Annotated in this window: 38 protein-coding genes; 26 read left to right on the top strand and 12 right to left on the bottom strand. The window is 69.8% G+C overall.

Annotated elements, in window-relative coordinates; genetic code table 11:
* Positions 1-326 precede the first annotated feature (326 nt).
* From JF597_RS43325 to JF597_RS43205, 25 genes are all read left to right on the top strand, one after another.
* Complete coding sequence (locus JF597_RS43325) at positions 327-1259, top strand: conjugal transfer protein (RefSeq protein ID WP_294009690.1); 933 nt, start codon at positions 327-329, stop codon at positions 1257-1259.
* Positions 1256-1597, top strand: a complete 342-nt coding sequence (locus JF597_RS43320) for a hypothetical protein (protein WP_294009687.1) — start codon at positions 1256-1258, stop codon at positions 1595-1597. Before JF597_RS43325 ends, JF597_RS43320 begins: the two co-directional genes overlap by 4 nt.
* Positions 1594-2184 (top strand): hypothetical protein, encoded by a 591-nt coding sequence (locus JF597_RS43315; RefSeq protein ID WP_294009685.1) that lies wholly within the window; start codon positions 1594-1596, stop codon positions 2182-2184. Before JF597_RS43320 ends, JF597_RS43315 begins: the two co-directional genes overlap by 4 nt.
* Entirely contained in the window at positions 2181-4871 is a 2691-nt protein-coding gene (locus tag JF597_RS43310; protein ID WP_294009683.1) for an ATP-binding protein, read from the top strand. Before JF597_RS43315 ends, JF597_RS43310 begins: the two co-directional genes overlap by 4 nt.
* The gene (locus tag JF597_RS43305) at positions 4871-5221 is read left to right on the top strand and encodes a hypothetical protein (protein ID WP_294009680.1); all 351 of its coding nucleotides are present in this window, start codon (positions 4871-4873) and stop codon (positions 5219-5221) included. The genes JF597_RS43310 and JF597_RS43305 overlap by 1 nt, the downstream gene beginning before the upstream one ends.
* A gap of 1 nt (position 5222) precedes the next feature.
* Complete coding sequence (locus JF597_RS43300; RefSeq protein ID WP_294009678.1) at positions 5223-8042, top strand: hypothetical protein; 2820 nt, start codon at positions 5223-5225, stop codon at positions 8040-8042.
* 41 nt (positions 8043-8083) lie between these two features.
* Positions 8084-9190, top strand: coding sequence for a bifunctional lytic transglycosylase/C40 family peptidase (locus JF597_RS43295; protein WP_294009675.1), 1107 nt, complete (start codon positions 8084-8086; stop codon positions 9188-9190).
* Positions 9187-9831 carry a hypothetical protein gene (locus JF597_RS43290; RefSeq protein WP_294009673.1) on the top strand — a complete coding sequence of 215 codons (645 nt, stop codon included), beginning with the start codon at positions 9187-9189 and terminating at the stop codon, positions 9829-9831. Before JF597_RS43295 ends, JF597_RS43290 begins: the two co-directional genes overlap by 4 nt.
* Positions 9807-12431: an ATP/GTP-binding protein gene (locus JF597_RS43285; protein ID WP_294009671.1), complete on the top strand. Its 2625-nt coding sequence runs from the start codon at positions 9807-9809 to the stop codon at positions 12429-12431. The genes JF597_RS43290 and JF597_RS43285 overlap by 25 nt, the downstream gene beginning before the upstream one ends.
* A gap of 17 nt (positions 12432-12448) precedes the next feature.
* A complete protein-coding gene (locus JF597_RS43280; RefSeq protein ID WP_294009692.1) occupies positions 12449-13342 on the top strand; it encodes a replication-relaxation family protein in 894 nt (297 codons plus the stop codon).
* Positions 13343-13666: 324 nt separating this feature from the next.
* Positions 13667-14125: a hypothetical protein gene (locus JF597_RS43275; protein WP_366916522.1), complete on the top strand. Its 459-nt coding sequence runs from the start codon at positions 13667-13669 to the stop codon at positions 14123-14125.
* 113 nt (positions 14126-14238) lie between these two features.
* Positions 14239-14895 (top strand): OmpA family protein, encoded by a 657-nt coding sequence (locus JF597_RS43270; protein ID WP_294009669.1) that lies wholly within the window; start codon positions 14239-14241, stop codon positions 14893-14895.
* A 216-nt stretch (positions 14896-15111) separates the two neighbouring features.
* A complete protein-coding gene (locus JF597_RS43265) occupies positions 15112-15765 on the top strand; it encodes a hypothetical protein (RefSeq protein ID WP_294009666.1) in 654 nt (217 codons plus the stop codon).
* Positions 15723-16604, top strand: coding sequence for an ATP/GTP-binding protein (locus JF597_RS43260; protein WP_294009664.1), 882 nt, complete (start codon positions 15723-15725; stop codon positions 16602-16604). The genes JF597_RS43265 and JF597_RS43260 overlap by 43 nt, the downstream gene beginning before the upstream one ends.
* A gap of 111 nt (positions 16605-16715) precedes the next feature.
* The gene (locus JF597_RS43255) at positions 16716-17333 is read left to right on the top strand and encodes an SAF domain-containing protein (RefSeq protein WP_294009661.1); all 618 of its coding nucleotides are present in this window, start codon (positions 16716-16718) and stop codon (positions 17331-17333) included.
* Positions 17333-18160 (top strand): hypothetical protein, encoded by an 828-nt coding sequence (locus JF597_RS43250; RefSeq protein ID WP_294009658.1) that lies wholly within the window; start codon positions 17333-17335, stop codon positions 18158-18160. Before JF597_RS43255 ends, JF597_RS43250 begins: the two co-directional genes overlap by 1 nt.
* The gene (locus JF597_RS43245) at positions 18150-19622 is read left to right on the top strand and encodes a CpaF family protein (RefSeq protein WP_294009656.1); all 1473 of its coding nucleotides are present in this window, start codon (positions 18150-18152) and stop codon (positions 19620-19622) included. The genes JF597_RS43250 and JF597_RS43245 overlap by 11 nt, the downstream gene beginning before the upstream one ends.
* Complete coding sequence (locus JF597_RS43240) at positions 19619-20572, top strand: type II secretion system F family protein (RefSeq protein ID WP_294009654.1); 954 nt, start codon at positions 19619-19621, stop codon at positions 20570-20572. The genes JF597_RS43245 and JF597_RS43240 overlap by 4 nt, the downstream gene beginning before the upstream one ends.
* On the top strand, positions 20569-21453 hold the full coding sequence (locus JF597_RS43235; protein WP_294009652.1) for a type II secretion system F family protein: 885 nt from the start codon (positions 20569-20571) through the stop codon (positions 21451-21453). The genes JF597_RS43240 and JF597_RS43235 overlap by 4 nt, the downstream gene beginning before the upstream one ends.
* Positions 21454-21495: 42 nt before the next feature.
* Positions 21496-21735 (top strand): hypothetical protein, encoded by a 240-nt coding sequence (locus tag JF597_RS43230; RefSeq protein WP_294009650.1) that lies wholly within the window; start codon positions 21496-21498, stop codon positions 21733-21735.
* The gene (locus JF597_RS43225) at positions 21735-22160 is read left to right on the top strand and encodes a TadE family protein (RefSeq protein ID WP_294009648.1); all 426 of its coding nucleotides are present in this window, start codon (positions 21735-21737) and stop codon (positions 22158-22160) included. Before JF597_RS43230 ends, JF597_RS43225 begins: the two co-directional genes overlap by 1 nt.
* Positions 22157-22618 carry a TadE/TadG family type IV pilus assembly protein gene (locus JF597_RS43220; protein WP_294009646.1) on the top strand — a complete coding sequence of 154 codons (462 nt, stop codon included), beginning with the start codon at positions 22157-22159 and terminating at the stop codon, positions 22616-22618. The genes JF597_RS43225 and JF597_RS43220 overlap by 4 nt, the downstream gene beginning before the upstream one ends.
* On the top strand, positions 22618-23070 hold the full coding sequence (locus JF597_RS43215; RefSeq protein ID WP_294009644.1) for a Tad domain-containing protein: 453 nt from the start codon (positions 22618-22620) through the stop codon (positions 23068-23070). Before JF597_RS43220 ends, JF597_RS43215 begins: the two co-directional genes overlap by 1 nt.
* A complete protein-coding gene (locus tag JF597_RS43210; protein ID WP_294009642.1) occupies positions 23070-26504 on the top strand; it encodes a LysM peptidoglycan-binding domain-containing protein in 3435 nt (1144 codons plus the stop codon). The genes JF597_RS43215 and JF597_RS43210 overlap by 1 nt, the downstream gene beginning before the upstream one ends.
* 65 nt (positions 26505-26569) lie before the next feature.
* Positions 26570-28186: a DUF2637 domain-containing protein gene (locus JF597_RS43205; protein ID WP_294009640.1), complete on the top strand. Its 1617-nt coding sequence runs from the start codon at positions 26570-26572 to the stop codon at positions 28184-28186.
* 402 nt (positions 28187-28588) lie between these two features.
* Here the strand turns inward: JF597_RS43205 and JF597_RS43200 are convergent, their stop codons facing one another.
* The 9 genes from JF597_RS43200 to JF597_RS43160 form a co-directional block, all read right to left on the bottom strand.
* Complete coding sequence (locus tag JF597_RS43200) at positions 28589-29038, bottom strand: NUDIX hydrolase (protein ID WP_294009637.1); 450 nt, start codon at positions 29036-29038, stop codon at positions 28589-28591.
* A gap of 18 nt (positions 29039-29056) precedes the next feature.
* Positions 29057-29848 (bottom strand): STM4013/SEN3800 family hydrolase, encoded by a 792-nt coding sequence (locus JF597_RS43195; protein ID WP_294009635.1) that lies wholly within the window; start codon positions 29846-29848, stop codon positions 29057-29059.
* Positions 29845-30348, bottom strand: coding sequence for a hypothetical protein (locus JF597_RS43190; protein ID WP_294009633.1), 504 nt, complete (start codon positions 30346-30348; stop codon positions 29845-29847). Before JF597_RS43190 ends, JF597_RS43195 begins: the two co-directional genes overlap by 4 nt.
* Positions 30311-30979: an AAA family ATPase gene (locus JF597_RS43185; protein WP_294009631.1), complete on the bottom strand. Its 669-nt coding sequence runs from the start codon at positions 30977-30979 to the stop codon at positions 30311-30313. The genes JF597_RS43190 and JF597_RS43185 overlap by 38 nt, the downstream gene beginning before the upstream one ends.
* A complete protein-coding gene (locus JF597_RS43180) occupies positions 30976-32001 on the bottom strand; it encodes a radical SAM protein (RefSeq protein WP_294009628.1) in 1026 nt (341 codons plus the stop codon). The genes JF597_RS43185 and JF597_RS43180 overlap by 4 nt, the downstream gene beginning before the upstream one ends.
* Before the next feature lie 201 nt (positions 32002-32202).
* Positions 32203-33543, bottom strand: coding sequence for a glutamine synthetase family protein (locus tag JF597_RS43175; protein ID WP_294009626.1), 1341 nt, complete (start codon positions 33541-33543; stop codon positions 32203-32205).
* Positions 33544-33576: 33 nt separating this feature from the next.
* Positions 33577-35088 (bottom strand): amino acid permease, encoded by a 1512-nt coding sequence (locus JF597_RS43170; protein ID WP_294009624.1) that lies wholly within the window; start codon positions 35086-35088, stop codon positions 33577-33579.
* A gap of 79 nt (positions 35089-35167) precedes the next feature.
* Complete coding sequence (locus JF597_RS43165; protein WP_294009621.1) at positions 35168-36199, bottom strand: hypothetical protein; 1032 nt, start codon at positions 36197-36199, stop codon at positions 35168-35170.
* Positions 36200-36280: 81 nt separating this feature from the next.
* On the bottom strand, positions 36281-36754 hold the full coding sequence (locus JF597_RS43160; protein ID WP_294009618.1) for an ATP-binding protein: 474 nt from the start codon (positions 36752-36754) through the stop codon (positions 36281-36283).
* 330 nt (positions 36755-37084) lie between these two features.
* On the opposite strand from JF597_RS43160, the gene JF597_RS43155 reads away from it, so the two are divergent.
* Positions 37085-38410 (top strand): DNA-binding protein, encoded by a 1326-nt coding sequence (locus tag JF597_RS43155; RefSeq protein WP_294009616.1) that lies wholly within the window; start codon positions 37085-37087, stop codon positions 38408-38410.
* A 1-nt stretch (position 38411) separates the two neighbouring features.
* On the opposite strand, the gene JF597_RS43150 is transcribed toward JF597_RS43155, so the two are convergent.
* The 3 genes from JF597_RS43150 to JF597_RS43140 form a co-directional block, all read right to left on the bottom strand.
* The gene (locus JF597_RS43150; RefSeq protein ID WP_294009613.1) at positions 38412-39410 is read right to left on the bottom strand and encodes an NAD-dependent epimerase/dehydratase family protein; all 999 of its coding nucleotides are present in this window, start codon (positions 39408-39410) and stop codon (positions 38412-38414) included.
* A 539-nt stretch (positions 39411-39949) separates the two neighbouring features.
* Entirely contained in the window at positions 39950-40201 is a 252-nt protein-coding gene (locus tag JF597_RS43145) for a hypothetical protein (protein ID WP_294009610.1), read from the bottom strand.
* Positions 40202-40248: 47 nt separating this feature from the next.
* Positions 40249-40632 carry a hypothetical protein gene (locus JF597_RS43140; RefSeq protein WP_294009608.1) on the bottom strand — a complete coding sequence of 128 codons (384 nt, stop codon included), beginning with the start codon at positions 40630-40632 and terminating at the stop codon, positions 40249-40251.
* Between the last annotated feature and the right edge of the window lie 133 nt (positions 40633-40765).

The raw sequence follows: 40765 nt of genomic DNA, 5'->3' as shown, positions 1-40765 counted from the left end.
GCGCAGTGCGCGATACGGACCTGCGCAAGAGAAGATCAGGAGCGCGCGGGCGGAATACGCAGCCGCCCCAGCGCAACTCGACTGCGCAGGATGCCAGGCCGGTTGCGCAGCCCGATTGCGCAACGCCCGTCCGGGGCTGCGCAGTCGGCTGCGCAATCACTGAGCGCCCGGGCTGAAGGCACCGTGGTCGGCCCGACCATGACCCCGACCATGGACTTCGTGTCCCCATCGTGACCATGGTCGGGGGTTCATGGTCGGTGGTCGGGTCGGGGTCGACGGGTTTTCTCAAGGTCAGCAACTACACGTCCTGACCTGGGAGTTTGACCATGTCCCCTGGCAAGCAGGCCTCACAGAGCGAGGCCGCTGCTCCGATGGCGGCCAGCGCCCGGCTGGAGGCGATGCGCCGCCGCGTACGCCTCTCACGCGTGGCGGTCTGGACCGTCATCGCGGCCGGCCCCATCGCCCTGTGTGTCGCCGTCGCCTCCACCCCGACCACGGTCGCGGCGGCCCCCGCGGCCAAGCCCACCGCCGTGCGCACCGCGACATCCGCCGCCGACCCGGGCGGTTATGCGCAGGTGTTCGTCGGCGCGTGGTTGCGTAGCAGCGCGAACGACGAGACGAGTGCGCAGGCGCGGCTTGCGCAGTCGATGGCGCCGGACGTCGAACTGCCCGACCCGGCCACCGATGCGCAATCGGCGCCTCAGTCCGTGACGGCGGTGCGCAGTGCGCAGCGGGCCGACGGTGCGTGGTCGGTGACGGTGGCTGCGCAGTACGCAGGCGGATCGGTGCGGTACTACGCCGTGCCGGTGGCCTGCGACAGCACGGGCTCCTCGTTCACGGTGACCGGTGCGCCCGGCGTGGTGGCCGGCCCGGCCCGGGCCGAGGTGCCGAAGTCGTCGTACGCCGTGACCGTCCCCGAGGGGGATCTGTCCTCCGCTATCGGGCAGTTCCTCGCCGCCTACCTGACGGGGGCTGGTGAGGTCGACCGCTACCTCGCGCCCGGCGTACAGCTCACCGCCGTCTCCCCCGCCCCGTACACGGCGGTCGCCGTCCAGGAGGTGTCCGCCGTCGAGGAGGCCGCGGCCGCCGAGAAGGTGTCGGCGGACGGCACGACGGTGCGGGTCCTCGCCTCGGTGGAAGCCCGGGACGCGACCGGCCGGTGGCCGCTGGCGTACGAGCTCACGCTCAAGGCCCGCTCGGGCCGGTGGGAAGTCGCCGCGCTTGAGTCCGGCACTGCTCAGGACGGGGGTGCCCGATGAACACCGTGCACAGCCTGATGCTCGCCGGCCAGCTGGACGACCTCGGCAACAGCTGGATCAACATGTTCAAGGAGTGGGCGACGAAGGGTCTGCAGGCCGGTCTGATTTGCCTGGTCGTCGTCATCATGATCCAGAAGTTCTCACTGAAGGCGGGGATCGGCGCCCTGCTCCTGATGGTGATCGCGCTGGGTCTGTACAACTCGCGCAATGACCTGGCGAACATGTTCACCGACGAGGTGAAGAACCCGTCCAAGGGCGCGCCCGCCGCTCCTGGGGTCGTCCGGTCCGAACTCCCGGCCTCGCGTGACCACTCGCCGGACGCCGGGGGCTGGCTGTGAGCGCGGCCGCCGCGGCACGGGTGGGCCGCTTCTACACCTCAGCCCGCCGCCATCCCTGGGTACTGGGCAAGGTCGCCGACTGGAAGATCCCGCTCGGCCCGTACACGCCCGCGCAGATCGCGGTCACCGTCGGCGGCGGCTTCCTTCTGGTCAAGACGATTAGCTGGTGGTCGTGGATGGGGCCGGTCCCCATCGTCGGGTGGGGCCTGGTCATCTGGATGGTGCGCCGGCCGAAGGTCCGGGGCCGTGCCCCGATGCAGGCCGCGTTGGGCTGGGTGCTGCTGGGCTGGCAGCCCCGCGGTGGGCGGATCGGCGGGCGGGCCGCCCGCGACCGCGCTGCGCACCCGCTGCTCGGCGGCTTCACTATCGAGGACACGCCCGCGCTCGTCCCCGCTGCGCAGGCCGCGCCCTCCCGTGCGGTGCAGCGGCGTCCAGTCCGGGCGCCGCACCCGCGCCCGCGTCCGGCGGCAGACCGCGCGTCCGCACCCCGCTGCACCCAGCCGGTTGCTCCCGTGGCGGCAGCGGGGCCGGTGTCGGGTGTGCAGCAGCTGCTCGCGCTCGCCCAGCAGAGCGGGGGTGCGCGATGAGGGTTCCGATCCGTCACATCGCCGGGCATCTGGTGTGGTCGACACAGGGCAGCGTGTGGGCCGTCTACCGCCTGCACCCGGGCCCGGACACGCAGGGTCGCCGCGAGGAGACCGTCCAGGGCACCTACGTGCCCTCCCCGGTCCGCGACGAACAACTGGCAAAGATCACCCACTTGGTGCGCTCCCTGTCCGGGGCCCCGCGCCTGTACGGCATGTGCGCCCAGGTCGACCCGGGTGAGATCGCCCTGCGCATGATCGAGGGCATCGAGCCGGCCGAGCAGGCACCCGGTGCGGGCCGGCACCCGTGGGTGGAGAACGTCGAAGCCACCCTGGATCTGCTGGACGACCAGGAGATGCATCGCCGCACCCTGTGGCTGGCCGTGCCCCTCCAGACCGAAACAGGCAGCCTGCAGGTGTCGGCGTCCCTGGGCGCGGCGTGGGCCGAGGTCGCACCGACGCTGGGCATGCGCCCGGCGCCGGTGGCCCGGCGCGAGGTAAGCGCGTACCGCGAGCAGGCCTCACGGGTGGAGGCCGCACTCGCCGGCGGCATCGCCTTCCGCCCGGCCCGCCCTGCGGAGATCGTGTGGATGATCCAGCACGCCCTGCACCGCGGCCTTGCCGAGCCGCTGCTGGCGGAGGCCGAGACCAGCGAGATGTATGGCGGGCAGCTCCGCAACGGGGTGCTGCGCTCCCCCAGCTACGCCGACCTCGGCCAGGTGCGCCTGCAGGAAGGCGGCATCGACCCCGACCTCGACGACGTCGACGAGCTCAAGAGCGCGGGCCGGATCACCCGGTCGGGCCGCAAGGCCTGGTGGCGAGTGAACACCGGCTCGCCGCTCGGGCGACGCTGGCTGCAGGTCGAGTCCGACAACGGAGTGGGCTACCAGGCGCAGTTGGCGCTGGCCGAGTGCCCGCCCGCGGTCAGCCAGGACGCCGCCGACCTGTTCGCCCAGCTCGAGCTGCTGGACTTCCCCGTCGACTACACCGTCGACCTCACGCTCGTGCCCGCGGAGAAGGCACGCGACCAGGTACGCCGCAAGAAGAACGAACTCATCGACCAGGCCGACCAGTACGACGCCCGCCCCACCGGCATGCCCGCCTCGCTGACCGAAGCCGCCCGCGACCTCGGCGAGCTCGACGCACGCCTCTCCCGCACCAGCGTGGAGGTCGAGGTGCAGTCCGTCACCGTGCTGACGGTGTGGGGGCCGACCGCCGCCATCTGCGACGCGAGAGCCCGCGCCCTGGCCGCACTGCTCGGTGGCGCCGACTACCGCGCCGTGCGCCCGGCCGGCCTGCAGGAGGCCCTGTTCACCCTGGGGCTGCCCGGCACCGTACGGCCGGGTGTCGTACGGGAGTTCACCCAGCACCAGGTCTCCGAAGACTGGGCGCTGTCCGGGGCCTTCACCGCTGCGGAGGTCGGCGACCCCACCGGCATGTTCCTCGGCATCGACCTGGACTGCGGCACCACCCGGCCCGTCATGATCAACGTGGCGGATGCGCCCAAGGTCGACGCCTCCGCCTCGATGGGCATCGTCGGGGACCTCGGCGCGGGCAAGAGCGTCCTGCAGAAGCTGATCGCGGAGGCGGTGTGGGCGCGCGGCGGCTGCGCGATCTGCATCGACCGCACCCCGGTCCGCGAATGGGCGACCTTCGCGCGCACCGCCGCCAAGGGCCGTGTCCAGATCATCGACGCCGCGCAGGCCGAGGTGTCCATCGACCCGCTGCGCATGTTCGACGGGCCCGAGGGACGGCACTACGCCCTGTCCTACCTCACCCTGCAGCTCGGCATCGGCCCGATGAGCACCAGTGGCGAGGTCCTCCACCACGCCGTCGAGCAGGCCGCCCTCAGCGATGTCCCGTCCATGCACCGCGTCCTTGAGGTCCTCGAGGAGATGGCGACGCGCGAGGCGGGCAAGCGGCAGGACGCGGCCGCGACCCTCGCCGGCCTCATCCGGGTCGTCGCCACCAACTCCCTGGCCCGGATGGTGTTCGACCCGACGCTGCCGCCGGTGCGGCTGGACGCCTCCAGCGCCTCCGACATGATCGTGATCACCACCACTGGTCTGAAGCTGCCCCCGAAGGCCGCGTTCGCCAACCCCGAGATCCTGCACCAGCAACCGCTGGAAGCTCTGATCGGACGCGCGGTGCTCTACCTGATCGCCGCGATCGCCCGGCAGACGGCTTTCGAGGACCCCGAGCGGTTCACCGCGGTCGTCCTGGACGAGCTGTACTGGCTCACATCGTCCGCCGAAGGCACGGCGCTGGTCCACGAGATCCTCCACGACGGCCGCAAGCACGGCGCCGGCCTGTTGGCGGGCTCGCACGACGCCGAGGAACTGGGCCCCGACCGAGGCCTGATGGCCTACCGGGCACTCGCCCGCACCGCCGACCGTGAACGCGCCCGCCGCGGCCTGGAGTTCGTCGGGCTCGACCCGAACGACGGCGAACTGCTGCGGCTGGTGACCACCGGCCTGTCCCCGGTCGGCCAGAAGGGCCGCGAAGGCGAGTTCCTGCTGACCTGCCCGCGACAGAACACCGGCCGCATCAAAGTCTCCATCCCCCGCATCCCGCGCATCACCACCTCCATCACCACCACGCCAGGACGCCGCATGAGCGCTGTCTCCCCCACGGTGCCGGAGCCGCCCTCTGGTGAGGCCGCACAGACCCGTTCGAAGGAAACCGTCTGATGACCACTTTGTCGTGGGACCGCTCGAAGCGTGTCGCCGCCACCGTGAGTGTCCTCACCGTGATCGCCGTCGTCGTCGCCGTCGTCGTGCTCGTCCTCGGGGTGGGCGTGCCTCAGGCGTGGTGGCCGCACACCGGGCAGGCCTTCGCCGCAGACGCCGCGCACCGAGATCCCTGCGCCCTGATCGTGGGCCCGGCTAAGGCGTACTGCGAGCGCGGCGCAGCGGCCAATGCCTCCGCCGGCCATCAGAACGTGGCCGGCGGGGCGTGGAGGCTGGTGTCTGCCGGTGCAGGTGTGGGTGCTCTCGTGGTGTGGCGCCTGCAATCCGCCGCTGGGCAAAGGCGGCGCTGACGTGTTCCGTCCAGACCGCGCGACCCTGCGTTCCGCCGGCTTCGTCGTGCTGCTCACCGGCGTGTTCCTCCTGGTGAACACCCAGGTCGTGTACGCGGCCGGCAGCAACAGCGAGACCGGAGACCTGCTTGCCCCGCTGAACATCTACTCGTCCGAGGGTGTGCCGATCGACGGGTACGACCTGAACGCCGAAGGCGGGTCCATCGTCGCCTTCAAGACGCAGGCCCTGGCCTTCGCCTTGTCCGGGCTGTTCACGCTGATCCGGCTGCTGGTTGGGCTGCCCGGGTGGGCGATCGAGGTGGCCTTCCGGTTCCCGCTGCTCAAGCTCCTCACCAAGCCCGCGCAGAAGGTCGCCGACACCTACGACACCGTCGTCGTCGACACGCTCGGGATCAAGGGGCTCTTGCTGGCCTGGGCGTTTGTGTTCGCGGGGTTCATGATCGTGCGTGGCCGGGTCGGCCGCGGTCTGGGCGAAATCTTCCTCACCCTGCTCATCGGGGCGATCGCCGCTTCGGCTCTCATCCGCCCCGACACTCTGCTCGGCCCGGACGGTCCGCTGGGGCAGTCCCAGCAGGTGGCCGCCGAGGTCGCCCAGCAGAGCGTCAACTCCTACGACTGGGGCGGCAAGATCGCCAGCTATGACCCGTGTGCGGGCATGGCCGGCAACGCCGAGATCAAGTGCGAACAGCGGGAGGGCGAAGGACCGGTCTCCTCAACGGAAGTAGCCCGTCCCATTCAGGATTCGATCACCAACGCCTTGATTGTCAAGCCGTACATGCTCCTTCAGTACGGGCGCATCCTCGACCCTGCCAAGGACTCCGACCGCAAGGCCTACGCCGTCCACCTGAAGTGGATCACTGGCGGGTACCTGCCCAGCTCGACCACCTCGGACAAGGCGAAGGACGCCTGCCACCTAATCCACGGGCCAGCCAAGGCGTACTGCGAGCGCGACGTCGACGACAAAGCCGGCCACAACTGCGATGGACTTGACGGCGCAGCGAAGCAGCTCTGCAAGAGCGACGGGCTACCTGAGCTGACGCCGGGCGGCCAACTGCTGGACGCCTCCAATGCAATCGTCACCGACGAGGACCAGGCCTTCGCCGCGTTCCTCGACGACATGAAAAAGGCTGGCCCTGTCGGCAAGTCATGCGCCGCCTACGCCGAAAAGCCCACGTGGTGGCGCCTCGGCGGCGCCTTCCTGCTGCTGATCGCCGCGCTGTTCATCTGCGGCATGCTGCTGTCCAGCGCGATCATTCTGCTCGGCACCCAGGGTGTATGCGCAGCCGCAGCTGCCATCGGCGGCGTCACCTTCGTCGCGGGCATGCTGCCCGGTCCCGCACGCCAGTCGGTGTGGAAGTGGCTGTCCGTGTGGGGGATCGCGGTCCTGGCCGTAGTCGGGATCTGCGCGTTCATTCCCTTCTTCGGGATCGCCGTCGACGCCACGATTACCCACGGCCCCGACCTGATGGTCGAGCGGATCCTGCTGATCGACGTCCTGGCCATCGCCGGCGCGGCGGGACACCGCAGACTGCTGACCGGGATCGCCTCCTTCGGCCGGCGCATGGCCATGCGGATGCGGTACGCCAAGGTCGGCGGCACCCACCTGCCCGGCGACACCTCCGAGCTCGGCGCCGCTCTCGCCATGAACTCCCCCGCCGCGATGGGCGGTTACGGCGCGGGGCTGCGCGCGTTCACCGGTGGGGGTGGCGGCCGGTTCGGGATGCTCGGTACCCGGCAGCGGCTGATGGGCGCGCTCACCTCCCTGTTCGACGGCGCCGGCATGCCGGTGGACACCGGCGGGATCCTCGCCGATGCCACGGCCGAAGCCGGGCGCGGTCTGGCCCCGCTGACGGCGGCCGCGGCGGTGGGCGGGCTGGGCGCACGGCTCGGCGTCAAGGGTGCTGGCTGGCTGCTGATCGGACGGCGGCCGGACAGGGAGCAGTTGGCCAAGTGGCGCAAGCCCACGGCCGACGGCGATCCGAATGCGGGCGGGCCGTCGGACGGCGGGGACGGTGGTTCGGGCGGCACGGGGCCGCGTCGGCCCTCGGGCCCGCCCGACCGGTATCGCAACGACCAGGGGCAGGTCGTCGACCGCAACACCGGCCAGGTGCTGCACGACCAGAACAGCGACCGCACGCTGCTGTCGACCCGGGCACACAATCGGCTGGTCCGTTTCCGCGGGTACCGCATCCTGCACCGCGGCGGCCGGGCCGCGTACGGGGCGACCGTTGGCCTGCCGGCCAATGTGCGCCGCGCGCGGTCGGGAGGCTCGCGCTACTCTCAGGACGCCCGCCAACAGGTGCGGGTGTGGGGCAACACCGTCCGCGAAGACGGCCGGGCCTGGGGCGACACCGGGCGGCACGTCGCCCGGGTCATCCGCGACCACACCGACGACAGCGGCGGAACCGGTCCGTTCACCAGCCGCCGCCTGCCGACCGCAGCCACTCCGGCCGCCACCCCCCGCCCGGCACCCCGTCCGCGGCCTGCGCCCGCCGGTCGTCCTTCGGGCCGTCCGACCCCTGCCCCACCACCGCCGACCACGCCTGCGAGCGGGCCCGCAGCAACTCCGCCTCCGGCACCGCTCCCCCGCCGGAACGGCCCTGCGCCAGTGCCTCGGTCCGATCTCGGCAGGCCCGGGCGTCCGGCGCGCCAGGGCCCGGACCGGTCCGGGCCGGTCTTCCCCGGCGGAGGCGGTGCTCGCAGCAGCACCCGTGACGAGGCGCATCGCCGGTTCCAGGACCTGATGCGGCGGACTGCGTCCGATGCCGAGCGCCGGCGCCAGGAGCGGGCCCGGCAGGCGGAGGACGGTGAGGACGAGTGAGGCCGTCCCGGCGCCGTCTGGCGCGGTGGGGGTGTGTGGTGATGCTGCTGATGTTCGCCGCCGTGTGCTGCGCTGCACCGGTCGGGAACGCGATCAGCGCGTACGTCGCGCTGAAGACGGGTCAGCAGGACGACGGCGGGATCGCCGAGGGCGGCAGTGCCGCGGACATCCCCGCCCGGATGCTGACCGCCTACAAGAAGGCTGTACAGCAGGTCGGGAAGTATGTGCCGAAGTGCCAGGGCATGCGCTGGCCGATCCTTGCCGGAATCGCGAAGGTCGAGTCCAACCACGCGGTGGGCCGGAACATCGCCGCCAACGGCGACATCCGCCCGAAGATCTACGGGGTTCTCCTCAATGGCTCCGGCCAGGGCGGCAACACCACCGTCGTCCCGGACACCGACGGCGGCAAGTGGGACGGAACCTCTCAGGGGGAGCGTGCAGTCGGTCCGTTCCAGTTCCTGCCCTCCACGTGGGAGTCGATCGGCGAAGACGGCAACGGCGACAAGGTCGCCGACCCGCACAACGCCGACGACGCCGCGCTCGGCGCCGCGATCTACCTGTGCGGAGGCGGCCGCGACCTGACCAAGCGTGCCCAGCTCAAGGCCGCGATCCTGCAGTACAACCACTCGGACGAGTACGTCGCCAACGTGCTGGGCTGGATCGACCAGTACACCGCGGCCGCCAAGGACCCGGACCTGAAGAACGTCTCGGGGAAGGTCCGTACTGTGATCGACGCGGCGCTCTCCCAGCGGGGTGTGCCCTACTCGTGGGGCGGCGGCAACGCCCAGGGTCCGTCGTACGGGATCTGCTGCTCACCCAGCGGCAAGAGCGGCGCGAGCATCAAGGGCTTCGACTGCTCGGGGCTGACCACCTACGCGTACGCCAAGGCCGGCATCAGCCTGCCGCGCACCGCGGCCGCGCAAGCCGGCGTCGGCCAGCGCATCCCCGCCAGCCTCGGCACGAGCGCCCTCAAAGTGGGCGACCTCGTCTTCTATGCCTACGCCCCCGGCCGCGATTCCACGATCTATCACGTAGGGATCTATGCCGGCAGCGGTCAAATGATCAACGCCGCCCGCCCGGGCACGGTCGTCCGGCTGGACTCGGTCAACGCCATGTCGGGCTATGCGGGGGGAGCGCGGCTGCTGTGACCACCATCCCGCGCTCACCGCGTCTGCTGGTGCTGAGCACCGCCCTACTCGCCGTCGTCGGCGTCGCCCTTCTCGGCCTGCCGCACGGTCAGCAGCCACCGGCCCCGGCGGCATCTCTGCCCGCTCACGCAACCACGGATCCGTCACCTGCGGCCCCTACACCGACCACTGACGCGCCGGCCGTCGGCACTCCTGCCTCGACGCCCGCCGCGTCGACACCGGCGGCCGGTCAGTCCGCACTGCCGCCCCACGGCGAGGGCACGGCCGGCGATGCGGCCATCCAAAAGACGTTGGAGGCCGCGTGGCCCCCAGATCTTCCCTCCGGCGACGCACGCGAACTGCTGGCAGCGGGACGCGACCTCCTGCGCGCCGACGCCACCGGGATCGGCCGCGCGCATTGGCCTGCGGTCTTCCCCGCCTCCCGGCAGGGCCTCGCGCCGGCGTTCGCCACCGCCCGTTTCCGGATCCAGGCCGCGATCGCCCGCCGCGACGGCAGCCCGGACAAGGCGGTGGTGCACCTGGTGTGGGCCGGCACCGACCGCGGCGGCACCTTCACCGACGGCCGCATCACCGACTGGCACTTCACCCGCACCAACACACTGAAGGGGGCGTCCACGTGGACTCCGCAGCCCCGTACCTGACTGGCCCGGCCTCCGCATCGGCATCCGGTCAGGTGCTCGGCCTCGTCTTGGGCATCGTTCACACCGTCGGCTGGGTGATCACCTACTGGTGGGTGGTGGCCTTGGCCGCCGTGGCGGTCTGGGCCACGGGCGAGGCGGCGGTGCGCCATCTGGCGCGGAAGGCCTCGGCCGAACGGATGGCGCTAGAGCTCGTACCGTCGCGGCATTTCGACCCTGGTCTGGAGGAGATCTTCCGCCGGGGTGTGCAACTCGCCCGAGCGTCTACGAGCATGCCGTGGTGGGCGCCGCGCCGGTCGAAGACGGTGCAGATCAGGCTGCGCGCCGACGGCTCCAGCCCGCTGCACTACCGCATCGAAGGCCCGGCCGGCGGCGAACGCCTGCTGTCGATCACGCCGTTCGGTCCTGCCGTCACTGTGAACCGGGCGCGTCCCCTCGTCGACAAGCCCCGTGACCACGTCGTGCGGGCGGAGTTCATCCTGCGCGGCAAGCCGACCGCACCCCTGCGTGAGGTTCCGCTGAACCCGGACCCGTTGCAGCCGCTGATCGACGCCGTCTCGGACCTGCGTGCCGAGCTGGGGGACCTCGCCGAGATCCGGCTCGACATCCAGCGCGCCCCCAAGTGGGCCCTGCGGGCGCGCCGTCTGCAGCTGATGAGCGACGCGCGACGCGCGGAGCGGCGCGAGGCCCAGCGGGCCGCCCGGTGGGTGCGGCAGGACGCCACCGGCATCGAGGACTCGCTCACCTGGCAGCTGCAGCAACTGGTAGCCGGCAAACAGGGCGGAGGCGGGCGCCGACTGGTCATGCCGCCCGTCCCGCGCCGGGTGGACCCGGAGGAGGCGCTGGGCAAGCTCGCCGAGGACGACCACCTCGTGCGGGTGCAGCTGCTGGTGATGTGCGCCTCGAACACCGAGGGCCGCGCCGAAGCGCGGCTCGCTCAACTCCAGGCCGCCCTGGATGTGTTCGGCGGCGGCTCGCGCTGGGCGATGCGGGGCTGGAGGGTAGGCCCCTGGCGGTTCGGGGCGGACCGCTGGCCCAGCCGGCGCGGCTTCGAACGCCGCTGGACTTTGGGGCACTGCCAGCCACCCCGTCCGAACTGGGTCCGGCTGGAAGAGCTGACCGGCCTGCTCAAGCCGCCCACGACGCACTGCCGTCTGCCTCTGCTCGCCGGCGACCTGCCGACGTTCGAGCATGGCGATCCCGAGCTGTTGCTGCAGGGGATCTACCGCGGCCCGGACGGCCGTCGGCGCCTGATCGCCACCTACGCCAAGGAGACGCTGTTCGAGGTCGGGGTGGGCAAGGCGGGCGGCGGCAAGACGGAGCGCGCCCTCGCCCAGGCGATCGGCTGGGCGCATGCCGGCGGCGGGCTGATGTTCGTCGACCCGCACCGCGACTCGTGGCCGCGTGCCCTGCCGTTCCTCGCCCACGACCACCTGATGCCGCGGATCGCGCTGGTCGACCTCAACGCCAGCGGGCCTGCGTCGCAGCTCAGTTGCTGGAACCCGATCGGTATGCACCAGGGCCAGGTCGCGCACGAGGTCGTCGAGGCGACCGCCGACGCCTACGCGTCCGTGCTCGGCTGGGAAGACGCCACCGCTCCCCGCGCGCTGACCATCTTCACCGCCGCCCTGGCAGTGCTGGTGGCCGTCAACGAGGCCGCCTGCCAGGCCGGGCGGCCGGAGGACCAGGCCACGATCTTTCACGTGCGGTCCCTGCTGACCGACCCGGTCTTCCGTACGACGGCGCTCACCGCGGTCGAGGGGCGCCTGGACGAGGAGACCCGCTCCTGGTGGCGGACCGTGTTTCCCACGCTGCCCACCGACGCGTTCGCCGTCGTCCTCAATCCGATCGCCCGCCTGGCCGCGAACCCCGTCACCCGCGCGTTCCTCGGGCAGCCGGCCGGTATCTACAACATTCGGGGCGCGATGGACTCGCGGATGATCGTGTGGGTGTGCCCGGGCGGGAACGGGCCCACCGACCGGCTGATCACCGCGCTGCTCGCCCGGGACCTGCTGCGCGCCGTGCGCTCGCGCCGCGACACCCCCGAAGCCCAACGGGTGCCGTTCCGCCCGTACTTCGACGAGCTGATCACCCTCACCGGCGCAGCCCCGGAAACGATCGCCGCGATGTTCGAGGACTTCCGCAAGTACAAGGTGCACGTCCACGGCATGACCCAGCTGCTGGCCCGCCTTCCCATCCCGGTGCGACTGTCGCTGGTGCAGAACGCCTCCACCCTGGCCTCGACCGCGGGTTCGCAGTCCGCCGTCGCCCCGATCACCGCCGAGTGGGGTGACCGTCCAACTCCGGATGTCGTCGCCGCTCTGGACCGCTTCGAGCACTACATGTCGCTGACCGTCGAGGGCCGCCGTGTCGGTCCCGTCCGGATCACAGGCCCTCACCTGGACAACGTCTTCGCCGACTACGCCCGCCCGGGCCAGGCCGGGGCACTGGAGCGCGCCGCCCGGGCCACGGCAGGCGCCGCCCCACTGGACCAGCTCACCGACCGGGCCGAAAACCAGCTCACCCGCGTAGGCGCCTTCCTCGCCCAGTCCTCCGCCGCCCAGCCGGCCGTCCATCTGCAGAAGAAAAGGAAGTACAAGTGACCACCGCCTTCGAGACCATGCCGTCCGGCCGTACGCCCAGCCCCATCGAGCCGCTGCCGCATCAGCTCCTGGCCGTGCTCGGCCAGCACCGGATGGCGACCACGAATCAGCTCCACGAACTGCTGCGGCCCGGCACCGCGCGGCAGACCGTCTCCGCGCCGCTCAACAAGCTGCGCCGCGACGGCCTGGTGGACTACACCGTGCTACCGCAGTCCAACCGGTCCCGCGCCTGGTACCTGACCAGCGAGGGCGCCCGGCTGACGAAGGACTTCCCCTCGCTGCGGGGACGCCCCGCCTATCCGATCAGCTCGGCCACGGCGGCTTCGCTGAAGACGCCGCACACCTTGACCGTGCTCCGCAGCCACCTCGCGTTCGTCGCCGATGCCCGCCGCCGCGGCGACGAGCACGGTCACCTGGACTGGACACCGGAGGTCTCCCACCCGCTCAGCGACGGCGAGCGGATCATCACGGACGCGGTCATGCACTACACCCTCATCGAGGGCGAGGAGCGCACCAAGTTGCGGGCGTTCGTCGAGGTCGACCGGGCGACCATGGGCAGCGAGCGGCTCGCCTCCAAGCTGATCGAGTACGCGCGGCTGTGGTCGTACGAGCCGCAGCCCGTCGGCCGGCCCCGCTCGCGGCAGCCCGCCGCTGCCGGGCCGGTGTGGCTGCGCTGGTATCCCGTGTTTCCCCGGGTGTTGTTCGTGCTGACCGGGGCCTCCCGGTACGTCCTGGGCAACCGGATCAGTGACCTGCAGGCCATGGTGGCGGAGCACCCGCTCGTGGGCACGCTGGCCCGGCAGGTGCCGATGGGGGCGGCAGTCCTGGAGGACCTCGAGGACCGGGGGCCCACCGGTGACGTCTGGGTGCCTCTGGCCGGCGGCGATTCGAGGCCGTGGACCGAGCTGTGACACGGCGGCCCTGCGGCCCGTCGATTGTCTCAGCCTCGCAACTGCCTCCGAAACCCCTTGAGATTTGCTCACGCGAACCAATATTTTACTACCGCACAGCAGGGCGGCAGGCTCAAACCAACCCTTCCTGCCCTGCACATGGGGGATTCCTGATGACGCAAGCAACGGAAAACGCTCGACGGCGACGTGATCACTGTGTGGCCGCCCCCAAGCCCGCGAGGCCGGTAAGCACCCCTGCTCGCAAACCCGGCAAGCCTGCCCCCACCGGGCCAGGACCACGCAACCTCCTTGATTCCAGGCCGTTCAGCGAAAGGACACAGCCCCATGACCAGTCGGAACACCACAGCGTTCGGCAGACGCGTCACTGCGCTGGCGATCGCCGTCGGCCTTGGCCTGGGCGTCTCCGCCTGCGCGGACGGCGGCCGGGACCAGGACCGTCCGGCGGCGAAAGCGGGCGGCGGCTCTGCCCCGCACGAGCAGCTACAGACGGACAAGCCTCTCGCCAAGCTGCAGGGCCAGGGCGGCCTGTCCCTCACGATCACGTCGGCCAAGCGGGACCCTGTCGGCTACGTCACCGTGCGTGGCGATCTGAAGAACGACGCGTCCACCGTGGCCGTGGTCCCCGCGGAACTGCGCGGCGACGAGTTGAAGGTACTCAGGACCGGCCCGTCACTGGGTGGGGCGACCCTCGTCGACTTCGCCCACAAGAAGCGCTACTACGCTGCGCGACACGGAGGGACGCCCCCTCACCACGACCGGCCTGTCCACGCTGAAGGCCGGTGAAAGCGCCCACGTCTTCATGCAGTTCCCCTCGCCCCCTGCGAGCACGGTCGGATTCCAACTGCCCCTGTTCGACACCGCGAACATCAAGATCACCGAGTGAGGTGAGCGCCCGCATGGTCACCACCCGATCGCGGATCACCGCTCCGCTCCTCGCCCTCACTGTCGCGGCAAGCATCCTGGCAGGCGGGCCGGCCGGGAAGGCTGCCGCTGCTCCCCTTCCGAGCGCGGCCGCCTCGGGCGCGTACGCGCTTTTCACCCTCGACCCGGGCAGCCCCGGCCTTGCGCTCCGCGACGGTGCGACGCTCGCCCCTCCCAAGATTCTCGACCTCGGTTCGCAGCCTGTCGGCATTGGCGAGGTTGTCGAGGACCAGGAAGGATCCGAACGCCGCGAGGACACAGGAACGCAGGTGACTTTCGACCTGCAGGCTGAGGTGCTCTTCACCAAGGACAGTGCGCGGCTGAGCAGTTCGGCACAGTCCCGTATCGCCTCGGTCGCCCGGGAGATCGAGCCGCAGCCGGGAACCGAGGTCCGGGTGTACGGGTTCACCGACAACCTCGGTTCCTCCTCCCATGGCAACGCTCTCTCCCAACAGCGTGCCGTTGCCGTCCAGAAGGTGCTGGCCCAGGAACTGCGCGGCACGGCGGTCACCTTCGACACCCACGGGTTCGGCGAGCGGCATCCGGTGGCCTCCAACGCCACCGAGGCCGGCCGCCAGCAGAACAGGCGAGTCGAGATTTCATTCTCCCGCACAGCGGGCAGGCAAGGTTAGTTCGACGATCCGAACTCTCCCTGACGGTATGCGGGTGCGACGAGCGAAGACACAGAACTACAAATCGACTTCCGGTTCCGAAAGTGACCGGATACGTCCCGAGTTGTAAGGGTGAACTCAAATATCAAGCTGGGAAGTTGACTGGCATATGCGTAACCTTGCGATCACGCAAATGCATTACCGCAGCTGGACCAGGCCGCGGTTCTGGGCCGCCGCATGTCGGAGGCCGGGGGCAGCGGTCGACCGCACCGCGTCGCACGGGGAGACAACGTGACAGCTACACAACGACGCCTTTCGGGGCTCAATATCTCCGCTGTTCGCACCCGGAAGCACGCAACCGCGCTGCTCCTCGCCGGCAGTCTGCTAGCGCTGGCCGGGTGTAGCGGCAGCGACTCGGACACGTCGTCCAAGCCCAGCCCTACCCCGACGGCTGTCTCACCGTCCCCCAGTTCCACCGTCGACACCGCGGACGCCGCGGTCATCGCGGCGTACACCAACTCCTGGGACGCACAGACGAAGGCCTACAGCAAGGCCTCCTCGGCGGGCACCGACCTGAAGAAGAACACCACCTTGAGGGCCCTGTTCGACATCGAGCACGACCTCGAGGTCATGCGGAAGGCCGGACAGGTGACGACCGGGAAGCCGGTGATCCATCCGAAGGTCGTGAAGGTCACCGACGCCAAGATCCCCACGGCCACGCTGACCGACTGCGTCGACACGACGCACTGGACGCTGATCGACAAGGCCTCGAAGAAGCCGGTCCCGCTGCCCACGACGCGGCTCATCAAATACGTCAGCACCGCAACGCTTGAAAAGTGGGGGACAAAGTGGATGGTCACGAAGTTGACCGCTCAAGAGCAATCCTGCTGATAGGGCGCCTCGCCGCACTCACCGGCGTCCTCGCCCTGGCCTCGGCCGGTGTCGCGCACGCCGGCGGCGGTCCCGACGTCGGTGCCGGTAAGTGCCAGGTCATCAAGTTCTGCGTCGACGTCGGCGTCGGTGACGAAAGCGGCGGCAGCGGCGGGCAGGCGGGTGGCTCGCAAGGCGGCAGCGACAGCGGCGACAGCAAGGTGGAGTGTAAGTACCAGAAGGTCGATCCGAAGCCTCCGGCCGCATGGCCGGGCTGGAAGGGCGCCGATCCCAAGAAGAACGACGTGTACTTCTACGGGTGCACGGACGGCGGCCTGAACAACCCGGACGGCTTCGTCGTCGTGCCGCTGGGGCAGCAGCCGGCGCCGCAGGTGGACCCCCGGGTGTTGGCGCAGCGTGCGGTGGACTCCATGACGCTGCTCGGCCCGGACATCGCCAGTCCGCGGGCGGCCGGGAAGTACACCGTGGGTGTTCCGATGTGGATGTGGGTCAACCAGAGCGCAACGACTTACGGACCGAACACCGCGACGGCCACGGCGGGCGGGGTCACCGTCACCGCGACCGCGGAGGTGTCGAAGATCGTGTGGTCGATGGGCGACGGTGCGTCGGTGACCTGCAACGGCCCCGGTACGCCCTACGCGTCGTCCGAGGGCATGGCCCAGTCGCCGACCTGTGGACACGTGTACTCCAAGACCTCGGCGGCCAACGGCAAGTTCCCGGTGACTGCGACCTCGACGTGGACGATCAACTGGCAGGGCGGCGGACAGGCCGGGCAGCTCGCTGAGGTACGGCAGACCAACGTGCAGGTAGCAGTCGGCGAAGTACAGGTCGTCAGGTAACGCCGCCGGAAGGACAGAACGGTGAGCAAGACCCAAGAACGTGTAGACACAGTCGGGCCGAACGGAGTCCCCCAGCAAGGGCGCGTGGCCGGACCCGTGGCGCCTCCCCGGGTGTCAGCACGCAGGCGACGGCCGGGTGTCATCGCCCTGTCTCTGGCACTGATCGCCGCCGGAGGCGCCGGAGTTGCCGTCCTGCTGCTCCAGGTCGGCAACCGCACGGAGGTCGTAACCGTGGTCCGGGACGTCCAGGTCGGCCAGGTCCTGACCGAGGACGACCTGGGCAGGGCGTCCGTCGCCCTGGACCCGGCGGTCAAGGCCGTGCGCGCCGACAACCTGAAGTCTGTCGTGGGCAAGCGAGCCGCCGTGGAGCTCAAGCCGGGCTCGTTGCTGGCCCCTTCCCAGGTGACGAAGGATTCGCTGGTGAAGGCCGGCGAGCAGCTGGTGCCGATCGGCCTGGAGCCCAAGGAGATCCCGGCTACCGCTCTGGTGCCGGGCCAGAAGGTGCAGCTCGTGCACGTCCCGGCTCAGGGAACAGCGGACACCGGCACCAGCTCCGATGCTGCGCCGCAGACGATCGACGGCCGGGTCGTGAAGGCGTCCGGCGCCGCCCCCGGTACGGGCATCGTGGTCGTCGACGTGGCCACGGCCGCCGCCGAGGGCCCCACGGCCGCCGCGTGGGAGTCGGCCGGCACCCTGCGCCTGGTCCTCGCTGCTCCGGACGGCAGCTGATGGCTGTGATCGCGCTCGCCGGGTGCAGCGGAGCACCCGGCGTGACCACGAGTGCCCTCGCCCTGCTGCTGTCGTGGCCGCTGGAGGCGGGACGGCGGATGATCCTGGCCGAATGCGACCCGGACGGCGGAGCCGTGCTGCACGGCCTGCTGCAGGGCACCCTCGGCGACCGGTACGGCCTGCGCAACCTCAGCGTCGCCGCGCGCAAAAACGAGTTCGGCGAGGCCTTCTGGCGGCAGCTGATCGACCTGAGCAGCGACGACGGGAAGAAGGAGTCCCCGCACGACCGGCTGCTGCTGCCCGGCATCACCGATCCCGCGCAGTCGGCGAGCCTGGGCCAGGTGTGGAAGATGCTGGCGCAGATGTTCCGCGGCATCGAGGCGGACCACGGTCACGACGTCCTGATCGACCTCGGCCGGCGCGGAGCGTACGGACCCTCGGGGGTACTGGCCGAACAGGCCGACGCCACGTTCGTGGTGGTCCGCAACACGCTGCGCTGCCTGCAGGCGGCAGAGGGCCGGGTGCGTGCGCTGGAGGAACGCGTCGGTGACGTCGGCGTGCTGATGATCAGCGAAGGTCCGTATCCCGCAGGCGAAGTACAGCGCGTGCTGCAGGTGCCCGTGGTGGCCACGTTGCCGTACGCGCCGAAAGACGCCCGCGTGCTGTCCGACGGCGTCGAACAGCCGCGCCATTTCACCAGGTCGCCGCTGATGAAGGCCGCGCGCGCAAGCAGTACCGCGCTGGTCCAGCGGGCCGCTCTGCGCCGGGCCCGCCTCGATCCACGCGGCCCGCACGCCGCAGACGAAGAGGTGACCCGTGCACGCTAGGCCCCTGCACCCCGACCCCACGGTGGCACCACTGCCCCAGGCCAACGGCACGCCCGCGCCCGCCGGTGCCGCTTCCAGCACCCACGTCCTCGGGACGGCGGCGCCTCAGGTCACCGTCGACCACCGGGTGGCCCGTGACATCGCGTCCCAGGTCGCCAAGCAGCGTGAAGAGCTCCTCAAGTCCCAGCCCGGCATGGACCGGGCCAGCGAAGAGCAACGCTGCCTGAACTGGATCGCCGAGGCCGTCGCACTGTGGTCGGACGCCGAGGCGATGACACCACAGCAGGACGAGGCCCTGCGCCGCGCCGTGTACGACATCCTCTTCCGGGCCGGCCGGCTCCAGCCGTACCTGGATGACGACCGGGTCGAGGACATCATCATCCAGGGGCCGCGCGAGGTCTGGCTCGACTACGGCGACGGCGAACGCCGCCAGGTCGCTCCGATCGCCGACTCCGAAGAGGAACTGCTGGAGCTGCTGAGGGAGTTGGCGCGGGGCTCCGGGCATAGCGAGCGCACCATTTCCACCGCGAGCCCCACCCTCGCGCTGTCCTTGCAGGACGGCTCCCGTCTCCAGGCCATCACCGGTCTCGGGCCGATGACCTACGCGGTCATCCGCCGGCACCGGGTCTCCCATGCGAATCTCGACGACCTGGTCCGGCTGGGCACGATCGACCCGATTCTGAGGGAGTTCCTCGGCGCGGCCGTCCGCGCGGAGAAGAACATCATGATCGCGGGGAAGCAGAAGGCGGGGAAGACCACCTTGCTGCGGGCGATGCTCCGCGAGTTCGACCCGGAGACCCGGTTCGCGACCATCCAGACCGAGGACGAGCTGTTCGCCCACGCCAACGGCTACCACCGGCAGGTCGTCTCCTTGGTGGGCCGCGAGTCCAACGGGGAGAAGGACGTCACCGGCCGCGGCGCCGGCGAGGTCACGCTCTTGGACCTGATGCATCCGGCGCTGCGGATGTCGCTGGAGCGGATCGTGGTCGGTGAGGTACGCGGTCCCGAGGTGGTCGCGATGATGCAGGCGCTGACGAACGGGTCGGGCGGCAACCTGTGCACGATCCACGCGCGTCGCCCGGACATCATCTTCGACCGGATCGCCGAGCTGTACGCGCTCGCCCAGGAGAACCTCTCCGAGCAGCTCGCCTACCGGCAGACCGCCAACGGTCTCGACATGATCGTGTACGTCGACATGACCGACGAGTCGCAGATCGGCGGCCGCCGACACCGCTACGTCTCCCACGTCCTGGAGCTCACCGGGATCGGCGAGAACGGGCGGCCCGCCACCAACACGGTCTTCTCCCCCGGCACGGAGTTCGGCGAGGTGCGGGCTGTGCCCCGCATGGACCCGGGATGTATCGACGACCTGCGCCGCGTGGGCTTCGACTCGTCGCTGCTCCAGCAGCCCTACGGGGCCTGGCCGGCGCCGCTGGCGCTGAAGGTGGGGGTCCGCCGATGATCCTGCTGCTCGCACTGCTCAGCGGCATGGCCATGGTCGGGGGGATGATCGGCGTCATCGCGGGTCTCGTGGGCACCACGGCGCCGCGCCGGGCCCCGCTGCGCCGGCGCTGGCAGGCGGCCCTGCACGGTTCGCAGCCTGAGAGCGAGGACGCCCGGCTTCGCCGGCGGACCCTCATCGTCGCGGCCGTCGTGGTCTTCGTGGTCGTGTGGCTCGTCTCGGGGAACTTCGTCGGCGGTGCCCTGCTCGGCGCGGCCGTCGTCGGGGTGCCGTGGCTGATCACCCCCGCGCAGATGGCGCAGGAGCGGATCGGGCAGCTGGAGGGCTTGAGCGAGTGGACGCAGCGGCTGGCTGGCCTGCTGCGCCTCGGCATGGGCCTGGAACAGGCGGTGATCACCAGCCGTCAGGGGGCACCGGACGCACTGGCCGCGCAGATCGTCACCCTGTCCGACCGGCTGCGTCTGGGGTGGCGCCCGGAGGGAGCTCTCCGCGCGTTCGCCGACGAACTGGACGACGTCACCGCGGACAAGGTGACCGCCGCGCTCATCCTGGCGGTGGGCGACCGCGGCCCGGGACTGGCTCAGGCTCTGGAGGACCTGTCGAACACCGTCCGGGAGGAGGTCGCCAGGAAACGCGCCATCGAGGCCGACCGGGCCAAACCGAGGACGACGGTGCGGTGGATGACCATCATCACCGTCGGCGTGGTGGTCGCGGGCTTCTTCGTTCCTAGCTACACGAAGCCGTACTCCACGCTCCTTGGACAGCTCGTCCTGGCCTTCCTGACGGCCGGGTTCGTCGGCGTGCTCGCCCTGATGCGGCAGCTGGGCCACTTCCGCCGCATCCCCCGCTTCCTGGTTACCGACCCGGCCAGCGCCGTCCGGCTGCCCGCGCCCGCCCCCGAGCCGGACCTGCCGATCTCCGCCCGGGAGCCGGAAGGAGCCACCCCGTGAACGTGATCCCCGTTGTTCTCACCGGCGGCACGGTCGGCGCCGGCTTCGCGCTGCTGATCCGGGAACTCCTGCAGCCGCAGCCCGCGTTGGGTCCGGCTCTTCGGCGCAGCGCTCCGGCGACGCTCACGATGCCCGAGCCGGAGCTGGACCGCGACGAGGTGTGGGGGCGGTGGCTGCTGGCCCGCCTCGAACGTCTGCCGGGCGTACGGATCCCGACCACCAACCTGGCCCTGCTGGGGCAGGGGCCGGGCCAGTTCATGCTCAAGAAGACCGCGCTCGCCGCACTGGGCCTGCTCTGCCCGGTGATCGCGACGATTCCGTGGATCATCGCGGGCGTGGGCCTCCCGTTCTACGTGCCCAGCATCGTCGGACTCATCCTCGCGGCTCTGCTGTTCATCACGCCTGATCTGTCGGTGCGGGACCAGGCCAAGCGCGCCCGGGAGGAATTCGCGCACGCGCTGTCCGCCTACCTCGACCTGGTCGCACTCAAGCGGGCCGCCGACGCCGGCCCCGCCGAGGCCCTGGAGAAAGCGGCAGCTGTCGGCGAGGGCTGGCCCTTCCTGTACCTGCTGGGCGCGCTACGCCGGGCCCGGCTGGAGAAGATCCCCCCGTACCAGGCACTCACCGAGCTGGCTGCCGAGTACAACCTGCCCGTCCTGGACGACGTCGCCGACATCATGCGGGGATCGGCCACCGACGGCGCCGCCGTCTACAAGGCCCTGCGGGCCCGCACGGCCGCACTCAACGCCGAACTCCTGGCTGACCAGGCCGCCGAGGCGAACACCGCCAGCGAAAAGATGACCGCCCCGGGGGCCCTCCTGGCCGTCCTGGTGATGCTGCTGATGGCCTTCCCCGCAGTGATCCGCATGCTGACCGTCTGACGCCAACCCGATTCGTTCAACGCTCCAGAGAGGTACCGGAACATGAAGTACACCGCAGCCCGCACCCGCCGTGCTGTGTGGGCACGCGCCAACGGTGCGGTCCTCCGCGTGACCACCCGCCTACAGGAAGGCCTCGAGGAGGCCGCCCGCCGACCGGACCGTGGCGACATCTCCACCACGACCGTCATCATCTGGGTGGCCGCCGTCACCGGCGCCGTCCTGATCGCCGGAACCATCGCCGTTGTGATCGCCAAGTACAACGGCAAGCTCAGCGGCCTGTGATGAGACCACCCACGCGGCTGACGGACTGGTGGCGGGGGCGGCGGTGGCGTGACGACCGCGGGGACGCATCCATCCAGATGGCGATCGTGTTCCCGTTCGTACTGCTCGCCCCGGTCGCCGTCATCCAGGCCTCCATGTGGTACTACGCACGGCAGATCGCCCTGACGGCTGCCCGCGAGGGCCTGACCGCCGCGCGTGCCTACCAGTCGAGCCCCGCCGACGGCGCCGCCCAGGCACGGAGCGTGCTGGGCCGCACCGCGGGTGACAGCCTGCGCGGATACAGCGTCGCCGCGAGAAGTACCGGGCAGCGGGTGCGCGTCCAGGTGTCCGGCACGGCCCTTTCGATGCTCCCAGGCGTTCCGGGACTCACGATCACGCAGTCGGCGTCCGGACCTGTGGAGCGCTGGACCGTCCCCGGGGGGTGAAGCACGTGCGATCAGTCGCCCGTTGGGTACGCACACTGCGCAGCGACGAGGGGAGCGCCGCGGTCGAAGCGGCGATCGTCCTCCCGGCATTGATCATGTTCCTGTGTATGGCCATCGCGGGCGGCAGGATCGTCACCTCTGGCGCAAAGATCGACTCGGCGGCCGAGGACGCGGCGAGGGAGGCGTCCATCCACCGCACCGCCGGCGCCGCCCAGAGCGCCTCACGGGCGGCGGCCGCGGAGTCCCTCAACGATCAGGGAATCAAGTGCGCATCGACCAGCGTCAGCATCAACACGAGCGGTCTCAGCGTGCCGGTGGGGCAGGTCGGCACGGTCACCGCGACCGTGATCTGCACGGTCGATCTGTCCGACCTCCTGCTTCCCGGCGTGCCCGGGTCGAAGACGCTCACGTCGACGGCGACCTCGGTGGTGGACCAGTACCGGCAGCGAGGCGACTGATGATCTTCCGCCAACTCGGCCTGCGCCTCAAGCCGCTGAACGACCGGGGCGGTGTCACCGTGTTCGTCGCCATCTGCGTCGTCGCCCTCATCGGCATCATCGGCGTCGCCGTCGACGGCGGCAGCAAGATGCGTGCCACTGAACGCGCCGACTACATCGCCGGCGAAGCCGCCCGGGCCGGCGGGCAGGCCATCGATCCCGCCGACGCGATCAGCGGGAAGGCAATCGTGGTCGACCCGCAGGCCGCTTCCGCCGCAGCCCAGTCCTACCTGCGCTCCGCCGGCGCTACCGGCACGGTCAGCGTGTCCGGCGACGGCAAGACCCTCACAGTCACGGTCACCGGCTCGTACGCCACCTCGTTCCTGTCGGCGGTCGGGATCGACTCGTTGTCGGTGACCGGCCACGGCACGGCGACCCTCCTGCACGGCGTCACCGCTCCCGAAGGAAACTGATGCGCACCACCCCCTCCCCCGCCGCGGCGGCGGGCCGCACCCTGGCCCGGGTACTCAAGGCCGTACTGGGCCTGCTGGTGCTGGCCTCCGCGGTCGCCGGGCTGCCGCTGCTGCTCGCCTGGGTCACCCCCGTCATCTGGGCATCCACCCACGACGACGTCACACACGTGCTCGACCGGCAGGACACCGGCGCGGCGTTCCTGCTGCTGCTCGTCGCGGTCGGCTGGATCGGGTGGGCGCAGTTCGCGTTCTGCGCCGTACGCGAGCTGGTCGCCCAACTTGGCGGCCGGACCTGGCACGCCCCGCGCGGTCTGGGCGCCTCCCAGCGGGCCGCGGCCTTTCTGATCGGCAGCATTCTCGTTCTGCTGCCCACGAGTTCGGCCCTCGCCTCGTCTGCCCAGGCCGCGCCGGCCACGTCCGCAGCCCGCATTCCCGGCCAGACAGCCCAGGCTTCGGTGTCTCCCCAGGCCGAGCAGGCCTCGCCGTCCAGCGCGAGGACGTCGACGTCGCGTCCGGTGTACACGGTGCGCGAGACGCGGCCTGCGGAGAGCCTGTGGGGCATCGCCGACCACGAGCTTGGGGACGGCGAGCGGTGGCGGGAGATCGCCGACCTGAACGAGGGCCACACCATGGTCGACGGCACGGTCTTCCGCGCGAACAGCTTTCTCCAGCCTGGCTGGCAGCTTCAGATGCCCGACGCTCGAGGGACGGCGCCAGGGGTGCATACGCAGTTCGGTGGCGAGCCTGAGACCGCCGGCGAGGGGATCGAGCACGTCGTCACCGTCCACTCGGGCGACTACCTGTCGAAGATCGCGAAGGAGGAACTCGGCGACGGCGGCGCGTGGCACGAGCTGTTCGAGGCCAGTGAGGGCAGGCCGCAGCCGCACGGCCTTCCCGAAATCACCGACCCGGACATGATCTATCCGGGGCAGCAGGTCACCGTGCCCGGTGCTCAGCCTGATCGGACCGAGCCGTCCCGCGACACGGGCTCCGGAGAGGGGAACGACACCCAGGATCGGGAGACCGCTCCCCCGAGCGCCGAGCAGCCAGGCAGTGAGCAGACTCCCGCACCGAGCCACACCACCGCTCCGGAGTCGTCGGCTCCCAGCGTGCCGAGCAGCCGGCCCGCTGAACTGCCCGGGCAGGAGCAGGGCTCTCCCTCTGAAACGGCAACCGCGAGGCCGGAGCCCAGCACCAGCGCCTCCGCGCCCGCCTCGCCGCCGGCGTCCGCGTCGGGCCCGTCGGGCTCCTCCCCCGCAGCCACGCCGTCTCAGTCTCCGGCGTCGGCACCGACCGACGGCCCGCTGGACTTGCGTTCCTTTCTCGGTGCCGGCGCTCTCCTGGCCGCCGCTGTCACTGGTGCTCTCGCCCTGCGGCGGACGCTTCAGCGCCGCCGCCGACGGCCCGGCGAGACGATCGCGATCGCGTCGGAGACTTCTCCTGCCGAGGCCACATTGGCGGCGGCCGCCGAACCGGGCGGAGCCGTCCGGCTGGACGTAGCTCTGCGGACCCTCGCCCACCACGTGGCATCGGAGGAGGCCGCGGTCCTGCCTGCGCTGCGGGCCGCGCGGATCGGTGCGCGGACCCTCGAGGTACTGCCCGAGGATTTGGCCCAGGAGCCGCTGGCTCCCTTCGTGTTCGGGGAAGGCGGCTGGTGGGTTCTGGGCTCCGGCGCCGTCCTCTTGGACGAGGACACCGCTCGCGACGTACCGCCTCCGTATCCGGGGCTGGTCACGATCGGCAGCACCGCAGCGGGTGACCTGCTGCTGCTCAACCTCGCCCGGGTGCCTGCCCTGCTGCTGGACGGCAATCCGGTCCACATCACCGAGGTGTGCACCTCGCTCGCCCTGGAACTCGGAATGAACCCATGGGCCGGCGACGTCGAAGTCGTCACCATCGGGTTCGGAGGGGACCTGCCGCAGTTGCTGCCCACCGCTCGCATTGCCCACATGCGGCAGGCAGCGCACGCGCTACGCGACTTGAGCGAACGCCTCCTGGAGGCACACCAGATGCCGGAGACCAGCCATCAGCCCTATCTGTTGCTGTGCGCGCAATCTCTGGACCCGGACACGGCCTGGCAGTTCGCCGACGTCATCGACAAGTCCCGCACGGTACCCGTCACCCTCATCGCACCGGCGAGCACAGCGGCCGCGCACTTCCCGGACGCGGAGATCCTCAATGCTTCGGTCAGCGAACCGCAGCATCTCGATTCCGTCGGCACCGAGATCACGGTGCAGCGGCTGGAGCACGCCTCATATCTTCAGATCACCACGGCGCTGCATGTGTCCGCGCAGCCAGCACACCCGTCCGAGGGGCCGTGGGAGGACGTCCCGGACGAGGCCCGCACGTTGCAGCCGCGCGAAGCTGCAGCGGCCGCCAATCCCGCGACGACCGCACCTCCCCCCGTGGCGTCGGCAACAGACTTGAGCGGCGAGGTCTTCCCTGCCCTGCTCGCCGCTACCACCGATCCGTCGGGACTGCGTCTCCTGCCCACCACAACGCCGGCACCGGAGGCCGAGGAGGAGAACGATCCGTCGTCCCCCGCGGTGCCGGCGGCCCCGAGCGCCGAGAGCCGAGAGGGCACCGAAGACGACGCGGAACCTGCTGTCACGGACGGCGCATCATCCGAGGCGGCTGAGTGCGAGACGCATGATCTGCATGCCCCGGAGATCAGGGTGATGGGTCCCCTCGAAGTGACCGGTGTGGACAACACCGGCCACGGCCCGCGGATGGCACAGCTCGCGGCGCTGCTGTTCTTCCGGCCTGGCCGGAGCGCGGACGTGCTGTGCTACGACATGGATCCCGTCAGCCCCTGGTCGACGAGCACCCTCAATGCGCGGATGCAGGGCTTGCGCCGGTCTCTGGGCAGCGACTCCGCCGGCAGCCCTTACGTGCCGCGCCGCAGTTCCGGGGAGGACCCGTACCGGCTCGCTCCCGGGGTGCGCTGTGACTGGTCTCGCTTCCTGCAGCTCGTGGAACGCGCTCTGCCGCTGGGCCCCTCCGGGCTCACCGATCTAGAGAAGGCGCTCGCACTGGTCCGCGGCCGTCCGTTCGGGGGCAAGCCGCTCCCCTGGGCTGAGCCGTACCTGCAGGACATGGTCACGCGCATCATCGACGTCGCGCACACCGTGGCCACCTACCGCACGCCTGCGGGCCCGCACCATGACCTGAGTGCGGCCCGGCAGGCCATCGCGACCGGTATCGAAGTCGACGACACGGCAGAGCTCCTGTACCGGGACTGGCTCCGGATCGAGCACGCGGCCGGGAACCGGCAAGGACTGCATATGGCGATCTCCCGCGTCCAGCAGGTCAACCGCGCGCTGGACTGTTCACTGGAGATCGAGACCTCGCAGCTCATCCACGAGCTCCTCCGCACCCGGCCTCACGCGCGCCACAGCTCTCCCAACCACGCGTGTGGGAACCCCGGCCAGTGACACACGACGACAGGCAGCCAAGCCCGCCGCGGCCAAGCCCCGCTCAGCGGGTCCTGATCACCACAGTGGCAGCCGGCACGACCGGCATCGCCGGGATCGGCTTCGCCAGCTCGTACGCGGCCGTCCGTGAGCTGGCCATCAAGAAGGGCTTCGGGAACTTCGCCTATGTCTTCCCGATCGGCATCGACGCGGGCATCTGCGTCCTGCTCGCCCTGGACCTGCTGCTGACCTGGATCCGCATCCCCTTCCCGCTGCTGCGGCAGACGGCCTGGCTGCTGACCGTCGCGACGATCGCCTTCAACGGCGCGGCGGCCTGGCCGGACCCGCTGGGCGTGGGCATGCACGCGGTGATCCCGATCCTGTTCGTGGTCGCGGTCGAAGCCGCCCGCCACGCGATCGGGCGGATCGCGGACATCACAGCGGACAAGCACATGGAGGGGGTCCGCCTCACCCGCTGGCTGCTCTCCCCGGTGCCCACGTTCCTGCTCTGGCGCCGGATGAAGCTGTGGGAGCTGCGCTCCTACGACCAGGTCATCAAGCTGGAGCAGGAACGACTCGTCTACCAGGCGAGACTGCGCTCCCGCTTCGGCCGGGCATGGCGCCGCAAGGCCCCGGTGGAATTCCTGATGCCCCTGCGGCTCGCCAAGTACGGCGTCCCTCTGGCAGACACGGCTCCGGACGGGCAAGCGGCAGTGGGCGTTCACGCGGACATCAACCGCCCCGCGCAGGGCCGCGCGACCGCACCAGTCACCCAACCACACAAGACACTTGCCACCTACACCGAACACCAGGAACCACCGCGCCTCCTGCCACCCGCACCACCCGGCCAAGCACCAAACGCCGACTCCAGCTGGACGTTCACCACAACCCGCCACGACACCACGCCCGCCTCACACCGCCCCGACATCTCCCAGACGGCAATGTCCTGGGACCAGGCCGGGAGTGTGCAAACGGTTCTGCGGCACAAAGAGGCGCACGGCCTGGATGCGCCAGCACACCGAGTACTGTCCCGCCGGTTAGGAAAGCAGCCAAACAGCGGCGTCCCAAGCGCCACCCTTCCGATCACTGTCAAGGCGGGAGGAGACAGCCTCGCCCCCGACCTCAGCCCAAGAAGTGACAGGAGCAGCGACTCAACCCGCACCCGGGTGGGCAACCACGGTACGAAGCAGCCGGATCACGACCGCCCGCCGGGCACGGCCCGTCCCCATGCTCCGGCACCTGCAGCCCGTCCCCACGCAGAAGAGCAGCACGCCATCGACGTGGCGCCCACGGCAAGCGCACAGAATGAGGAGCGCAGCACCCCCCGGGCAGGCGGCCCGACCCTCGTGGATCGCTACTACCAGGCATGGGCCGAACACCGCACCCAGTACGGACGTGAACCCACCGCCGACGAACTCTCAGTGCGCCTCGCAGACAAAGGCATGCTCGGCCGAGCAAACAAATCCCTGAACCCCTCGACCTTGCGCCGCTACACACTCGCCTTCCGCATCTACACCATATGGGCCGAACACCGTGTCCACACCCCCACGCCCTCCCCCGACACCGTCGCCCACGACTGCACCCAGCGCGGCGTCACCGCTCAATACAACAAACCCGTAAGCGCCGCACACATCACCACACACAGCCACGACTTCGAACGACGCTGGAACACCCTCACCACACCAACAACACCCACGACATGACTCCGCGGGATCCCTTCGACGGCCGAGGCCGCTGTCAAGGCCCGGATGCGCCGCCAGAACGCGCTGTACGACCCCGAGAAGACGTTCCGGTTCCTGGTGTGCGTGGCGGCGCTCTACCACCGGTCGTGCTCTGCTGACGTGATGGCACCCGCGCCACCTGACCGCCAGCGTTCGGCGATGCCATCGCCTGCTCCGGGGACGCTCAACCGCGATGGGTGGCTGCCAGCAAGAAGTTCGAACACCACCCACATTCATGCCACCTCAGAAAAGATCACCGGCAGGCAGTAGCCCGTCATTGCGAGTCAGGCATCCCGACTCGGCGGGATCCGGTGCTTCGTGCCATGCAGGGGTGGGCAGCTGCGCGCATCTACGGCGTCTTGGATGAGCGCAACCATCCAGGCGCTACCGGCTAAAAGGCTGGCCCTGTTGGGTGATTTCGCTAGCCAGGAAGAGAGCCAGTGGTCCGGCAGGTAAGAGGAACCGCCCCGCGTGGGCGGCCTGCATGGCGTCAGCCATCGGCCACCACATGAGCTTGAAGTCCTGCTCCGTTTCGGTGAGGTCCTGTGCGCCGAGGGTGAGTTCACGGGCCTCGAACAGATGGACGCGAGCCGTGGAGCTGAGAGTGATCGCGTACGCGCCGAGTGAACGCCACCCCTCTGCGGTAACTCCAGCCTCTTCGCGAAGCTCTCGACGGGCGCATTCAAGCGGAGACTCGCCGGCCTCAAAGCGACCGCCGGGCAGGAAGAGGAACTCACCCCCGTGATTGGGGAAGTCGGCGCTCAGGAGCGCCACCAGGCCCTTCGTGTCACGAGCCACCACCACGGAGGCGTCACGCATCACTTCAGTGCTCATGCCGGGTGAGCCTAACGGTCAGGCCTGCACCCAAGCCGCGAACGGCACGTTGAAGACCGCGGGGTGGGCGATTCCGCGACCATAGTAACCATCGTCGCCGTAGGCGTCCCCGTGGTCGGCGCACATGATGACCAGCCACTGCCCGGACAGCCCGTCGAGTAGTCGGCCCACGTGAGCGTCGGCGTAGGCGAGTGCCGCGGCCTGCGAGGCGGTGCTGTCAGAACTGCTGTTCAGGTAGTGACCGTGGGGGACGTGTGTGGCGGAGATGTTGACGAACAGGAACAGGGGCTGCCGGCCGTCGTATCGGGCGGCGATGTCGAGGGCCTGGTCCACCTGGTGGCGGGAGGAGTCGGGCTCGGGGGAGCAGAATTCGGGCCGCCAGTGCGCCTCATGGAACATCGCTGGCAGCACCGAGCCGAGGGGCGTTTCCTGAGAGAAGTAGGTGACTCCACCCACGCACACAGTGCGGTACTCATGCAGGGCGAGTCCGTCCAGGAGATTCGGAGCGTCGAACACGAACGTCTCGGGGGGAACCTTCTTGAAGGCCGGCGGGCGGCATTCCCACAGGCGGCTCGGCTGCTTCGGCTCCGGCTTCTTGGGCAGGAAGCCGGAGAAGAACGCCATGTGCGCAGGCAGGGTGAACGTCCCTGGGGTCTGCCGTCTTTCCCACTGCCCGCCGGGCAGCAGCCCGGCAAGGCGAGGCGTACGGCCGTCCTCAAGAGCACTGTGGGCGACATCGTGGCGCAGGGAGTCGAAGGTCACGAACAGGATGTTGGTACCGGACTCGATGATCTGTGCTGCGTCGATCATGGGCGGCCTCCGTCGGCCGAAGCGGGGGGCCACGGCTCGATCGTGCCTTTGGCCTGGGAGTTCACGGGACGGGGAACGCGGTCCTGGGCGATGAGTCTGCGGATGGTCGCGAGCCCATTGGTGTTATCCAGGAGTGTGCCCTGCGCGGTGTACAGGCGGATCCGTACGGTGGTCGCGTCACCGGCGGTCTCCGAGGAGAGCCATGCACCCGGGGCCTCAATGGCGCTCAGTTCGGCCAGGAGCTCCTCCTCGGGCTGCCATCCGAGGTAGCGGACGGTGCAGGCGTAGTGCTGGGCGTTGATCGCGCCTTGGCACAGGCGGTCAGCGAATTCGGTGCTGACCGGGTGCCCGTCGTGGGCCACAGCGAGGCGGGAGGCCTTGGCGGTGACCACAAGGCAGGCGCCGAGCCACCATCCGACGCCTTCGTGGATCTGGCCAGGGTATTGCCCGACTGCGCCGCCGTCACGGATGACGGCGGCCGGGTCGATGGGGGTAAGCACAGTTGCGCTCCAGGTCGGCGACGATCCAGTCGGCTAGCTCCGCCGGCGGCTTGGCGTCGGTGTCGAGCCAGACCGCGGTGTCGTCTTCACTGGCCGCTTGGGCGAAGTTGGCGAGCAGCCGCGGGAGCCGGTCGGGGATGGTGAGGAGGTCGGTGTCGTCGCTCTTCACGTCCGCCTTGACGGCCAGCCGCTCGCGGAGCTCGTTCTCCGAGCACCGCAGGTAGTAGGTGCGGGTGGGCTCTGTCAGGTAGTAGCGGAAGGGCTCCAAGAGAGCGGTGACGGCGTCGACGGGGACACGGTGGACGGCAGCGTGGCAGGCGATGACTGACGACAGGTAGCGATCTGCGACGACCGGGCCGTGTGCGCGGGCGTGGCGTATCCGGTCGGAGGTGTGCAGAGCGCCGGACAGGTAGAACGCGAACTGAGGCAGTGAGCGCAGGTCGGCGTTGGTGGTGGAGGACCATCCGGTGTGCGGCTCGGTCAGCGTGTGGATGCGGGAGGCCTTGAGCCGTTTGGCGAGAAGGCCGGCCAGGGTCGACTTGCCGATGCCGGAGACGCCCTCCAGGACGACGACCGGGTACGGCTCCGTCTCGTAGTAGAAGGGCCGATACGGCGGCGGTGCGGGGGTCATAGCGTCCCCTCGGTGAATGACGTGACGTGCGCAGCCACGGCCGCGACCAGCCGGTCCGGATCAGAGAGGAGACCGGCCACGTTCAGGCGCAGATCATCGCGCAGCAGGCAGGGCTGTACGCCGCCGTTGTGGTCCACGCGCAGGGCCCAGAAGCCTTCCACGCACTGGCTGCGCAGTCGGCAGGTGCCGCACTGTCCAACATGGTGACGGCCGAGGTTGCGGTGGATGACGTCGATCTCTATGCCGTCGATGCGGAAGACGCGCCGGCCCTGGCCGACCCCGGCGATTTCCACGTGCTCGTCCGAAGTCAGCGTGCGCAGGTGGGCGAGGATCGCATCGGCCGAGGAAGCCGAGGCGGCTCGGGCTTCGTTGAAGTCGGTGCCCACCAGCTCGATGAACTGCACGGGCAGGCGCCGTTCCAGCGCGAAGTCGAGGATGCGTTCCACCTCGTGCGCGTTCTCCTGCTGGAGGAGAGTGTTCAGCTCGACCTGAGGGAAGGTCTCCCGGGCCACCTCGATGCCGTCGAGGATGGTGTCGATGCTGATGGAAGTACCGGCGATGGCACGCAGGCTCTCGTTCGAGAAGTAGTGCAGCGACACCTTCACCTTGTCCAGGCGGGTCCCCTTCAGCCACGCCCGGTTGGTGCGGAAGCGGGTCCCGTTGGTGATCAGGGTGTAGGAGGAATCCGGCCCCTGCTCCGGCAGGCCTTCCAGAACCGGCCGGGCCATGGAGGAAGTCAGCGGCTCCCCGCCGGTGAAGTAGACCCGCTTGAGTCCCGCGGCCGTCAGGGCGCGGATCAAGGTCAGGTAGCCATCCGGATGCAGTGCTCTGGCACGCGGTTGCAAGGAGCGGTCCGCCCTCGTCAATGGGGGCGGGACGTCGCCCTCGTTGTGGCAGAACCAGCACGCGATGTTGCACCGCGGCGTGAAGGAAACGCGGAGTTGCCCGCGCAGAGCAACGAAGTTTTGCAGGGCCGTGAAGTCGACCGCGTCGGCTTCTACCGGCCTGGTCAGCTCTTGCATGCTGGCCTCCAGCCCATCCGTGAAGTCGGCCCCTGTGTCTCCCCGTCGGGGGAGACGGGGAGACACAGGGATTGCAACCCGGTGCGGGTGTTCGCTGTGCCGTGGGGGAACACGGTGGTGGAAGGCCCGCACCGGGAGTTGGGGTCGTACACGGCAGCAGAACACCCTGCCGCGCACGGCGTCCGGCACCGCCGCCGAAGGTCAGGCGGTGGCGAGGTGCCGGCGTTCGACGTCAGTGACCGTGCGCTGCTGCTCGTCTACCTCGGCCTGGGCGGCGCGGCTGTAGTGGACGACGAGCGGCGTACCGAACAGGTCGTGTGCGAGTGCGCTGGTCTGGAAGTCCCTCAGTGCTTCGGTCAGGTCCCGGGGCAATGGCAGGGACGATCGATCGGCGTACGCGTCTCCCAGGCACGGGGGCGGCAGAGTCAGTTTCTTGCTGAGACCGTGGGCGATGGAGGCGAGCGCAGCGGCGGTCAGGAGGTACGGGTTGGCGTCGGCGCCGCCCAGCCGGACCTCCAGGTGCGTGCCCTGGCCGTGGCCCGTCACGCGTATCGCACAGCCGCGGTTGTCCGGCCCCCAGCTCATGAAATAGGGGGCGAATGAGTGCCGGCTGGCGTACCGCTTGTAGGCGTTGGTGGTCGGGGCAAAGAACGGCGCCAGGTGCGGCATTGCGCCCATGAGTCCGGCGATGCTGTGCCCCATGGCCTCGGTCGGCATGTCCCGGTGCGAGGCGGTGGCGAAGGCCGCACGGTCGTCCCGCCACAGAGACAGGTGCAGGTGCAGGCCGCTGCCGACACCGGTTTCGGGTGCGGCCATGAAGGAGGCGGTCATGCCGTGTTGCTGCGCGGTGTGGCGCAGCGCGTGCCGGTAGACCGTGTAGTTGTCGCAGGCCTCCAGGGGCGAGGCGCTGGTGTAGGGGAAGGTCACCTCGAACTGTCCGGGCGCGCCCTCGGGCTTCACTGCCTCGATGGGCACGCCGGCGTCCGGCAGGACCGTCTCCAGGTGGCCGAGGAAGGTTGCGGTCTGCGGTGGGAGGTCGAAGTCGTAGTCGATGTTGCGGCCGACGGCTGGCTCGGGCCCGTTGTAGAGGACGAACTCGCTCTCCAGGCCGATCTTCACCTGGTAGCCGAGCCCGGCGAGCCTCTCCAACTGACGGCGCAGTATCTGGCGGGGCGCGACCTCGATGGGCGTGCCGTCGAGGTCGACGGCGTCGCAGTGGACCAGAGCGAGACTGGACATGTAGGGCAGCATCCGCAGCGAGCGCCAGTCCGCATCGACGCCCATGTCCTGAAAGCCGTCGCTCCAGCTGGTCAGGTCGAAACCGGACAAGGGGTCCATGTCGGCGTTGGTGGCCAGGATGTAAGCGCAGGCCTCCGCCACACGATTGCCGCCGAAGTCGCCGAGCCGTTCGAGAAGCGCAAGGCTATTGAGGCGCTTGCCCTTGAGGTGGCCGCGCATGTCGGGGATGGCCGCCATTACCGTGCGGATGCCGCCGCGGCGCATGGGCTCCTTCAGCGCCTCCAGGTCGATGCGTCCGGTCATGTCTTCGGGATAAAGATCGGTGGTCATTGCTGGTCAGAATCTTTCGTTCAGCAGGGCTTCGTCGGGCTGGGCGGCGGTGCGGGCGGCAGTGATCTGGTAGGACTTCTTGCCGCGCGTTATCCAGGTCACCCAGGCCAGCAGCAGCGCGGCCAGCAAGGTGACACCGGCGTAGTTGAAGGTGGTGCCGTTGATGGGCCGGGACTGCGGCAGGCAGAACACGGCGGTGATCAGCACGACGTAAGAGACAGCGACGACGGCGATCGGCCGGCGCATGCGGCCCAGGCTCCACGGGCCCGGCTGGTAGTGGCGGCCCTTCTTCAGGGCGAGGAAGACCGGGATCCCGTACGCGGGGATCATGCCGACTGCGTTGATCGCGGTGATGGCCCCGTAGGCGGCCGGGGACCACAGTGCGGGGAGAGCGAGTGCGAACGGCACGACGACGGACAGCCAGACGGCGCGGGTCGGTGTCTTGGTCCGCTGGTTGACCAGGCGCCAGCTCTGCCATCCCGGCAGGGCGCGGCTGCGGGAGAACGCGTAGACCATGCGGCTGCACGCGGCGACCTCGGCGTTGCCGCAGAACAGCATGGCCACGATCACGACCAGGAGCAGCGCCTTGGCGCCGGAGGCGCCCAGCACGTCCAGGAAGATCTGCGCGGGCGGGACCCCGGTCGCCGTGTTCTGCGTGGCCGTGTAGTCCTGGATCGCGAACAGCATGCCGGCCAGGAGGACGAACCCGGCCACCCACGACACCCAGATCGAGCGGACGATGCCCTTGGGAGCCGAGATCTGCGCGTTGGTGGTCTCCTCGGCCACGTGCGCGGAGGCGTCGTAGCCGCAGAACGTGTAGCCCGCCACCAGGGCGCCGACCAGCACGACGTACAGGGGGCTGGAGAAGCCGGAGTCGTTGTGGAAGTGCGTGAACACGAATGACGGGCTCTGGTGCTGGGCCGGGGCGAGGGTGAGGGTGCCGACGATGAGAGCGACTCCGCCAAGCTGCCACCACACGGAGATGGCGTTCAGAACGGTCACGAGACGGACCCCGGCACTATTGAGCAGCCCGTGTACCAGGAGGATCGCACCGAACAGCAGCATGGTGGTGCCGGTCGTGGGGACGATGCCCCACTGCATCTGTGCGAAGGCCCCGGCGAAGGCCGCCGCACCGTAATCGATACCGGCAATGGCCCCGAGCAGGCCCAGGAAGTTCAGCCATCCGGTCCACCATCCCCAGGGGGCGCCGCCGAGCTTCTCGGCCATGAAGTACGGCCCGCCGCTGGTCGGGTAGGCGGAGACGACGTCGGCGAGGGACAGGCCCACCAGCAGGGTGAAGAAGCCGATGCCGACCCAGGTACCGAGCATGACCACGGGACCGCCGTGACTCATGCCGAACCCGAACAGGCTCATGCCGCCGGCCAGGATGCAGATCACCGCGAAGCTGATCGCGTAGGAGTCGAACAGCCTCAGTCGGCGGTTCAGTTCGGGCTTGATCCCGAGTTCGGCCAAGACGGCGTCGTCGGCGACCGGGGTGCTGGTTCTTCTGTGAGACACCAGAGATCCACTTTCACATCAGAAGGGGATGGGACAGACGGTTGGCGTGGGGGCGCCAAGTAGAGGGGGCTGGCGACGCTCAAGCGGCAGGCTCAGGCCAGCGGCGAAGGGTGGCGTCGCGGGTCGTCACGAACCAGTCCCTCCAGTCCCTGGAGCGGCCGAGGCTCGCGTTGACGTCTTGCCACGGCTGGGCGGTGGCGTAGGGGCCCATGGCCCGGAACACGGCTGCGGCGCGTTGGTTCTCGCCGGTGGCTACCAGGGCGTGCGCGAGATGGCTGAGGTCCGTCATGGACAGCCACGGGTACCCGTCTGCGGGGATGTCCGCGAACCACCGGTCGTAGGCCTGGCAGGCGTAGTGCCCGACCTGTGCTCGCTGCCAGAACTGCAACGCGCCGAACTGGCCGCTTCCGTGCTCTGCGCGGTACTTGTCCATGATCGCGTAGAGGGGCAGCATCAGCAGTTCCAGGCTGCGCAGCCGCTTCGAGACGATCCAGAACGAGAAGTCCCTCGCGGCCCCGAGTCCACTGTGGACCATGAGGGCCTGGCGCATCTGGTGGTGCGCCTCGCGGCTGCCAGGGTCCCGGCGATCGGCCTCGCGCAGAAGGGGCCAGGGACCGGGGTGGTACATGCCGTGGCTACGGACGTCTTCCGCGGGCAGCATGTTCCAGGGCTGCGGGCGGAGGTGCGCATGGGGGTCGAACGCCTCCGGGCGAAACGGTAGTTGTGTGAGCTGTAGCCGGTCGATCCACGGCACCGGACACGCCGGCAGGAGGTCACTGGCGCGCTGACACGCCTCCGCGGCCATTCGAGCGGCACGGCCCACGATGTGCTCGCTCTTGCCGCTATGGAAGGCGTCGACTGCGGCCCGGGAGAGCGCTCTGGCCCACATCATGGCCGCGTCCGGGTGGTGCGGCTCCTCGTCGTGCCACATCTTGAAGACGCCGGGATCGGCGACGGCGGCAAGTATTTGGCTGCGGCTCGTGCGGAGTGCCCAGTGTTGGCCCGTCATGCGGAGTAGATCGCGGGTGGCGGCGTAGCGCCCCAGCCGCAGGTCTTCCAGGGCGGCACGTAGGTCGGCGTCAGCGCCGACGGGGCTGACGATGACGGTCATGTCGTCGGGGGTGCCGTGGATGTCTCGTCGAGGGCTCACGGCGCCGATCGTTAAGGAGGAAGGCATGGGGGAGGCCTTGAGTTAGAGGTGGGTGTAGGGACTTGCGGGATCTTGGGTCGAGGCTTGGGGGACTCGGACCGAGAAGCTGTGAGCAGGTTCCGCGGTGGGCAGGGGGAGCGTGCACCAGGCGCGGGTGCCGTCTGCGGTGAAGCCCCAGTCGCCGCCCGCGTCCGCCGCCACGGCGTCGACGAGGAACAGGCCGCGGCCGTTCTCACTGTCGGCCGATGGATGCTGCACCGCGGGAGGCTTGGATGGGGTGTAGTCGGCGACCTCGACGCGTAGTACGCCGAAGGACGGCAGCCACGCCCGTACGCCGATGCTGTCCGACCTGCCGTACAAGATGGCGTTCGCGCACATCTCGGAAATGACGAGAAGCACGGTGTCGATCAGGTCGTCCGGCACCCGGCAATAGCGGCACCAGGCCCGCGCGACCCGCCGTGCCTGCCTGACGCTCGCCGCAGCGGCCGGCATCGCGATGTCGAATCCGTCGGTCACGGGATAGCGGACCGGAACGAGAAACGGCGCCGCCGACAGGCTCGTAACTCCGACAGGTTTTGGGGGCATTGAGGTGACTCCCTGGCTTCTGTGCTCAGGCGAGCACTCTCAGCGAAGTAGGCGATCAGAGTTCACCCACCCCCGGTAGCTTCGCCATGACTTGCGACGTGGCTTCTTCGACACTTCCGGGCGACTGAAGTGGCCCCGGGGTAGCTTTGAAGTGGCTTCTGCGGCGGGGATGTTGCCCCCGGGAGTAACGGCGGTATCCCCTTCCGGAGAAGGGATCCGATTCGTAGGCCAACCGCCTGCGTCTCGCAGACTGGGGGCGGAATGAGGACTGAGCCGAGGACGCTGCTGGCCTGGCTGTGCGCCCGAGACAAGGTCACTTACCGCCAATTCGCGAAGGGCTTCACCCAGCACGGCGTGCGGATCTTCGGGAACGGCAGCGCCAGTCCAACATGCGGCGAGACGCAGTTCCGGCGGTGGACGGGCGGTCAGTTACAGGGGCTGCCGGTCCCCGAGGCCTGCCAGATTCTTGAGGCAATGTGGCCCGGCTACACGGCTGAGCAGCTGTTCGGGCCGCCGCCGGGAACAGATCCCCAGGCACCCGCGAATGACCTGGAAGAACGAGTTCGAATGACCGCAGAAGAAGCCCTTGAGGGCGCCGACGCAACTGCTTCGGCGTCCATCTCCGACAACACCATTGACGAACTGCGCGACCAGGTGGAGGCCGTCGCCTGTAGGTATCACCTGATGCCGCCCGCCGAGGCCTACGAGAGCGTCGACCGGATGCGCCTGGCCATCGAGAGGCAGCGGGACCGGACGCAGGTACCCGTCCAGCAGCAACAGCTCATGATCCTGAACGGGCAGGCCGCCGCACTTCTCGCGGTCGCCGCGTTCGATCTCGGGTACTTCCCGAGCGCCCGTAGCCTGGCGCGCACCGCTGCGGTGTTCGGCGAGACAACCCGCTTCACGCCGCTGCAAGCCTTCGCTGACGGCACGCTCGCCTACATCGCCTACCACACGGGCAACGCCACCGAGGCGGTGGCAAAGGCCGCCCGCGCTCTGTCCTACGGAGGTCTCGGGGACATGGCGAACCGGCGGCACCAGGCGATCAAGGCCCGAGCTCATGCGCACCTCGGCGACGTCGCCTCAGCCCGCCAAGCAATCTTGCTGTCCTCAGAGGACGGGCAGGGCCGCCGGGACGATCTACACGACGGAGTGGGCGGTGAGTTCGCCTTCTCCGTGGAACGCCTGGCCATGTCCACCAGCACAACGGCCTTGGTCATCGGCGACGCCGCGCAGGCCGAAGCCGACGCGCGGCGCGCCTTGGAGCTCATCGCGCAGCGGCCGAGTGAGGAGCAGTCGGCCCACGTGCGGGCAGGTGCGGCCGCCGACCTCGCCCACGCCCGCCTCATTGCGGGCGACGTGGACGGCGCGGCCGAGGCCCTACAGCCGGTGTGGGAGGTTCCCGAGGAGCATCGGCAGACGGGCATCGTCGTCCGCACGGCCCGTATCGGGAGGCACCTGAACCGGCCCGAGTACCACGGCTCTCTGGTCCCCACGGAACTGAGGGAGCGGATCGAGGACTTCAACCGCGTCTCCCCGCCGCATCGCATCGGCCCGCACGTCGGTCTGCTCGCGATCGAGAGCTGACCTACAGAGAGGCGAGGATCTTCGCCTCTTTCTCTGGCGCGATCCCGTGTTCCGCCCACCGCGGGTGGTCCACGGGACGCCCGTCCCCAGCCCACCACCGCCACGTGTCCCGGATGGTGTCGGCAAGCGGCCGGCACTGAAGCCCCGCGACCGCGGCCTTGCTGGAGTCAACAGCCCACACGCCCGCGTGAGTGCGCCACAGGGGCAGCTCCGTCCATTGCTTCACGCCCTGCTCGATCAGCACTGAGGGGTCGACCCACACGGGTGCCCCGGCGCCGCCCGTCTCGGCAAGGCACGCTTCGAGGAAGCCGCGGAAGGTGATGCCTTCGGGGTGGGTGACGTTGAAGCCGCCTCCCGAGGAGCCCTCCGCCTGGTCGAGGGCGAACTGCGCCACGTCTCGAACGTCTACCGGTTGGATGCGCTGCTCTGCCGGGGCGGGCGCGAGGATGCGACCGCCGCGCTTGGTTCGCTCCAACCACCAGGGCAGTCGGCCGACGTACTCGCCCGGCCCCAGGATCACACCGGGGCGCAGCAACACCGCAGCTCTGCCGAACACTTCGGTCACGGCGCGCTCTCCGCCGGCCTTTTGGAACCCGTATTGGGTCGGAGAGCCGTCCGGGCCGGTGTAGCCGTAGGACTCGTCGGCGTCTGCCGGGCAGTCGAGCAGCGGTGAGGCGTCGGTGAGCGGCTGGTGGGGCCATCCCTCGTACACGGACACGGTGGAGATGTGTACCCACCGGCGGGCGGCCGAGCGCAACGCGGTCGCGGCCGCCAGGACGTCGCGCGGGGGCAGTTCGGAGCTCGATGTGTCGATCACGGCATCCCAAGGGCCGTGCCCGGCAAGGCGCTCCAGGTCGACGCGGTGTGTACGGTCTCCGTGAACTGCTTCCACACTGTCCGCATCGCGTCCGGAGCGCCCGCGGTTGAAGGTTGTGACCTCCCACCCTCGCGCCAGGGCGCCCTCCACGACGTGCTTGCCCAGGAACCATGTCCCGCCCATGACCAGAAGTCTCATGGGTTGATCCTGCCGTGCAGCCGGAGGCGGGCGGAAGTGACCATGAGCGACAACGACAGCGGATTCCGTCAGCGCGGGCTCTCGTCGCGCCGGCGAACCCGCCGATAGGCACCCGGTCCATCGGATCCTCTTGCCCGACCTGGTGCGGTCGGTCGTAGACCGTGTCCGCGGTCCGGCCGTCCTGGGACCAACGGCCGCGCCGGCTGATCTCCTTCAAGGACACCCCGGCCGCGGCCACGTCGGTGTTCGGGCCCGCGCGCAGCGAGTCTCGCGCGCGATCCTCCGCAATCTTCTGCCCAGGAACCACGTTCCGCCGATGACAAGAATCCTAATGCGCCGCTCCTGCCCTGCCAGGGCGGAGGAATGACAGGCGGCCTGGTCAGGTAGTCGGCGGACGCAGGGAGCGTAGCCGCTCGGCGATGCCGTACGAGTCGAGCTCCAGGGCGCGAACGTCGGCGATCTCGCGCTACACCTCGAACAAACTTCGCATTCACCTCTTCCTCGTGCATACACCAGTACGCGCTTCAGGCCGGAGGTGGGCCGAACGCCCTCTGGCAACGAGGGTGGGAGATCGGCCACTGAGCGGCGTCTTCCACCGTCCGCAGAGTGCCCGCGGCCTTGTCAGAGTCCTGGTGGCTGATCCAGCCGCACCCGGCTCCGTCGAAGACTTCCATGTACTGCACGCCCGCCTCGCGTGCTCGGTTGAGGGTGCCCGCGTTGTAGGCGACTGCGCTCTTGGCCAGCGTCGCCGCCTCCGCCCATGCCCGTACCGGCATCCGGGCCCCGTTGCGGTAGATGACATAGGTGAGCTGATGCTCGGCGGTCAGCCGGTCAGCCGGTCAGCGAGAGCCTTCGCCGCCTGCAGGGCGGTGGTGTGGCCGGCGGCCAGCAACGGCACCTCGTGGCGTGCCGTGTCCCGGACCGCCCGGTAGAACACCGCAGCCATACGCTGCTCCTCCTCCGAGCGTCGCAGGAGGTCGGCGTAGCTGTCGGAGGCCAGCGACTGCAGGACCTCGGTGTGAATGAGCGTCCACGAGAAGTGCCCGCCGACCCTCTCGGCAGCGGCGCGCGCACCCTGCTCGTACAGGTACGGGAGCTGCCGGGCTATGAACGCGCGCGCCTCGGCGTCCACGCGCTGCTGAAAGTCGATGATGGCCGCCTGGAACAGGGCGATCCGGTCGGCCACCATCCGGGTGCGCTCTGTCAATCCCCTCGCGTCGTGGAGGTCTTTCAAGCGGCCAGCTCCACGGTGGGGTCGGCCTGATGGTCTCGTTCGTAGTCGGTCGGGCTCCGGTATCCGCACACGCTGTGCAGTCGGCGGGTGTTGTAGAAGCCGGTGA

The sequence above is a fragment of the Streptomyces sp. genome (assembly GCF_019510245.1).
In the GTDB taxonomy this organism is placed as follows: Bacteria; Actinomycetota; Actinomycetes; order Streptomycetales; family Streptomycetaceae; genus Streptomyces.
This window is presented reverse-complemented; position numbering and strand designations above follow the sequence as displayed.

Bases quoted from the DNA above. Each gene is read 5' to 3' on its own strand.
- JF597_RS43325 (WP_294009690.1), top strand. From the start codon at position 327: ATGTCCCCTGGCAAGCAGGCCTCACAGAGCGAGGCCGCTGCTCCGATG.
- JF597_RS43320 (WP_294009687.1), top strand. From the start codon at position 1,256: ATGAACACCGTGCACAGCCTGATGCTCGCCGGCCAGCTGGACGACCTC.
- JF597_RS43310 (WP_294009683.1), top strand. From the start codon at position 2,181: ATGAGGGTTCCGATCCGTCACATCGCCGGGCATCTGGTGTGGTCGACA.
- JF597_RS43305 (WP_294009680.1), top strand. From the start codon at position 4,871: ATGACCACTTTGTCGTGGGACCGCTCGAAGCGTGTCGCCGCCACCGTG.
- JF597_RS43295 (WP_294009675.1), top strand. From the start codon at position 8,084: ATGCTGCTGATGTTCGCCGCCGTGTGCTGCGCTGCACCGGTCGGGAAC.
- JF597_RS43280 (WP_294009692.1), top strand. From the start codon at position 12,449: ATGCCGTCCGGCCGTACGCCCAGCCCCATCGAGCCGCTGCCGCATCAG.
- JF597_RS43275 (WP_366916522.1), top strand. From the start codon at position 13,667: ATGACCAGTCGGAACACCACAGCGTTCGGCAGACGCGTCACTGCGCTG.
- JF597_RS43270 (WP_294009669.1), top strand. From the start codon at position 14,239: ATGGTCACCACCCGATCGCGGATCACCGCTCCGCTCCTCGCCCTCACT.
- JF597_RS43265 (WP_294009666.1), top strand. From the start codon at position 15,112: ATGTCGGAGGCCGGGGGCAGCGGTCGACCGCACCGCGTCGCACGGGGA.
- JF597_RS43250 (WP_294009658.1), top strand. From the start codon at position 17,333: ATGGCTGTGATCGCGCTCGCCGGGTGCAGCGGAGCACCCGGCGTGACC.
- JF597_RS43240 (WP_294009654.1), top strand. From the start codon at position 19,619: ATGATCCTGCTGCTCGCACTGCTCAGCGGCATGGCCATGGTCGGGGGG.
- JF597_RS43230 (WP_294009650.1), top strand. From the start codon at position 21,496: ATGAAGTACACCGCAGCCCGCACCCGCCGTGCTGTGTGGGCACGCGCC.
- JF597_RS43225 (WP_294009648.1), top strand. From the start codon at position 21,735: ATGAGACCACCCACGCGGCTGACGGACTGGTGGCGGGGGCGGCGGTGG.
- JF597_RS43215 (WP_294009644.1), top strand. From the start codon at position 22,618: ATGATCTTCCGCCAACTCGGCCTGCGCCTCAAGCCGCTGAACGACCGG.
- JF597_RS43210 (WP_294009642.1), top strand. From the start codon at position 23,070: ATGCGCACCACCCCCTCCCCCGCCGCGGCGGCGGGCCGCACCCTGGCC.
- JF597_RS43200 (WP_294009637.1), bottom strand. From the start codon at position 29,038: ATGAGCACTGAAGTGATGCGTGACGCCTCCGTGGTGGTGGCTCGTGAC.
- JF597_RS43195 (WP_294009635.1), bottom strand. From the start codon at position 29,848: ATGATCGACGCAGCACAGATCATCGAGTCCGGTACCAACATCCTGTTC.
- JF597_RS43185 (WP_294009631.1), bottom strand. From the start codon at position 30,979: ATGACCCCCGCACCGCCGCCGTATCGGCCCTTCTACTACGAGACGGAG.
- JF597_RS43180 (WP_294009628.1), bottom strand. From the start codon at position 32,001: ATGCAAGAGCTGACCAGGCCGGTAGAAGCCGACGCGGTCGACTTCACG.
- JF597_RS43175 (WP_294009626.1), bottom strand. From the start codon at position 33,543: ATGACCGGACGCATCGACCTGGAGGCGCTGAAGGAGCCCATGCGCCGC.
- JF597_RS43165 (WP_294009621.1), bottom strand. From the start codon at position 36,199: ATGACCGTCATCGTCAGCCCCGTCGGCGCTGACGCCGACCTACGTGCC.
- JF597_RS43155 (WP_294009616.1), top strand. From the start codon at position 37,085: ATGAGGACTGAGCCGAGGACGCTGCTGGCCTGGCTGTGCGCCCGAGAC.
- JF597_RS43150 (WP_294009613.1), bottom strand. From the start codon at position 39,410: ATGGGCGGGACATGGTTCCTGGGCAAGCACGTCGTGGAGGGCGCCCTG.
- JF597_RS43145 (WP_294009610.1), bottom strand. From the start codon at position 40,201: ATGCCGGTACGGGCATGGGCGGAGGCGGCGACGCTGGCCAAGAGCGCA.